57 protein-coding genes and 8 tRNA genes (2 of these 65 running past the window's edge) are annotated in these 55,247 nt (G+C 60.0%); 53 read left to right on the top strand and 12 right to left on the bottom strand.

What is annotated here, in order from left to right; genetic code table 11:
* The 10 genes from gltX to BT125_RS11670 all read left to right on the top strand — a co-directional run.
* Window positions 1–166, top strand: partial view of a glutamate--tRNA ligase gene (gltX, locus tag BT125_RS11720; protein ID WP_072407052.1) — the 3' end only. It extends 1,316 nt beyond the left edge of the window; the window shows 166 of its 1,482 coding nt (coding positions 1,317–1,482); its start codon lies beyond the left edge, outside the window; it ends in the stop codon at window positions 164–166.
* A gap of 146 nt (window positions 167–312) precedes the next feature.
* Window positions 313–388, top strand: a tRNA-Ala gene (locus BT125_RS11715).
* 79 nt (window positions 389–467) lie between these two features.
* Window positions 468–543 (top strand) — tRNA-Glu (locus BT125_RS11710).
* A 53-nt stretch (window positions 544–596) separates the two neighbouring features.
* Window positions 597–672, top strand: a tRNA-Ala gene (locus tag BT125_RS11705).
* 75 nt (window positions 673–747) lie between these two features.
* Window positions 748–823 (top strand) — tRNA-Glu (locus BT125_RS11700).
* A 181-nt stretch (window positions 824–1,004) separates the two neighbouring features.
* Window positions 1,005–1,544, top strand: a complete 540-nt coding sequence (locus BT125_RS11695; protein ID WP_058546579.1) for a TetR/AcrR family transcriptional regulator — start codon at window positions 1,005–1,007, stop codon at window positions 1,542–1,544.
* Window positions 1,545–1,572: 28 nt separating this feature from the next.
* Entirely contained in the window at window positions 1,573–2,406 is an 834-nt protein-coding gene (locus BT125_RS11690) for an alpha/beta fold hydrolase (protein WP_072407050.1), read from the top strand.
* Window positions 2,407–2,490: 84 nt separating this feature from the next.
* A complete protein-coding gene (locus tag BT125_RS11685; protein WP_072407048.1) occupies window positions 2,491–2,940 on the top strand; it encodes an acyl-CoA thioesterase in 450 nt (149 codons plus the stop codon).
* A 246-nt stretch (window positions 2,941–3,186) separates the two neighbouring features.
* A complete protein-coding gene (locus tag BT125_RS11675; RefSeq protein WP_072407044.1) occupies window positions 3,187–4,146 on the top strand; it encodes a tRNA dihydrouridine synthase in 960 nt (319 codons plus the stop codon).
* A gap of 119 nt (window positions 4,147–4,265) precedes the next feature.
* Window positions 4,266–4,718 (top strand): Hsp20 family protein, encoded by a 453-nt coding sequence (locus BT125_RS11670; protein WP_053123476.1) that lies wholly within the window; start codon window positions 4,266–4,268, stop codon window positions 4,716–4,718.
* Window positions 4,719–4,925: 207 nt separating this feature from the next.
* Here BT125_RS11670 and BT125_RS11665 read toward each other — a convergent pair whose 3' ends face one another.
* Window positions 4,926–8,204: a PAS domain S-box protein gene (locus BT125_RS11665; RefSeq protein ID WP_072407042.1), complete on the bottom strand. Its 3,279-nt coding sequence runs from the start codon at window positions 8,202–8,204 to the stop codon at window positions 4,926–4,928.
* 69 nt (window positions 8,205–8,273) lie between these two features.
* Window positions 8,274–9,164 carry a LysR family transcriptional regulator gene (locus tag BT125_RS11660; protein WP_072407040.1) on the bottom strand — a complete coding sequence of 297 codons (891 nt, stop codon included), beginning with the start codon at window positions 9,162–9,164 and terminating at the stop codon, window positions 8,274–8,276.
* A 157-nt stretch (window positions 9,165–9,321) separates the two neighbouring features.
* Here BT125_RS11660 and leuC point away from each other — a divergent pair, with 157 nt between their 5' ends.
* The 19 genes from leuC to BT125_RS11565 all read left to right on the top strand — a co-directional run bounded on the left by leuC (window position 9,322) and on the right by BT125_RS11565 (window position 28,357).
* Window positions 9,322–10,740, top strand: coding sequence for a 3-isopropylmalate dehydratase large subunit (leuC, locus tag BT125_RS11655; RefSeq protein ID WP_072407038.1), 1,419 nt, complete (start codon window positions 9,322–9,324; stop codon window positions 10,738–10,740).
* An 11-nt stretch (window positions 10,741–10,751) separates the two neighbouring features.
* The gene (gene leuD / locus BT125_RS11650) at window positions 10,752–11,396 is read left to right on the top strand and encodes a 3-isopropylmalate dehydratase small subunit (protein ID WP_072407036.1); all 645 of its coding nucleotides are present in this window, start codon (window positions 10,752–10,754) and stop codon (window positions 11,394–11,396) included.
* Between the two features lie 163 nt (window positions 11,397–11,559).
* Window positions 11,560–12,324, top strand: a complete 765-nt coding sequence (locus BT125_RS11645; protein WP_072407034.1) for a class I SAM-dependent methyltransferase — start codon at window positions 11,560–11,562, stop codon at window positions 12,322–12,324.
* Between the two features lie 66 nt (window positions 12,325–12,390).
* Window positions 12,391–13,473, top strand: a complete 1,083-nt coding sequence (gene leuB, locus BT125_RS11640; protein WP_060741441.1) for a 3-isopropylmalate dehydrogenase — start codon at window positions 12,391–12,393, stop codon at window positions 13,471–13,473.
* Between the two features lie 54 nt (window positions 13,474–13,527).
* A complete protein-coding gene (asd, locus tag BT125_RS11635) occupies window positions 13,528–14,640 on the top strand; it encodes an aspartate-semialdehyde dehydrogenase (RefSeq protein ID WP_024779161.1) in 1,113 nt (370 codons plus the stop codon).
* A 254-nt stretch (window positions 14,641–14,894) separates the two neighbouring features.
* Window positions 14,895–15,905, top strand: a complete 1,011-nt coding sequence (locus tag BT125_RS11630) for an aspartate-semialdehyde dehydrogenase (RefSeq protein WP_072407032.1) — start codon at window positions 14,895–14,897, stop codon at window positions 15,903–15,905.
* A 210-nt stretch (window positions 15,906–16,115) separates the two neighbouring features.
* On the top strand, window positions 16,116–18,707 hold the full coding sequence (locus BT125_RS11625) for a motility hub landmark protein FimV (RefSeq protein WP_072407030.1): 2,592 nt from the start codon (window positions 16,116–16,118) through the stop codon (window positions 18,705–18,707).
* A 279-nt stretch (window positions 18,708–18,986) separates the two neighbouring features.
* A complete protein-coding gene (truA, locus tag BT125_RS11620; protein ID WP_072407076.1) occupies window positions 18,987–19,811 on the top strand; it encodes a tRNA pseudouridine(38-40) synthase TruA in 825 nt (274 codons plus the stop codon).
* Window positions 19,812–19,874: 63 nt separating this feature from the next.
* A complete protein-coding gene (locus BT125_RS11615; protein ID WP_072407028.1) occupies window positions 19,875–20,498 on the top strand; it encodes a phosphoribosylanthranilate isomerase in 624 nt (207 codons plus the stop codon).
* A 265-nt stretch (window positions 20,499–20,763) separates the two neighbouring features.
* A complete protein-coding gene (accD, locus tag BT125_RS11610) occupies window positions 20,764–21,684 on the top strand; it encodes an acetyl-CoA carboxylase, carboxyltransferase subunit beta (protein ID WP_072407026.1) in 921 nt (306 codons plus the stop codon).
* Complete coding sequence (folC, locus tag BT125_RS11605) at window positions 21,681–22,988, top strand: bifunctional tetrahydrofolate synthase/dihydrofolate synthase (protein WP_072407024.1); 1,308 nt, start codon at window positions 21,681–21,683, stop codon at window positions 22,986–22,988. Before accD ends, folC begins: the two co-directional genes overlap by 4 nt.
* Window positions 22,972–23,643 (top strand): SPOR domain-containing protein, encoded by a 672-nt coding sequence (locus BT125_RS11600; protein ID WP_072407022.1) that lies wholly within the window; start codon window positions 22,972–22,974, stop codon window positions 23,641–23,643. The genes folC and BT125_RS11600 overlap by 17 nt, the downstream gene beginning before the upstream one ends.
* Window positions 23,644–23,732: 89 nt before the next feature.
* Entirely contained in the window at window positions 23,733–24,293 is a 561-nt protein-coding gene (locus BT125_RS11595; protein WP_030142022.1) for a CvpA family protein, read from the top strand.
* Window positions 24,294–24,334: 41 nt separating this feature from the next.
* Complete coding sequence (gene purF, locus BT125_RS11590) at window positions 24,335–25,840, top strand: amidophosphoribosyltransferase (RefSeq protein ID WP_053123453.1); 1,506 nt, start codon at window positions 24,335–24,337, stop codon at window positions 25,838–25,840.
* A 55-nt stretch (window positions 25,841–25,895) separates the two neighbouring features.
* Window positions 25,896–27,107: an O-succinylhomoserine sulfhydrylase gene (locus tag BT125_RS11585; RefSeq protein WP_072407021.1), complete on the top strand. Its 1,212-nt coding sequence runs from the start codon at window positions 25,896–25,898 to the stop codon at window positions 27,105–27,107.
* The gene (locus tag BT125_RS11580) at window positions 27,104–27,877 is read left to right on the top strand and encodes an SDR family oxidoreductase (protein WP_072407019.1); all 774 of its coding nucleotides are present in this window, start codon (window positions 27,104–27,106) and stop codon (window positions 27,875–27,877) included. Before BT125_RS11585 ends, BT125_RS11580 begins: the two co-directional genes overlap by 4 nt.
* A gap of 103 nt (window positions 27,878–27,980) precedes the next feature.
* Window positions 27,981–28,056: transfer RNA gene (locus BT125_RS11575), tRNA-Val, on the top strand.
* A gap of 58 nt (window positions 28,057–28,114) precedes the next feature.
* A tRNA-Asp gene (locus tag BT125_RS11570) sits at window positions 28,115–28,191 on the top strand.
* An 89-nt stretch (window positions 28,192–28,280) separates the two neighbouring features.
* Window positions 28,281–28,357 (top strand) — tRNA-Asp (locus tag BT125_RS11565).
* Window positions 28,358–28,564: 207 nt separating this feature from the next.
* Here the strand turns inward: BT125_RS11565 and BT125_RS11560 are convergent.
* Window positions 28,565–29,848 (bottom strand): NAD(P)/FAD-dependent oxidoreductase, encoded by a 1,284-nt coding sequence (locus tag BT125_RS11560; RefSeq protein WP_072407017.1) that lies wholly within the window; start codon window positions 29,846–29,848, stop codon window positions 28,565–28,567.
* Between the two features lie 182 nt (window positions 29,849–30,030).
* Here BT125_RS11560 and BT125_RS11555 point away from each other — a divergent pair.
* From BT125_RS11555 to BT125_RS11540, 4 genes are all read left to right on the top strand, one after another.
* Window positions 30,031–30,107: transfer RNA gene (locus BT125_RS11555), tRNA-Val, on the top strand.
* A gap of 132 nt (window positions 30,108–30,239) precedes the next feature.
* On the top strand, window positions 30,240–30,563 hold the full coding sequence (locus BT125_RS11550) for a DUF2388 domain-containing protein (RefSeq protein ID WP_072407015.1): 324 nt from the start codon (window positions 30,240–30,242) through the stop codon (window positions 30,561–30,563).
* A gap of 203 nt (window positions 30,564–30,766) precedes the next feature.
* On the top strand, window positions 30,767–31,039 hold the full coding sequence (locus BT125_RS11545) for a hypothetical protein (protein WP_072407013.1): 273 nt from the start codon (window positions 30,767–30,769) through the stop codon (window positions 31,037–31,039).
* A 266-nt stretch (window positions 31,040–31,305) separates the two neighbouring features.
* Window positions 31,306–31,587, top strand: a complete 282-nt coding sequence (locus BT125_RS11540) for a hypothetical protein (protein ID WP_072407074.1) — start codon at window positions 31,306–31,308, stop codon at window positions 31,585–31,587.
* Window positions 31,588–31,598: 11 nt separating this feature from the next.
* Here BT125_RS11540 and BT125_RS11535 read toward each other — a convergent pair whose 3' ends face one another.
* Complete coding sequence (locus BT125_RS11535; protein ID WP_139271714.1) at window positions 31,599–31,802, bottom strand: hypothetical protein; 204 nt, start codon at window positions 31,800–31,802, stop codon at window positions 31,599–31,601.
* 591 nt (window positions 31,803–32,393) lie between these two features.
* On the opposite strand from BT125_RS11535, the gene BT125_RS30020 reads away from it, so the two are divergent.
* The 10 genes from BT125_RS30020 (at window position 32,394) to BT125_RS11480 (ending at window position 38,920) form a co-directional block, all read left to right on the top strand.
* On the top strand, window positions 32,394–32,600 hold the full coding sequence (locus BT125_RS30020; RefSeq protein WP_315984994.1) for a phage regulatory CII family protein: 207 nt from the start codon (window positions 32,394–32,396) through the stop codon (window positions 32,598–32,600).
* 598 nt (window positions 32,601–33,198) lie between these two features.
* Window positions 33,199–33,843 carry a hypothetical protein gene (locus tag BT125_RS11525; RefSeq protein ID WP_072407009.1) on the top strand — a complete coding sequence of 215 codons (645 nt, stop codon included), beginning with the start codon at window positions 33,199–33,201 and terminating at the stop codon, window positions 33,841–33,843.
* 50 nt (window positions 33,844–33,893) lie between these two features.
* Complete coding sequence (locus BT125_RS11520; protein WP_072407007.1) at window positions 33,894–34,094, top strand: hypothetical protein; 201 nt, start codon at window positions 33,894–33,896, stop codon at window positions 34,092–34,094.
* A 22-nt stretch (window positions 34,095–34,116) separates the two neighbouring features.
* The gene (locus BT125_RS11515) at window positions 34,117–34,401 is read left to right on the top strand and encodes a hypothetical protein (RefSeq protein WP_072407005.1); all 285 of its coding nucleotides are present in this window, start codon (window positions 34,117–34,119) and stop codon (window positions 34,399–34,401) included.
* A gap of 244 nt (window positions 34,402–34,645) precedes the next feature.
* Window positions 34,646–35,170, top strand: coding sequence for a hypothetical protein (locus tag BT125_RS11510; protein WP_072407003.1), 525 nt, complete (start codon window positions 34,646–34,648; stop codon window positions 35,168–35,170).
* A gap of 284 nt (window positions 35,171–35,454) precedes the next feature.
* Complete coding sequence (locus BT125_RS11505; RefSeq protein ID WP_256573758.1) at window positions 35,455–35,919, top strand: hypothetical protein; 465 nt, start codon at window positions 35,455–35,457, stop codon at window positions 35,917–35,919.
* A 194-nt stretch (window positions 35,920–36,113) separates the two neighbouring features.
* Window positions 36,114–36,986 carry a hypothetical protein gene (locus tag BT125_RS11500; protein ID WP_170866826.1) on the top strand — a complete coding sequence of 291 codons (873 nt, stop codon included), beginning with the start codon at window positions 36,114–36,116 and terminating at the stop codon, window positions 36,984–36,986.
* Window positions 36,987–37,325: 339 nt separating this feature from the next.
* Window positions 37,326–37,937 carry a hypothetical protein gene (locus BT125_RS11490; protein WP_072406997.1) on the top strand — a complete coding sequence of 204 codons (612 nt, stop codon included), beginning with the start codon at window positions 37,326–37,328 and terminating at the stop codon, window positions 37,935–37,937.
* A gap of 106 nt (window positions 37,938–38,043) precedes the next feature.
* Window positions 38,044–38,550, top strand: coding sequence for a P-loop nucleotide/nucleoside kinase family protein (locus tag BT125_RS11485; protein ID WP_072406996.1), 507 nt, complete (start codon window positions 38,044–38,046; stop codon window positions 38,548–38,550).
* Window positions 38,551–38,707: 157 nt separating this feature from the next.
* Window positions 38,708–38,920, top strand: coding sequence for a hypothetical protein (locus BT125_RS11480; protein ID WP_072406994.1), 213 nt, complete (start codon window positions 38,708–38,710; stop codon window positions 38,918–38,920).
* An 89-nt stretch (window positions 38,921–39,009) separates the two neighbouring features.
* Here the strand turns inward: BT125_RS11480 and BT125_RS11475 are convergent, their stop codons facing one another.
* Entirely contained in the window at window positions 39,010–39,948 is a 939-nt protein-coding gene (locus tag BT125_RS11475) for a LysR substrate-binding domain-containing protein (protein WP_072406993.1), read from the bottom strand.
* Between the two features lie 105 nt (window positions 39,949–40,053).
* On the opposite strand from BT125_RS11475, the gene BT125_RS11470 reads away from it, so the two are divergent.
* Entirely contained in the window at window positions 40,054–40,503 is a 450-nt protein-coding gene (locus BT125_RS11470; protein ID WP_072406992.1) for a PACE efflux transporter, read from the top strand.
* Between the two features lie 102 nt (window positions 40,504–40,605).
* Here the strand turns inward: BT125_RS11470 and BT125_RS11465 are convergent, their stop codons facing one another.
* Window positions 40,606–41,034 (bottom strand): DUF2628 domain-containing protein, encoded by a 429-nt coding sequence (locus tag BT125_RS11465; protein ID WP_072406990.1) that lies wholly within the window; start codon window positions 41,032–41,034, stop codon window positions 40,606–40,608.
* Between the two features lie 221 nt (window positions 41,035–41,255).
* Window positions 41,256–41,684 carry an HD domain-containing protein gene (locus tag BT125_RS11460; RefSeq protein WP_072406988.1) on the bottom strand — a complete coding sequence of 143 codons (429 nt, stop codon included), beginning with the start codon at window positions 41,682–41,684 and terminating at the stop codon, window positions 41,256–41,258.
* A gap of 203 nt (window positions 41,685–41,887) precedes the next feature.
* Here BT125_RS11460 and BT125_RS11455 point away from each other — a divergent pair, with 203 nt between their 5' ends.
* Entirely contained in the window at window positions 41,888–42,598 is a 711-nt protein-coding gene (locus BT125_RS11455; RefSeq protein WP_072406986.1) for an AzlC family ABC transporter permease, read from the top strand.
* Window positions 42,595–42,903 (top strand): AzlD family protein, encoded by a 309-nt coding sequence (locus tag BT125_RS11450; protein WP_072406984.1) that lies wholly within the window; start codon window positions 42,595–42,597, stop codon window positions 42,901–42,903. The genes BT125_RS11455 and BT125_RS11450 overlap by 4 nt, the downstream gene beginning before the upstream one ends.
* Before the next feature lie 53 nt (window positions 42,904–42,956).
* On the opposite strand, the gene BT125_RS11445 is transcribed toward BT125_RS11450, so the two are convergent.
* Together BT125_RS11445 and BT125_RS11440 are read right to left on the bottom strand one after the other, a co-directional pair.
* On the bottom strand, window positions 42,957–43,160 hold the full coding sequence (locus BT125_RS11445) for a hypothetical protein (protein WP_072406982.1): 204 nt from the start codon (window positions 43,158–43,160) through the stop codon (window positions 42,957–42,959).
* A 233-nt stretch (window positions 43,161–43,393) separates the two neighbouring features.
* A complete protein-coding gene (locus tag BT125_RS11440) occupies window positions 43,394–44,605 on the bottom strand; it encodes an MFS transporter (RefSeq protein ID WP_072406980.1) in 1,212 nt (403 codons plus the stop codon).
* A 127-nt stretch (window positions 44,606–44,732) separates the two neighbouring features.
* Here BT125_RS11440 and BT125_RS11435 point away from each other — a divergent pair, with 127 nt between their 5' ends.
* The gene (locus BT125_RS11435; RefSeq protein WP_072406978.1) at window positions 44,733–45,245 is read left to right on the top strand and encodes an anti-virulence regulator CigR family protein; all 513 of its coding nucleotides are present in this window, start codon (window positions 44,733–44,735) and stop codon (window positions 45,243–45,245) included.
* Window positions 45,246–45,402: 157 nt separating this feature from the next.
* Here the strand turns inward: BT125_RS11435 and BT125_RS11430 are convergent, their stop codons facing one another.
* Complete coding sequence (locus BT125_RS11430; RefSeq protein WP_072406976.1) at window positions 45,403–47,247, bottom strand: sigma-54-dependent Fis family transcriptional regulator; 1,845 nt, start codon at window positions 47,245–47,247, stop codon at window positions 45,403–45,405.
* 420 nt (window positions 47,248–47,667) lie between these two features.
* On the opposite strand from BT125_RS11430, the gene BT125_RS11425 reads away from it, so the two are divergent.
* The 6 genes from BT125_RS11425 to BT125_RS11400 are packed head-to-tail and all read left to right on the top strand — an operon-like array spanning window position 47,668 to window position 53,619.
* A complete protein-coding gene (locus BT125_RS11425; protein ID WP_072406974.1) occupies window positions 47,668–48,762 on the top strand; it encodes an ABC transporter ATP-binding protein in 1,095 nt (364 codons plus the stop codon).
* On the top strand, window positions 48,762–49,871 hold the full coding sequence (locus BT125_RS11420) for an ABC transporter ATP-binding protein (protein WP_072406971.1): 1,110 nt from the start codon (window positions 48,762–48,764) through the stop codon (window positions 49,869–49,871). The genes BT125_RS11425 and BT125_RS11420 overlap by 1 nt, the downstream gene beginning before the upstream one ends.
* Window positions 49,868–50,734 (top strand): carbohydrate ABC transporter permease, encoded by an 867-nt coding sequence (locus tag BT125_RS11415; RefSeq protein WP_030142069.1) that lies wholly within the window; start codon window positions 49,868–49,870, stop codon window positions 50,732–50,734. The genes BT125_RS11420 and BT125_RS11415 overlap by 4 nt, the downstream gene beginning before the upstream one ends.
* A gap of 10 nt (window positions 50,735–50,744) precedes the next feature.
* Entirely contained in the window at window positions 50,745–51,545 is an 801-nt protein-coding gene (locus tag BT125_RS11410; protein WP_060741473.1) for a carbohydrate ABC transporter permease, read from the top strand.
* A 10-nt stretch (window positions 51,546–51,555) separates the two neighbouring features.
* The gene (locus BT125_RS11405) at window positions 51,556–51,828 is read left to right on the top strand and encodes a DUF2160 domain-containing protein (RefSeq protein ID WP_053123382.1); all 273 of its coding nucleotides are present in this window, start codon (window positions 51,556–51,558) and stop codon (window positions 51,826–51,828) included.
* 48 nt (window positions 51,829–51,876) lie between these two features.
* Window positions 51,877–53,619 (top strand): ABC transporter substrate-binding protein, encoded by a 1,743-nt coding sequence (locus BT125_RS11400; protein WP_072406969.1) that lies wholly within the window; start codon window positions 51,877–51,879, stop codon window positions 53,617–53,619.
* Between the two features lie 365 nt (window positions 53,620–53,984).
* Here the strand turns inward: BT125_RS11400 and BT125_RS11395 are convergent, their stop codons facing one another.
* Both BT125_RS11395 and BT125_RS11390 read right to left on the bottom strand, forming a co-directional pair.
* Window positions 53,985–55,166: an acetyl-CoA C-acetyltransferase gene (locus tag BT125_RS11395; RefSeq protein ID WP_072406968.1), complete on the bottom strand. Its 1,182-nt coding sequence runs from the start codon at window positions 55,164–55,166 to the stop codon at window positions 53,985–53,987.
* 11 nt (window positions 55,167–55,177) lie between these two features.
* Window positions 55,178–55,247 carry the final stretch of a CoA transferase subunit B gene (locus tag BT125_RS11390; RefSeq protein ID WP_072406966.1) on the bottom strand. The gene runs 596 nt beyond the window's last position, so the window shows 70 of its 666 coding nt (coding positions 597–666); its start codon lies beyond the right edge, outside the window — the gene reads right to left on this strand; the stop codon is at window positions 55,178–55,180.

Genomic DNA, 55,247 nt, shown 5'->3' with positions numbered 1-55,247 from the left:
CGCCGCTATTACTGGCCAGGCCAGTTCGGTATCGGTGCTCGATGCGATGGAGATTCTCGGGCCGGACCTGACCCGTTTCCGCCTGCGCCAGGCCATCGATCTGCTCGGTGGCGTGTCGAAGAAGGAGAACAAGGAGTGGGAAAAACTGTTGGGCGCGATCGCGTAAGCACTCGATGAGGCAGGACATACCCCGGTTTTCCGGGGTTTGTCGGTAAGTGATTGTTATCCCGGCAAAAAATTTTCAAATTTGTTGAAAATAAATTTGACAGACCTCCGATACGCCCTTAAGATTCGCCCCGTCCTCAGCGATGAGGGGCTATAGCTCAGCTGGGAGAGCGCTTGCATGGCATGCAAGAGGTCGACGGTTCGATCCCGTCTAGCTCCACCAATTTACACTTCGAGGCCTGGCCACACCGGTCTTGAAGCGATCAACACTCAGCGTTGATCAGTTGTATAGAAGGGTTTGCGTCCCCTTCGTCTAGTGGCCTAGGACACCGCCCTTTCACGGCGGTAACAGGGGTTCGAGTCCCCTAGGGGACGCCAGTTTTACAGAAGCGATGTTGCAAGATGTCGCTCCGCCGCGAGGCGAAAAATCCGGGGCTATAGCTCAGCTGGGAGAGCGCTTGCATGGCATGCAAGAGGTCGACGGTTCGATCCCGTCTAGCTCCACCAATTACAGGTTCAAGGTTTGGCCACACCGGCCTTGAATCGATCAGTTCTCAGCGCTGATCAAGTCAGAAGGTTTGTGTCCCCTTCGTCTAGTGGCCTAGGACACCGCCCTTTCACGGCGGTAACAGGGGTTCGAGTCCCCTAGGGGACGCCACGATTACCCGCTCTGCGGGATTTTATAAGGGTCATTCAATTCTTGAATGGCCCTTTTGTTTGTCTGGCGTTTGGCCAATTCCCTTATCCTTTGAAAAAGTCTTCTGACCAGCGGTGAACATTTCCGCTTGCGGAAAATTATTACATGGATAATATTTCAGTCGTAATATTCGGAGGCGACGATGAGCGATAAAAAGGCACAAACCCGTGAACGCATTCTCAAGGCCGCCAGCGATGCGCTGATCCAGCGTGGGCCGGCAGAGCCGAGCGTGGGCGAGGTGATGGGTGCGGCCGGGCTGACGGTGGGCGGCTTTTACGCCCATTTCGAAAGCAAGGATGCCTTGATGCTGGAGGCTTTCAAGCAATTGCTCAATCGGCGTCGCGGCTTGATCGCCGATATGGACGGTGAGCTGACAGGTGAGGAGCGGCGTGCGTTGGTCGCCGCGTTCTATCTGTCCCGAAAGCACCGCGACTCCACCGAGCAAGCCTGCCCGATTCCGGCGTCGGTCGGCGAACTTGGGCGACTGCCGGATGCGTTTCGTGAGGTGCTCAATGAGCATATCGAGTTGATGGTCGCGCAATTGGCGGCCAGCCCGGAGGACGCCGACAAGGCCCTGGCCGACATCGCCTTGATGGTCGGTGGCCTGGCCCTGGCGCGGGCATTGGGCCCGGGAGAGTTATCGGATCGTTTGCTGCGCGCTGCCAAGTCGGCGGTGCGTTGAGCTGAGGCGCAAGCCCTGGAGATGAGCGATGGACAGGTTGAGCTGGATACGTAGTGTCAATGGCACGCTTGGCTGGGTGGCTCCGCGCCTGGTGGCGAAGCAGATGCGTTCGCTGTTCATGCGCCCTCGAAACTTGCCGCCGCGGGATTGGGAGCTGCCGTTGCTGGCGACGTCCGAACGTATCACTTTGCGTTTCGGTCTCTCGGCCTTGCGCTGGGGCAAAGGCCCGGCGGTCTTGTTGATGCACGGTTGGGAAGGGCGGCCGACCCAGTTCGCGGCGCTGATCACGGCCCTGGTGGGCGCTGGTTACACGGTCGTGGCGCTGGACGGTCCGGCCCACGGGCGTTCGCCGGGGCGCGAGGCGAATGTCCTATCGTTCGCCAGGGCGATGCTTGAAGCCGCCGCCGAGCTGCCGCCGTTGCAGGCGGTGATCGGGCATTCCATGGGCGGTGCCAGCGCCATGCTGGCTGTCCAGTTGGGATTGTGTACCGAGACGCTGGTCAGCATCGCCGCGCCCGCTCGCATTCTTGGGGTGCTGCGCGGTTTCTCTCGGATGATGGGGCTGCCGCCCAAGGCGCGTTCGGCCTTTATTCGCCAGGTGGAAAGCGACGTGGGCATGCCCGCTTCGAAGATGGATGTGGCGCATTACCAGTTGGACGTGCCGGGGTTGATCGTCCATGCCGAGGATGACACTTCGGTCTCGGTCAAGGAGTCGCAATTGATTCATGAGGCCTGGTTCGACAGTCGGCTGCTGCGACTGCCACAGGGCGGGCATCAGCGGGTGCTGGCCGATCCTCGTGTCATTGATGGGGTGTTATCACTGTTGGCCGGTCGCAGCCTGCAAGCGCGGCAATCGGCTTGAGCGGTGGGAGCAAGGCTTGCCCGCGATGGCGGTCGAGCTCGGATCCGTTACACTGCCCCATCCAAATTCGACCGGGAGAGGGGCATGGGCTGGGATCGGGCAACGCGATTCATCATTGATCTTCAGGTCAATGCCGAAGACATCGACGGGCTGGGCCACGCCAACAACGCGGTATACGTCACCTGGCTCGAGCGCTGTGCCTGGCGCCATTCCCAGCGCCTGGGCCTGGATCTGGTGGAGTATCGACGCCTGGACCGGGCCATGGCGGTGGTGCGGCATGAAATCGATTACCTGGCGGCCGCCTATGAAGGCGACGAACTGCAATTGGCAACCTGGATCGTCGACTGGGACCAGCGCCTGAAAATGACCCGGCATTTCCAGCTGGTCCGTCCCAGCGACAACGCCACGTTGCTGCGGGCCCAGACCACCTTCGTCTGCATCGAGCTGTCCACTGGCCGGCCCAAGCGTATGCCGCAGGAATTCATCGAGGGGTATGGTCCCGCCCTGGAACCGTCCGGCATCCTCATGGACTGACCCACCGCCATCGCGAGCAAGCTCGCTCCCACAGGGTTTGGTGGTGGACTCCAATTCCGTGAACACCCTGGAGCCAGGGTGGGAGCGGGCTTGCTCGCGAAGGCGGTGGTAAATTCAATATCAATGCAAACTGACCCACCGCTTTCGCGAGCAAGCCCGCTCCCACACAGGATTTGTGCTGAATGCCGGATATGTGGGCAAAATCCGGTAAACTGCCGCACGTTTTTTCGTTGAGTGTATGTTTCCATGCAAATTGCCCTGGCGCCCATGGAGGGGTTGGTCGACAACATCCTGCGGGACGTCCTGACCCGTGTTGGCGGTATCGACTGGTGTGTCACCGAGTTCATCCGTGTCAACGATCGGCTGCTCACGCCGGCCTATTTCCATAAGCTCGCCCCTGAGCTGCTGACCGGTGCCCAGACCGCTGCCGGTGTGCCGTTGCGGGTGCAGTTGCTCGGCTCCGATCCGGTGTGCCTGGCGGAAAACGCGGCGTTGGCATGCGAGCTGGGCTCAGAGGTGATCGACCTTAATTTCGGTTGCCCGGCCAAGACCGTGAACAAATCCCGGGGCGGGGCGGTGTTGCTCAAGGAGCCGGAACTGCTCAACGAAATCGTCGAACACGTGCGCCGTGCGGTGCCGAAGCACATCCCCGTCACCGCCAAGATGCGCCTGGGTTTCGATAGCCCGGACGGCGCGCTGGTCTGTGCCACGGCGTTGGCCGAAGGCGGCGCGGCGCACATCGTGGTGCATGCGCGGACCAAGGTCGATGGCTACAAGCCTCCGGCCCATTGGGAGTGGATCCCCCGCGTGCAGGAAGTGGTCAAGGTGCCGGTGTTCGCCAATGGCGATATCTGGAGCGTGGAGGATTGGCGCCGTTGCCGCGAAATCAGCGGTGTCGAAGACATCATGCTCGGTCGCGGCCTCGTTTCCCGCCCTGACCTGGCCCGGCAGATCGCCGCCGCCCGGGCTGGCGAGGACGTGGTCGAGATGTCCTGGGCCGAGTTGCAACCGATGCTCCATGACTTTTGGCAGCAAGTGGTCGAACAGTTGACGCCGCGCCAGGCCCCGGGCCGGTTGAAGCAGTGGCTGGCGATGCTGACCCGCAATTACCCCGAAGCGGTGGAGCTTTTTACCGCGCTGCGCCGGGAAACCGACCTGGACGCGGTGGGGCATTTATTGGGTGTGCGGCGCACCGAAGCGGCCTGAAAAAAATTCGAAAAAACCTCTTGAAAAGTTTTTGGCGGACCCTAGATAGGGGTTACGCGATGCCGAATTCGGGTCGCGGAGACAAAAAAACTTGCTGAATTTTTCAGGAGATTTGAATCATGAGTACTGCATTTTCGCTGGCCCCTCTGTTCCGTTCCTCGGTCGGCTTCGATCGCTTCAACGACTTGTTCGAAACCGCCCTGCGCAACGAACCGGGCAGCAGCTATCCACCTTACAACGTGGAAAAACATGGTGATGACGAGTACCGCATCGTGGTCGCCGCCGCCGGGTTCCAAGAAGAAGACCTGGACCTGCAAGTGGAAAAAGGTGTGCTGACCATCAGTGGCGGCAAGCGTGAAGCCAGCAACGACAGCGTCACCTTCCTGCACCAGGGCATTGCCCAGCGTGCGTTCAAGCTGTCCTTCCGGTTGGCCGATCATATCGAGATCAAGTCCGCCGGCCTGCGTAACGGTCTGTTGAGCATCGACCTGTTGCGAGTGGTTCCGGAAGAGGCGAAAGCCAAGCGCATCCCGATCAACGGTGCGCAGCAGCAACCTGCGCTGCAAAACTGATGCATCGCAACTGAAGAAGGGCGCCAAATGGCGCCCTTCTTCATTCTGGAGATCAGTGGAAGACTCATTGTGGCGAGGGGATTTATCCCCGTTGGCTGCGAAGCGGCCCCAAAAAAGAACAGCCGACGCTGTTTAGCCTGACACACCGAGGCGACTGCTTTAGGGCTGCTTCCCAGCCCAGCGGGGATAAATCCCCTCGCCATACAGTTACGGCAACAACCGCTCAAACGCCTCCAGTGGCAACGGCCGGCTGTGCAAATAGCCTTGGTACAGATGGCAACCAAGCCCTTGCAGGAAGTGCAACTGCTCCAGGGTCTCCACGCCTTCGGCGATCATCACCAGGTTGAGGCTGCGGGCCATGGCGACGATGGCGCGGATGATTTCTGCATCGTTGGGGTCGCTGGTGGCGTCGCGCACGAATGACTGGTCGATTTTCAGCGTGTCCACCGGCAGGCGCTTGAGGTAGGTCAACGACGAGTAACCGGTGCCGAAATCGTCCATGGCGAAGCCCACACCCAATTTCTTGAGCCGGCGCATCTTGGCGATGGTGTCGTCCAGGTTCTGGATCACGATGCCTTCGGTGATCTCCAGCTTCAGCAGCGAGCAGGGCAGGCCGTGGGTGGCCAGACTGTTTTCGATGCGTTCGACGAAGTCGCTCTGGCGGAATTGTCGTGGGCTGATGTTCACGCACAGGCTGAATCGCTGCGGATCGATCTTGCCCCTGGCGATCAATTGCTTGAAGCCGTCGCAAGCTTCATCGAGGATCCAGGTCCCGACTTCTAGGATCAGGCCACTGTCCTCCAGCACTTTGATGAATTCGTTGGGCGATTGGGCGCCGAGCTCCGGGTGATGCCAGCGCACCAAGGCTTCGGCGCCGATGATGCGGTTGTCCCGGGCATCGACCTGAGGCTGGAAATGCACGCTGAACTCGCCACGGGCCAGGGCCAGGCGCAGGTCGGTTTCCATGCGCAAGCGTTCGCTGGCGGCTTTTTGCATGGTTGTGTGAAACATCTGCGAGGTGTTGCGTCCCGAGTCCTTGGCGCGATACAGCGCAATGTCGGCGCGCTTGAGCAAATCGGTAGGGGTGGAGCCGTGGTCGGGAATCAGCGCGATACCGATGCTCGGCGTGACCTGCAATCGCTGGCCATCGAGAAACATCGGTTCCGAAAGCAGTTCACGCAGGGTGTCGGCCAGGGCCTGCACTTGCTTGCTGACCTCGTTGCGCGAGCCCTCCAGGCCGCTGAGCAGCACCACGAACTCATCGCCACCCAGCCGCGCCACGGTGTCTTCCAGGCGCACGCTGGCTTCCAGGCGCGCGGTGATGATTTTCAGCACGGTGTCGCCCACGGGGTGACCCAGGGAGTCGTTGATGTGCTTGAAGTGGTCCAGGTCTAGAAACAGCAGGGCGCCGCGCAAGTTGTGGCGCTTGAGCAGGGCGATCTGCTGGCTCAGGCGGTCCATCAGCAAGGCCCGGTTGGGCAGGTTGGTCAACGGGTCGTGGTAGGCCAGGTGACGGATCTGCGCTTCGGCATTACGCAACAGGCTCACGTCTCGGGCGGTCAGTAGCAGGCACTCGGTTTCATTGAGGGTGATGGGCTCGACCGACACCTCCACCGTGAGGATTTCCCCCCGTTTATTGCGCCCGAGCATCTCCTGGTGGTGCACGCGGCCCTTGAGTTGCAATTCGGCCAGCAGGGCGGCGCGTTGTTTTTCTTCGGCCCAGATCCCTACCTCGTAGACCGTATGCCCAATCACTTCATCGGCGCGGTAGCCGGTCAACCGGCAGAAGCCGTCGTTGACCTCAAGGTAGCGACCGCTTTCGTGTTCGGTGATGGTGATGGCGTCGGGGCTGGAATGGAACGCCTTGGCGAATTTCTCTTCACTGGCCTTCAGGGCGGCTTCGGAGCGTTGCTGCTGCGTGATGTCGCGCAAGGTCGTGACGACGCATGGCTGGTTGCCGACGTTGATTTGCCGGCTGGAAATCACACAGGTCAGTGGCTGGCCGTTCTTGTGGTGAACGATGATGGCGACATTGTTCAGCGATTGTTCGCGTATCACCCGTTCGATGCGTTGCAGGCTGCTGCCCGAGCCACCCCAGAGGCCGATTTCGTCGGCGCTGAGGCCAATCACGTCGCTGGTGGTCCAGCCGAAGGTCTGGGTGAAACTGGAGTTGATCTCGAGGAACCGCCCGCTGTCTTGGTGGGTGACGCAGATCGGGTCGGGACTGACCTGGAACAGCGTGGCGAATTTCTCTTCCGAGGCGGCCAGGCTTTGTTCGCGCTCCACCTGGTCGGTGATGTCCAGCAAGGTCCCGGCCATGCGCAAGGGGCTGCCGTCGTCATTGCGGTAGAGGCGGGCGCGGCTTTCCAGGTAGCGCGAGCTGCCGTCGGGCAGTTGCACGCGGTAGGTCAATTGATAATTGCCCGCCGGGCCTTCCCGCAGGCTGCGATAGGCGTTGCGCATGTTGTTGCGTTCTTCCGTGGGAACCCCTTCGAAAAACGCATCGAATGATTCGTGGAACGGCTTGGGATCCAGGCCATGGAGTTGCGCGGCCCGGGCCGAGCCGTAGAGCATGCCGCTGGGAATGTGCCAGTCCCAGGTGCCCAGTTGCGCCGAGTCGAGGGCCAGGTCCAGGCGTTCCTGGCTGTCCTTGAGGGCCTGCTCGGCGAGCTTGCGCTCGGTGGTGTCGAGGAACGTGCTCAGCAGGTACGGCTGGCCTTCGAGCTCGACTTTCTGTGCGCTCAGAATGCCGTTATGAATCTGGCCGTTGCTGGCCCGGAACTCCACTTCCATGCTGACCAGTTCGCCCTTGGCCTTGGTTGCCTCCACCAGTTTCGCCCGCTGCTTGGGGTCAACCCACAGGCCCAGTTCCAGGGTGGTACGGCCGATCACGTCATGCACCGGCCAACCGAACAGGCTTTCGAAATACTGGTTGGCCTCGCTGATCAGCCCGTCTTCCTGGCGGGTCAGCAAGACCATGTTCGGGCACAGATGAAAGAGCGTGGCGAAGCGTTTTTCCGAGCTGCGCAGCGCCTGTTCCCGCTCGCGCTGATGGGTGATTTCACGAATCACCCCGATCATGCGCGGCCGGCCATGTTTGTCGGGTAGCACGCTGCCACTGATTTCCAGCCAGTGCAGGCTGCCGTCGGGCCAGACGATGCGGTGATGCATCGCCTGTTCCAGCGGCGCTCCGGCCACTGCCGCGTGAAAGGCGCGCACGGCCCTGGCCCGGTCTTCGGGCAACAGCAGGTCGAGGTAGTCCACGTCCGCCGGCAAGGGTTGGCGCGGATCGAAGCCGAACAGCGCCTGGGTGCCGCGGGACCAACTGATCTGGCCGCTGTCGATGTCCCACGACCAGGCGCCCAGCCGTGCACCGTTCAGGGCGGCCAGCAATTGTGGTGCGCTGTCCCAGCTTTGCTCGGACCGCTTCGGGTCGAGCGCCTGAATACGCGGCAGGGGCGGGAGATGGTCAGCAGGTTTGGGCATTTCTAGCGAGCCTTGAGCGGTTTTGGGCATTAAGCACAAGCATTCAAGGCCCTACAGGCGCGGCACAACCTATGCCTTTGTCCCTGGCAAATCGATTTGTGCGTCCAGTAAGGCCATGAAAGCCCGTGCGGCATTCGATAGCGTCCGTTCGGTGTGCAAGATATAGCCTAGCTGGCGACTGAGCTGTATGCCCGGCAAAGGAATGCGCGCGACCTGTTCGTCGAGCATGGTGCGCGGCAGGACGCTCCAGGCCAGGCCGATGGAAACCATCATCTTTATGGTTTCCAGATAATTCGTACTCATGGCGATATTTGGCGTCAGGCCCTGGGCCTCGAACAACCGTTGCACGATGTGGTGGGTAAAGGTGTTGCCCCCCGGGAACACCGCCGGATGCAAGGCAATGTCGGCCAGGCTCACCGCGCTGTTTTCCAGCAGCGCATGCTCCGGGGCGACCACGAAATCCAGGGGGTCGTCCCACACCGGCGTGGCCCTTACCAGCGCGTGGGGCTCGGGAGCGAGGGTGATGACGGCCAGTTCCGCCCGGCCATGGAGGATTTCTTCGTAGGCCACTTCCGAATCCAGGAACTGGATGTCTAGCGCCACCTGGGGATAACGCCGGGTGAACTCCCGCAATAAAGGCGGCAGGCGGTGCAGCCCGATGTGGTGGCTGGTGGCGAGCGTCAGGCGCCCGGTCACCTCGCCGGTCAGGTTGGTCAGGGCGCGGCGCGTGTCGTCCAGCACGTTGAGGATCTGGTAGGCCCTTGGCAACAGAGCCCGGCCGGCCTCGGTCAGGCCCACCTCACGGCCCAGGCGGTCGAACAGGCGTACCTTGAGTTGTTGTTCGAGGCCGGCAATGCGCTTGCTGATGGCTGGCTGGGTCAGGTGCAGGCGTTCGCCGGCGCCGGAGAAACTGCCTGTCTCGGCGATGGCAATAAAGGCGTTGAGGTTGGCAAGGTCCATGGCGGTTCCGGTCGGATTCCAGTTGGTTATGCAAAGCATGAAAAATATGAATTTGAGTTATTTAATGTAACCCCATAGGATCAGCCTCACAAGCCAAGGGGTTATTGATTCGTTCAAGGCCCGGGGCATAGAAACAAGCTGATGAGGAAACCGTCTGATGGCCGGCAAAACGCTCTACGACAAGCTCTGGGATTCGCATTTGGTCAAGCAGCGCGACGATGGCTCGGCGCTGATCTATATCGATCGTCACATCATTCACGAAGTGACGTCGCCGCAAGCCTTCGAAGGCCTGCGCCTGGCCGGGCGCAAGCCGTGGCGCATCGATGCCAACATCGCGACCCCGGACCACAACGTACCGACCACGCCGGAGCGCAAGGGCGGCATCGAAGCCATTGCCGACCAGGTCTCGCGCCTCCAGGTCCAGACCCTCGACGATAACTGTGACGAATACGGCATCGTTGAATTCAAGATGAACGATGTGCGCCAAGGCATCGTCCACGTCATCGGCCCGGAGCAGGGCGCGACCTTGCCGGGTATGACTGTGGTCTGCGGCGACTCGCACACCTCGACCCACGGTGCTTTCGGCGCCCTGGCCCATGGCATCGGCACGTCCGAGGTCGAGCACGTGCTCGCCACCCAGTGCCTGGTCGCCAAGAAAATGAAAAACATGCTGGTGCGCGTCGAAGGCAAGTTGCCGTTCGGCGTGACCGCCAAGGACATCGTCCTGGCCGTGATCGGCAAGATCGGCACCGCTGGCGGTAACGGCCATGCCATCGAGTTCGCTGGCAGCGCGATCCGCGACTTGTCCGTCGAAGGCCGCATGACCATTTGCAACATGTCCATCGAGGCCGGTGCCCGCGTCGGCCTGGTGGCCGCCGATGAAAAAACCGTGGAATACGTCAAGGGCCGTCCGTTCTCGCCCAAAGGCGCGGAATGGGACATGGCGGTCGAGGCCTGGAAAGACCTGGTTTCCGATGTCGATGCCAAGTTCGACACGGTGGTCGAGCTCGACGCGACGCAGATCAAGCCGCAAGTCAGCTGGGGCACTTCCCCGGAAATGGTCTTGGCCGTGGACCAGAACGTGCCGGATCCGGCCAAGGAAATGGACTTGGTCAAGCGCGACTCCATCGTCCGTGCCTTGAAGTACATGGGCTTGAGCGCCAACCAGGCGATCACTGACATCCAGCTCGATCGCGTGTTCATCGGCTCCTGCACCAACTCGCGGATCGAAGACCTGCGCGCCGCTGCGGTGATCGCCAAGGGTCGCAAGGTGGCCTCGACCATCAAGCAGGCCATCGTGGTGCCGGGCTCGGGCCTGGTGAAGGCCCAGGCCGAAGCGGAAGGGCTGGACAAGATTTTCCTCGAGGCCGGTTTCGAATGGCGTGAGCCGGGGTGCTCGATGTGCCTGGCGATGAACCCTGACCGCCTGGAGTCGGGCGAGCATTGCGCTTCCACCTCCAACCGTAACTTCGAAGGCCGTCAAGGCGCCGGTGGCCGTACGCACCTGGTGAGCCCGGCCATGGCCGCCGCGGCGGCCGTCAACGGCCGTTTCGTCGACGTCCGCGAATTGATCTGAAGGAGCGCAGCATGAAAGCTTTTACCCAGCACACCGGTCTTGTCGCGCCTTTGGATCGTGCCAACGTCGACACCGACCAAATCATTCCCAAGCAATTCCTGAAGTCCATCAAGCGCACCGGTTTCGGCCCGAACCTGTTCGACGAATGGCGCTACCTGGATGTCGGCCAGCCATATCAGGACAACTCCAAGCGGCCGTTGAACAAGGATTTCGTGCTCAACGCCGAGCGTTACCAAGGCGCCAGCGTGTTGCTGGCCCGGGAGAACTTCGGCTGCGGTTCGAGCCGCGAGCACGCGCCATGGGCCCTGGAAGAGTACGGTTTCCGCAGCATCATCGCGCCAAGCTACGCCGACATCTTCTTCAACAACAGCTTCAAGAACGGCTTGCTGCCGATCATCCTCAGCGATGCTGACGTGGATGAGTTGTTCCAGCAGGTCGAGGCCAACCCTGGCTATCAACTGCAGATCGACCTGGCCGCCCAGACGGTGACCCGTCCCGACGGCAAGGTGCTGGGTTTCGAGATCGATGCGTTCCGCAAGCACTGCCTGCTCAACGGCCTGGATGACATCGGCTTGACGTTGCAGGACGGCGAGGCGATTGCCGCGTTCGAGGTCAAGCACCGGGCGAGCCAGCCTTGGTTGTTTCGCGATGCTTGATGGATTGATGGATTGATGGATTGATGGATTGATGTAGGCAGTACCGGCTTCATCGCGAGCAAGCTCGCTCCCACAGGTGTTTTGTGAACACCCAAAATCCCTGTGGGAGCGAGCTTGCTCGCGATGGGGCCGCCCAGGCAATAAAAAACCATAAGGAAATCCCATGACCAGCACCGCCCACAGTCAGGTTGTACAAAAGCAATTCGGTGAACAGGCTTCGGCCTATCTGAGCAGTGCCGTGCACGCCCAGGGCGCTGAGTTCGCTCTGCTACAGGCTGCGTTGGCCGGTCGTGGCGATGCCCGTGTGCTGGACCTGGGTTGTGGCGCCGGCCATGTGAGTTTCCATGTGGCGCCCCTGGCCGGTGAAGTGGTGGCCTACGATCTGTCCCAACAGATGTTGGATGTTGTGACCGCAGCAGCGGCCGAGCGTGGCCTGGACAACATCGGCACGGTACGGGGCGCCGCCGAGCGCCTGCCGTTCGCCGACGCTGAGTTCGACTTCGTGTTCAGCCGTTATTCGGCGCATCATTGGAGCGACCTGGGCCTGGCGTTGCGGGAAGTGCGACGGGTGCTCAAGCCGGGCGGGGTGATGGCGTTCATCGACATCCTGTCGCCGGGTACGCCATTGCTGGACACTTACCTGCAAAGCATCGAAGTGCTGCGTGACACCAGCCATGTGCGCGATTATTCGGCCGGCGAGTGGTTGCGCCAGGTCAGCGAGGCGGGGTTGCACACCCGCAGCACCTCGCGCCAGCGCCTGCGCCTGGAGTACCACTCCTGGGTCGAACGCATGCGTACGCCCGAGGTGATGCGCGGGGCGATTCTCCAGCTGCAGCGTTCGATGGGCGATGAAGTGCGAGAATATTTTGAGATTGAGGCCGATGGTTCGTTCAGTACAGATGTACTGGTGCTGTGGGCAGAGAGATAGCATTTTTCCCGGCCTGGCCTTGGGTACGGAACCCAGGCCTGTGTCGACAGAGCAAACGAGGAAAGCATGAGCAAGCAGATTCTGATTCTCCCAGGTGACGGCATCGGCCCGGAAATCATGGCCGAGGCAGTCAAGGTTCTGGAGTTGGCGAACGACAAGTACGGCCTGGGCTTCGAACTCAGCCACGACGTGATCGGCGGCGCCGCCATCGACAAGCACGGCGTGCCCCTGGCCGACGAAACCCTGGACCGTGCCCGTGCCGCCGATGCCGTGCTGCTGGGCGCCGTGGGCGGCCCGAAATGGGACAAGATCGAACGCGACATCCGCCCTGAGCGCGGCCTGCTGAAGATTCGCGCGCAGCTGGGCCTGTTCGGCAACCTGCGCCCGGCGATTCTTTATCCGCAACTGGCCGATGCGTCGAGCCTGAAGCCGGAAATCGTCTCGGGCCTGGACATCCTCATCGTCCGTGAGCTGACCGGCGGTATCTACTTCGGCGCCCCGCGTGGCACCCGTGAGCTGGATAATGGCGAGCGCCAGGCCTATGACACCCTGCCGTACAGCGAAAGCGAAATCCGCCGTATCGCCCGGGTCGGCTTCGACATGGCCCGCGTGCGGGGCAAGAAGCTGTGCTCGGTGGACAAGGCCAACGTGCTGGCCTCCAGCCAATTGTGGCGTGAAGTGGTCGAGCAGGTGGCCAAGGATTACCCGGACATCGAACTGAGCCACATGTATGTCGACAACGCCGCCATGCAACTGGTGCGTGCGCCCAAGCAGTTCGACGTGATCGTCACCGACAACATGTTCGGCGACATCCTGTCCGACGAAGCGTCGATGCTCACCGGTTCCATCGGCATGCTGCCGTCGGCCTCCCTGGACGCCAACAACAAGGGCATGTACGAGCCGTGCCACGGTTCGGCGCCGGACATCGCCGGGCAGGGCATTGCCAACCCGTTGGCGACCATCCTGTCGGTGTCGATGATGCTGCGCTACAGCTTCAACTTGAACGATGCCGCCGACGCGATCGAAAAAGCCGTCAGCGTGGTCTTGGACCAAGGCTTGCGCACTGGTGATATCTGGTCGCAAGGTTGTACCAAAGTCGGTACGCAGCAAATGGGCGATGCAGTAGTCGCCGCGCTGCGGAATCTGTAATCTTTCGGGCCCACCGCTTCGACGGTGGCCCACTTTTGTATAGGTGTAGTTGCGATGAAACGTGTAGGTCTGATCGGTTGGCGCGGCATGGTCGGTTCCGTGCTCATGCAGCGAATGCTGGAAGAGCAGGATTTCGATCTCATTGAGCCGGTGTTTTTCACCACTTCCAATGTCGGTGGCCAGGGCCCCTCCGTGGGCAAGGACACCGGTGCGCTCAAGGATGCCTACAGCATCGAAGAGCTCAAGACCCTCGACGTGATCCTGACTTGTCAGGGTGGCGACTACACCAGCGAAGTGTTCCCCAAGCTGCGTGAGGCCGGCTGGCAGGGTTACTGGATCGACGCCGCCTCCAGCCTGCGCATGCAGGACGACGCGGTGATCATCCTCGACCCGGTCAACCGCAAGGTCATCGACCAGCAGCTGGACGCGGGCACCAAGAACTACATCGGCGGCAATTGCACCGTCAGCCTGATGCTGATGGGCCTGGGCGGCCTGTTCGAAGCCGGTCTGGTGGAGTGGATGAGCGCCATGACCTACCAGGCCGCGTCCGGTGCCGGCGCGCAGAACATGCGTGAACTGATCAAGCAGATGGGCGCCACCCACGCCGCCGTCGCCGATGACCTGGCCAACCCGGCCAGCGCCATCCTCGACATCGACCGCAAGGTCGCCGAGGCGATGCGCAGCGATGCCTATCCGACCGAGAACTTTGGCGTACCGCTGGCCGGCAGCCTGATCCCGTGGATCGACAAGGAACTGCCCAACGGCCAGAGCCGGGAAGAGTGGAAGGCCCAGGCTGAAACCAACAAGATCCTCGGTCGCTTCAAGAGCCCGATTCCGGTGGACGGCATCTGCGTGCGCATCGGCGCCATGCGCTGCCACAGCCAGGCGCTGACCATCAAGCTGAACAAAGACGTACCGATCGCCGACATCGAAGGGCTGATCAGCCAGCACAACCCTTGGGTCAAGCTGGTACCGAACAATCGCGAAACCAGCATGCAGGAGCTGAGCCCGACCAAGGTCACCGGCACCCTGAATGTACCGGTGGGCCGTCTGCGCAAATTGAACATGGGGTCGCAATTCGTCGGTGCCTTCACCGTCGGCGACCAACTGCTGTGGGGCGCGGCCGAACCGCTGCGCCGCATGCTGCGGATCCTGCTCGAGCGTTGATCGATTGCTGTTGTGAAAGAACCCGTGTCTTGTGAGAGGCGCGGGTTTTTTATTGGGCGACAGTTTGTGTGTCAGGGCTGCCCTCATCGCGAGCAAGCTCGCTCCCACATGGGATCTTCAGTGATTGTAAAACCTGTGGGAGCGAGCTTGCTCGCGATGAGTCCAGTCCAGGCACTGCAAGTCCCCCAGCCAATTGCCTGCATACCCACCACCCGGTAAAGTGCCGCTCCCCACGTTTTACCTGAGGTAGACCCATGAGCCAGTCCTTTGATATTGCCGTGATCGGCGCCACCGGTACTGTCGGCGAAACCCTCGTCCAGATTCTCGAAGAGCGGGACTTTCCGGTCGGCACCCTGCACCTGCTGGCCAGCAGCGAATCGGCGGGCAGTTCGGTGATGTTTCGTGGCAAAAACGTGCGGGTGCGTGAGGTCGACGAATTCGATTTCGGTAAGGTCCAACTGGTGTTCTTCGCTGCCGGCCCGGCGGTGACCCTGAGTTTCGCCCCGCGAGCCACGGCGGCCGGCTGTGCGCTGATCGACTTGTCCGGGGCCTTGCCGCCCGAACAGGCGCCGCAGATCGTGCCGGAAGCCAACGCCCAGGTCCTGGCCGGCTTGGGCAAGCCGTTGCAGGTCAGCAGCCCCAGCGCATCGGCCACGGCCCTGGCAGTCGTGCTGGCGCCACTGCGCGAGTGCCTCGATCTGCAGCGTATCAGCCTGACCGCCAGCCTCGCGGTGTCGGCCCAGGGCCGCGTGGCCGTGAGCGAGCTGGCACGTCAGACCGCCGAGCTGCTCAACGCCCGTCCGCTGGAGCCGAAGTTCTTTGACCGGCAGATGGCGTTCAACCTGTTGGCCCAGGTCGGCGCGCCGGACGAGCAGGGTCATACGTCGCTGGAAAAGCGTCTGGTTCGTGAGTTGCGCCAGGTGCTGAATCAACCTTTGTTAAAGATTTCCGTCACTTGCATTCAAGCCCCGGTGTTTTTTGGCGATAGCTTTAGCGTGACCGTGCAGGCTGCGAACGCCGTCGACCTGGCCAAGGTCAACGCGACCCTGGAAGCGGCGCCGGGTATCGAACTGGTGGAGGCGGGCGACTACCCGACTGCGGTGGGTGATGCGGTGGGGCAGGATGTGGTCTACGTTGGTCGTGTACGCGGTGGGATCGACGATCCGGCTGAACTGAATATGTGGCTGACGGCAGATAACGTGCGCAAGGGCGCGGCGCTCAATGCCGTGCAGGTGGCTGAGTTGTTGATAAAAGACTTGCTGTAAAAGATACTTGGCATCAATTTGTCGAATGATTCTAGCTGGGCGCTATGCTTGGCCGGAGTGCTGAAGGCGAACATCCCTCTGGGGGACTTTCCCGGGGCATGAGTGAAATGATCGCGCGCACCGTCGCTTCGGGGCTGCGCGCAATGCCTTACGGCAGCGGCATCAACACCTTCTCGCTGGCCGAGGAATGTTCAAACAAAGGAAGAGGCTATGGTTCAAGTTCGCAAACTGGTGTTAGCAATAGCGGCCGCCTCGGCGCTGTCCTCCGGTATGGCGCAAGCGCTCGGGCTCGGGGAACTGACCCTGAAGTCGACGCCGAACCAGCCCCTGGTCGCCGAGATCGAGTTGCTCGACGTCCAGCAACTGACTGCCGCCGAAGTCGTGCCGAGCCTGGCCTCGCCCGACGACTTCGCCAAGGCTGGGGTCGACCGCCAGGCCTTTCTCAATGACCTGAGCTTCACCCCGGTGATCAACGCCAACGGCAAGAGTGTCCTGCGGGTCACGTCCAGCCGACCGCTGTCCGAGCCCATGGTCAAGTTCCTGGTGCAGGTGATGTGGCCCAACGGCCGTCTGCTGCGCGACTACAGCGTATTGCTTGATCCCTCCAAATTCTCGCCACAAGCCGCCGACGCGGCCCGGGCGAAACCGCCCCAGGTCGTGGCCACGCCGGTCACCGGGGCCACCAAGCCTTCCCAATACACCACCACGCCGCGCGATACCCTGTGGGAAATCGCCGCCAAAGTGCGCAACGGTGGGTCGGTCCAGCAAACCATGCTAGCGATCCAGGCGTTGAACCCGAACGCGTTCATCAACGGCAACATCAACCTGCTCAAGACCGGCCAGGTGTTGCGCCTGCCAGACGCGGTGCAAAGCACGGCGTTGCCGCAACCCCAGGCCATCGCCGAAGTGGCTGCGCAGAACGCCGCCTGGCGCTCGGGGCGTCGTGGCGTGGCGGGTGCTGGCAAGCAGCAGTTGGATGCCACCAAGCGTGGCCGTGGCGAAGGTGCGCCGGCACAGGCGGCCGGTCGCGACAACTTGAGCCTGGTGTCGGCCGATTCGGCGAAAGCGGGCGGCAAGGGCGCTGCTGGCGATGCCCAGGCGCTGACCAACAAGCTTGCGGTTACCCAGGAAAGCCTCGATTCGGCTCGCCGGGATAACGAAGAGCTGAAAAGCCGCATGGCGGATCTGCAGAGCCAACTGGACAAACTGCAGCGCCTGATCGAGCTGAAGAACAATCAACTGGCCAAGATGCAGGCCGAAGGTGCCGCGGTTCCGCCGGTAGGCGAGGTACCCCCGACGATGTCCGCAGAGCTGACCCCTGCGCCAGCGGCACAGGCCCCGACGACTGCGCCTGCACCTGCGCCAGAAGCGACTCCGGAAGCGACGCCACCAGCCACACCGGTCGAGCCGACGCCGGCCGCGTCCAACGAGCAAAAATACAACGACCTGCTGACCAATCCGATCCTGCTGGGGTTGATTGGCGGCGGCGCGCTGCTTTTGCTGTTGCTGCTGTTGTTGCTCGCCCGTCGACGCAAGGCCCAACAGGAAGCGGAAAAACACTTGCGCATGGCCCGGGCCCTCGAGGAGGAGGCTGACTTCTCCCCGGAGTTCGATCTGCCCCCGAGCAGCTTCGAGGGCATTGATGTTCCGCCGCCTAGCGTAAAGCTTGAGCCAAAACCCGCGCCGGCCCCTGCGCCAGCACCCAAGCCGGCTCCGGTGGTCGCGCCTGTGGTGGTCACGCCGCCTATCGCCGCGCCATTGGTGGCTCCGGCCGCCGATCGCTCCGACGACGTGCTGCCCCAGGCCCAGTCCCATATGGACCGCGGTCGCTTGAACCAGGCCGCTGACCTGCTCGAGCAGGGCATCAAGGCCGAACCCCAGCGCAGTGACCTGCGCCTGAAATTGATGGAAGTTTACGGTCTGCAGGGCGACCGCGACGCCTTTGTCGCCCAGGAACGCCAACTGGTGGCCAATGGCGACAACTTCGCCCAGGTCGAACAGCTGAAAAGTCGTTTCCCGGCCATGGTGGTCGCTACCGCCGCCGGCCTGGCCGCGGCGACAGTGGCGGCAGAACTGGACGCGCAGTACGTCAAGGACCTGCTGGAAGACAAATCGCCCACTGACGAGGAACTGGACAGCGCCTTCGACCTGAGCCTGGACGACCTGGAAACTCCGGTCGCGCCAGCGCCGGAGCCTGTCGCCGAGCTGGACGCCTTCCCGGAAGATGACGACCTGAGTTTCGAATCGGTGCTCAAGCAGCAGACTGAAGCCAACGAGAGCTTGGACGACCTGTCGGAATTCGACCTGGACCTGGGTGCAGACGCGCCGACCCCGGTAGCGGCGCTCGATGACGAAGACTTCCTGCTCGACCTGGGTGACGATCTCAAGGGCCTGGACCTTCCAGCAGCCGAAACGCCGGCCCTGGACGATACGCCGGCCGACGATCTCGAACTGCCGGCAGATTTTGACCTGTCCCTTGCCGACGAGATGGATGCGCAGGACCGGCCAAAGGATGCTTTCGAATCCGAGTTGGACGATGTAAACGCCGAACTGGATCGCCTGTCCGACAGCTTGGCCCAACCGACCTTCACTGCTGAAGATGCCCTGGTTGGTGCCGAAGACGAGCCGGACTTCGACTTCCTCAGCGGTGCCGACGAGGTGGCGACCAAGCTCGATCTGGCCCAGGCCTACATCGACATGGGCGACCACGACGGCGCTCGCGACATCCTCGGCGAAGTCCTCAGCGAAGGCGATGCGACTCAGAAGAGCGAAGCGCAGGAGATGTTGTCGCGTTTGGTGTGAGTCAGCAGTTAAACAAAAACGGCAGCCGGTGAGGCTGCCGTTTTTGTTTGCAGCGGGCGTTATGGTGTCTGGGGTGGCCTCATCGCGAGCAAGCTCGCTCCCAAAGGGGCCTGGGGGGCTACCCTTGTGTGAGTCGAGCTTGCTCGCGATGGCGCCCGTCGATCCAGCCCAAGACCACCGGTTACACTGGCATCCCGCCACGCCGGCCTTATAATGCCCGCCTTTGCGTACTCAGCAGGCTGTAATTTCTTGGCAAACATAGACAACCCGGCCGCCGAAATGGCGGCCGACGGCTTTTTCCGGATCGCCTTGGGCGTTGAATACAAAGGCTCGCGCTACCGTGGCTGGCAGCGCCAGGCGTCCGGTGTATTGACGGTGCAGGAAACCCTCGAAAACGCACTGTCCAAAGTCGCCGACTCGCCCGTGTCGCTGCATTGCGCCGGCCGGACCGACGCAGGCGTGCATGCCTGCGGCCAGGTGGTGCATTTCGACACCCAGGTCGAACGCTCGATGAAAGCCTGGGTCATGGGCGCCAACATCAACTTGCCCCATGACGTCAGCGTCAGTTGGGCCAAGGTGATGCCGGCGCATTTCCATGCCCGCTTCAAGGCCATCGCCCGGCGTTATCGCTACGTGATCTACAACGATCAAATCCGTCCGGCGCACCTGAACGAAGAAATCACTTGGAACCACCGCCCGCTGGACGTCGAGCGCATGGCCGAAGCCGCGCAATACCTGGTCGGTGTCCACGATTTCAGCGCATTCCGTGCGGGCCAGTGCCAGGCCAAGTCGCCGATCAAGGAGTTGCATCACCTGCGCGTGACCCGGCACGGCAAGATGATCGTGCTCGACATCCGCGCCAGTGCGTTCCTGCATCACATGGTGCGCAACATTGCCGGCGTGCTGATGACCATTGGCGCCGGCGAGCGGCCGGTGGAGTGGATCAAGGAAGTGCTCGACAGTCGTGTCCGCCGTTCCGGTGGTGTCACGGCGCATCCGTTTGGCCTGTACCTGGTAGAGGTCGAGTATCGCGATGAATTCGAACTGCCGGAGCGTTACATCGGGCCACATTTCCTCACCGGCTTCTCGGAACTCGACGGCTGACGCCCTCCGCAGCATTTGTTACCATCCGGGACTTTCACGGATTTGCCTGAGGTTTTAGCCACCATGCCCGTCGTTCGCAGCAAGATTTGCGGGATCACCCGCGTCGAGGACGCGTTGGCGGCGGTCGAGGCCGGGGCCGATGCCATCGGGCTGGTGTTCTACGCCAAGAGCCCGCGGGCGGTGACGGTGCAGCAGGCGCGGGCGATCGTCCAGGTCTTGCCGCCGTTCGTGACGCCCGTAGGGCTGTTCGTCAATGCCAGTCGCTGCGAGCTGGGCGAGATCCTCGATGCGGTGCCGCTGGGCTTGTTGCAGTTCCATGGCGACGAAACCCCGGCCGATTGTGAAGGCTGGCATCGTCCGTACATCAAGGCGTTGCGGGTCAAGGCCGGTGACGACATCGCCGCCGGTTGCGAAGCCTTTACCGATGCCAGCGGTATCCTGCTGGACACCTATGTGGAAGGCGTGCCCGGCGGTACCGGCGAAGCATTCGACTGGTCGCTGGTGCCACAAGGCCTGAGCAAGCCGATCATCCTGGCCGGTGGCCTGACGGCGGAAAACGTCGCCGCGGCCATTCGCCAGGTTCGCCCCTACGCGGTGGATGTGAGCGGCGGGGTGGAGCAGGGCAAGGGCATCAAGGATCCGGCAAAGATTCGTGCGTTCATGGCTGCTGTTCGCAACAGCCAGTAGTCAATGTGACGGCTGGCAGACTGCCGCCGTCCATACCTGCACTGTACAAAGCAGGCAGGCACCGCCTCCGGGTGGGCCGATAGCGTAGGGGCGACCGCGGTGCAGCGGTTGCCGGGATGGCAGAGGAGGTTGGGCTGCACGCAGGTCATGTTTCGCGCTGACCGTGGTGGCCGTTCGACCCTCGCCGCACAATGAATTTAGCTCAAGGGCATACGCGGGGCCGCGAACCAGAGCGTTCGGGCCGCCGGTACTGGAGAAAGAAAGCATGAGCAACTGGTTAGTAGACAAACTGATCCCTTCGATCATGCGTTCCGAGGTGAAGAAAAGCTCGGTGCCTGAAGGTCTGTGGCACAAATGTCCATCCTGCGAGGCGGTGCTGTACCGTCCAGAGCTGGAAAAGACCCTGGACGTTTGCCCCAAGTGCAACCACCACATGCGCATCGGTGCGCGTGCCCGTATCGATATTTTCCTGGACGCAGAAGGCCGCGTGGAGCTGGGCGCCGACCTGGAGCCGGTGGACCGCCTGAAATTCCGCGATGGCAAGAAATACAAGGATCGCCTGACCGCTGCCCAGAAGCAGACCGGTGAAAAAGATGCCCTGGTGTCCATGAGCGGCACCTTGCTGGGCATGCCGGTTGTGGTCTCGGCCTTCGAATTCTCCTTCATGGGCGGTTCCATGGGGGCCATCGTCGGTGAGCGTTTCGTTCGCGCCGCCAACCATGCACTGGAAAACCGTTGCCCGATGATCTGCTTCGCCGCTTCCGGCGGTGCGCGGATGCAGGAAGCGCTGATCTCCCTGATGCAAATGGCCAAGACCTCCGCGGTGCTGGCGCGTCTGCGTGAAGAAGGCATTCCGTTCATCTCGGTGCTGACCGACCCGGTCTACGGCGGTGTTTCCGCGAGCCTGGCCATGCTGGGCGATGTCATTGTCGGCGAGCCGAAAGCGCTGATCGGCTTTGCCGGCCCGCGTGTGATCGAGCAGACCGTGCGTGAAAAACTGCCGGAAGGCTTCCAGCGCAGCGAGTTCCTGCTGGAGCACGGTGCCATCGACATGATCATCCATCGCCAGGAGCTGCGTCCGCGCCTGGGCAATCTGTTGGCGCAGCTGATGGGCCTGCCGACGCCGACGTTCGTCGCCGCACCGGTCGAGCCGATCGTGGTTCCGCCAGTGCCTGCCGGGCTATGACCCAACGCACCCTGGGCGACTGGCTTGCCTACCTCGAGCAATTGCATCCATCGGCCATCGACATGGGGCTGGAGCGCTCGCAAACGGTAGCGTCCCGCATGGGACTGGCCAAGCCGGCGCCCCGGGTCATCACTGTCACCGGTACCAATGGCAAGGGTTCCACCTGTGCCTTCGTGGCCTCGTTGCTGCGGGCCCAGGGGCTGAGCGTCGGTGTCTACAGCTCGCCGCACCTGCTGCGCTACAACGAGCGGGTGCAAGTGAATGGCGTCGAAGCCACGGACGCCCAGCTGTGCGAAGCCTTTGCCGCGGTGGAAGCCGGGCGAGGCGATACAACCCTCACGTATTTCGAGATGGGCACCCTGGCGGCGTTCTGGTTGTTTGCCCGTGCCGGTCTCGATGCGGTTGTGCTGGAAGTCGGCCTGGGCGGGCGGCTGGATACGGTCAACCTGGTGGACGCCGACATTGCACTGGTCACCAGCATTGGCGTGGACCATGCCGATTACCTGGGCGATACCCGCGAATCCGTGGCCTTCGAGAAGGCCGGCATCTTCCGCCAGGGCGCGCCTGCGCTCTGTGGCGATCTCAATCCTCCCCAGCCATTGCTGGACAAGGTTCGCGAGCTGAGCTGCCCGTTCTTTTTGCGTGGTCGGGATTTCGACCTGGCGATGACCGAGCGGCATTGGCAATGGCGCGGCAGCGACCTGCACGGCAATCCGGTGGAGTTGCGCGACCTGCCGCTGCTGGACCTGCCAATGGAAAACGCAGCGCTGGCGCTCCAGGCCTACTTGTTGCTGGGTTTGCCCTGGGAAACCGGGCAAATCGTCCAGGCGTTGCAGGCGACCCGTGTGGTCGGTCGCCTCGACCGCCGTCAGTTCGATTGGCAAGGCAAACGCCTGACCCTGTTGCTGGACGTCGGCCATAACCCCCATGCGGCGCAGTACTTGGCCGAGCGCCTGGCGCGTCGGCCCTTGGCAGGACGGCGCCTGGCGGTGTTCGGGCTGCTGGCCGACAAGGATCTGGATGGCGTTGTCGAGGCGTTGGATGCTAGTGTCCAGCACTGGGCGGTAACGCCACTGGATTCGCCGCGTTCGCGTACGGCGGCTGAGCTGCAGGTGGCCTTGCAGCGTCACGGTGCTTCACTGCAAGCCTATGCCAGTGTGGCCGCCGCCCTGGAAGGGCAGTGCGCCCTGGCGACGGCCGATGATGAAATCCTGCTGTTCGGATCATTTTTTTGTGTTGCCGAGGCCCTTCAATGGTTGGCCCGGCGCTCCACGGAGGAAGCTGCAGATGGCATTGCTGGATAAAGCGTACAAGCAGCGCATGGTCGGGGCCCTGGTGTTGGTGGCCCTGGCGGTGATTTTCCTGCCGATGCTGTTTTCCCGCCAGGACGAGCAGCGCCAGGTTACGGTCGATGCGCCAGCCGCGCCCCAGGCGCCTTCGGTGCCGCCTGTGCAGGTCGAGCCGGTGGCTGTGCCCGAGCCCCAGGCGTTGCCTCAGGAGCCGGTGCCAAGCGACGAGGAACTGGCTGAGCAACCTGCCGCGCCTTCCACGCCGATTGCACCGGCGCCTGCCGCGCCGGCTCCCGCCGCACCGAGCAAACCGGCTGTCGCCCCCGTGCCTGTTCCCGCGGCGCCGGCGATCAAGCCGGCCCCAAGCCAGCCGATCACCGCCGCCCCGGCCAAGCCGGACACGACCCAGAGTCGTGTGGATGCCAACGGCCTGTCGGTCAGTTGGTCGGTGCAACTGGCCAGCCTGACCAGTCGCGAAAGTGCCGAAAACTTGCAGAAAACCTTGCGCAGCCAGGGCTACAACGCCTACATCCGTTCCGCCGATGGCAAGAATCGGGTGTTTGTCGGCCCGCTGATCGAGCGCGCCGAGGCCGACCGCCTGCGTGACCTGCTCAGCCGCCAGCAAAACCTCAAGGGGTTCGTCGTGCGCTTCCAGCCAGAGCGTGGTTGACGGCGATTTAGCGGATTTGAATCACGCAGCTTACCGACAGCCCTGGGCTCTGCTAAAATGCGCCGCCTTATCCGTCTGTAGGCTGCACCGTGCCATTTACCTGGGTTGACTGGGCGATCGTTGCGATCGTCGCCATCTCCGCATTGATCAGTCTGAGCCGCGGCTTCGTCAAGGAAGCCCTCTCGCTGCTGACCTGGATCATCGCGGGAGTCGTAGCCTGGATGTTTGGTGGTTCGCTGTCCCAGTACCTCGCCGGATACATCGAAACTCCTTCGGCCCGCGTAATCGCGGGCTGTGCCATCTTGTTTATCGCCACCTTGCTGGTTGGCGCAATGATCAATTATCTGATCGGCGAACTGATTCGCGTCACCGGGCTTTCCGGGACGGACCGGTTCCTGGGCATGGCCTTTGGCGCGGCGCGCGGCGCGTTGCTGGTGGTCGTGGCCGTCGGGCTCTTGAGCCTGGGGCCGGTGCAGCAGGATACGTGGTGGCAGGAGTCCCGGCTCGTGCCACAATTTCTATTGGTCGCAGACTGGTCCAAAAACCTGATCCTGGGTTGGAGCAGTCAGTGGCTTGCCAGCGGTATCAGCGTACCCGCTGAAATACCGTTCAAGGAACACCTCTTGCCGACGGCCAAAACGCCGCAGTGAGTGTTGTTCAGTTCAGATCCATTAAGTAGGGGTTGCGTCGCATGTGTGGCATCGTCGGTATCGTCGGTAAGTCGAACGTCAATCAGGCGCTGTATGACGCGCTAACCGTGCTCCAGCACCGCGGCCAGGACGCTGCCGGTATCGTGACCAGCCATGACGGCCGGTTATTCCTGCGCAAGGACAACGGCCTGGTGCGTGACGTGTTCCACCAGCGTCACATGCAGCGCCTGGTCGGTCACATGGGTATCGGCCATGTGCGCTACCCGACTGCGGGCAGCTCGACGTCGGCTGAAGCCCAGCCGTTCTACGTCAACTCGCCTTACGGCATCACCCTGGCGCACAACGGCAACCTGACCAACGTCGAGCAACTGGCCAAGGAGATCTACGAATCTGACTTGCGCCACGTCAATACCAGTTCCGACTCGGAAGTGATGCTCAACGTGTTCGCCCATGAACTGGCCCAGCGTGGCAAGCTGCAGCCGACTGAAGAAGACGTGTTCGCCGCCGTGACCGACGTGCACAACCGTTGCGTGGGCGGCTACGCGGTGGTGGCGATGATCACCGGCTACGGCATCGTCGGTTTCCGCGATCCCCATGGCATTCGCCCGATCGTGTTCGGCCAGCGTCACACCGACGAAGGCGTCGAGTACATGATCGCTTCCGAAAGCGTGTCCCTGGACGTGCTGGGCTTCACCCTGATTCGCGACCTGGCCCCGGGCGAAGCGGTCTACATCACTGAAGACGGCAAGCTGCACACCCGTCAGTGCGCGACCAACCCGTCCCTGACCCCGTGCATCTTCGAACACGTCTACCTGGCGCGTCCGGACTCGATCATCGACGGTATCTCGGTCTACAAGGCGCGCCTGCGCATGGGCGAGAAACTCGCCGACAAGATCCTGCGCGAACGTCCGGAGCACGACATCGATGTGGTCATCCCGATTCCGGACACCAGCCGCACCGCGGCCCTGGAGCTGGCGAACCACCTGGGCGTCAAGTTCCGCGAAGGCTTCGTGAAGAACCGCTACATCGGCCGGACCTTCATCATGCCGGGCCAGGCCGCACGGAAAAAATCCGTACGCCAGAAGCTCAACGCCATCGAGCTGGAATTCCGCGGCAAGAACGTGATGCTGGTGGACGACTCCATCGTCCGTGGCACCACCTGCAAGCAGATCATCCAGATGGCCCGTGAAGCCGGCGCCAAGAACGTGTATTTCTGCTCCGCGGCCCCAGCCGTGCGCTACCCTAACGTCTACGGCATCGACATGCCGAGTGCCCATGAGCTGATCGCTCATAACCGCACCACCCAAGACGTGGCCGACCTGATCGGCGCCGACTGGCTGATCTACCAGGACCTGCCGGACCTGATCGAAGCGGTGGGTGGCGGCAAGATCAAGATCGAACAGTTCGATTGCGCGGTATTTGACGGCAAGTACGTCACCGGCGACATCGACGATGCCTACTTGAACAAGATCGAGAACGCGCGTAACGACGCGTCCAAGGCCAAGACCCAGGCGGTCAGTGCGATCATCGATCTGTACAACAACTGAGTACGAACCGGCCCCCAGGGGCCGGTTTGCGTTTAACCGATTAAGGAGTGACAGCATGAGTCAGGATTGGGATGCTGGTCGGCTGGACAGCGACCTTGAAGGCGTAGCGTTCGATACCCTGGCGGTTCGCGCGGGTCAGCACCGTACACCGGAGGCCGAACATGGCGATCCGATGTTCTTTACCTCCAGTTACGTGTTTCGCACGGCCGCCGATGCTGCGGCGCGGTTTGCTGGCGAGGTGCCGGGCAACGTCTACTCGCGCTACACCAACCCGACTGTGCGGGCGTTCGAGGAGCGTATCGCTGCCCTGGAAGGCGCCGAGCAAGCCGTAGCGACCGCCACCGGCATGGCCGCGATCATGGCCGTGGTGATGAGCCTGTGCAGCGCCGGCGATCATGTGCTGGTGTCGCGCAGCGTCTTCGGTTCGACCATTAGCCTGTTCGAAAAGTACTTCAAGCGTTTCGGCGTCGAGGTCGATTACGTGCCCCTGGCGGACCTGTCCGGTTGGGATGCGGCCATCAAGGCCAATACCAAGTTGCTCTTTGTCGAGTCGCCTTCCAACCCTCTGGCCGAGCTGGTGGACATCGCTGCGCTGGCGGAAATCGCTCACGCCAAGGGCGCCATGCTGGTGGTCGATAACTGCTTCTGCACCCCGGCACTGCAACAACCGCTGAAGCTGGGCGCGGACGTTGTGGTGCATTCGGCGACCAAGTTCATCGATGGCCAGGGTCGTTGCATGGGCGGCGTGGTGGCCGGTCGTGGCGAGCAGATGAAAGAGGTGGTGGGCTTCCTGCGCACCGCAGGTCCTACCCTCAGCCCATTCAACGCCTGGATCTTCCTCAAGGGCCTGGAAACCCTCGGCCTGCGCATGAAGGCCCATTGCGCCAATGCCCAAGCCCTGGCCGAGTGGCTGGAGCTGCAGGACGGCATCGAGAAAGTGCATTACGCCGGCCTCGAGAGCCACCCGCAACATGACCTGGCCTTGCGTCAGCAGCGCGGTTTCGGTGCGGTGGTGAGCTTCGAGGTCAAGGGAGGCAAGGAGGGCGCCTGGCGCTTCATTGACGCGACCCGATTGATTTCCATCACGGCCAACCTGGGTGACAGCAAAACCACCATCACCCACCCGAGCACCACGTCCCACGGTCGTCTGTCGCCTCAGGAGCGCGAGTCGGCGGGTATTCGTGACAGCCTGATCCGCGTCGCGGTCGGCCTGGAAGACGTCGCGGACCTGCAAGCTGACCTGGCCCGCGGGTTGGCGGCCTTGTGATTGAGCTGGCTGCGCCGCTGAGCGGTACTCATGGCCGGGTTGCACTGGTTACGGGTGCTGCGCGGGGCATCGGCCTGGGCATTGCTGCCTGGCTGATCTGTGAAGGCTGGCAGGTGGTGTTGACCGACCTGGACCGCGAGCGCGGTTCCAAGGTGGCGAAGACCTTGGGCGATCACGCCTGGTTCATCGCCATGGACGTGGCGGACGAAGCGCAGGTCGCCACCGGTATCGCCGAGGTGCTCGGGCAGTTCGGGCGGCTCGACGCGCTGGTGTGCAATGCGGCTATCGCCGACCCGCATAACATCACCCTGGAAAGCCTCGACCTGGCTTACTGGAATCGGGTCCTGGCGGTGAACCTGGGCGGGCCGATGCTGCTGGCCAAGCACTGCGCGCCGTATTTGCGCGCTCATAACGGCGCCATCGTCAACCTGGCCTCGACCCGCGCCGCGCAATCGGAGCCCGACACCGAAGCCTACGCGGCGAGCAAGGGCGGCCTGCTGGCCCTGACCCATGCCCTGGCAATCAGCCTGGGGCCGGAGATCCGGGTCAACGCTGTCAGCCCTGGCTGGATCGACGCGCGGGATCCCTCCCAGCGTCGCGCGCAGCCGTTGACCGATGCCGATCATGCCCAGCATCCCGCGGGGAGGGTCGGTACGGTAGAGGATGTGGCGGCGATGGTGGCGTGGCTATTGTCGCGCAATGCCGGTTTTGTCACAGGGCAGGAGTTCGTGGTGGACGGTGGCATGACCAAGAAAATGATTTATGAGTGAGGGCGGTTGCAGGTGCCGTTTGAAACTGTTTTGAAAAAACTTCAACCCTGCTATTGACTTAGCTTCGGTACCTGCGTAAATTTCGCGGCCTCAACGAAGCAAAGGGTGATTAGCTCAGCTGGGAGAGCGTCTGCCTTACAAGCAGAATGTCGGCGGTTCGATCCCGTCATCACCCACCATGTTTTACGAGAGTTTTGCGAAAGCAAAACGGAAGCTGTCAAAAGCCTCCACCGACGCGCAGCGGTAGTTCAGTCGGTTAGAATACCGGCCTGTCACGCCGGGGGTCGCGGGTTCGAGTCCCGTCCGCTGCGCCATATTTTCCGAAGCAGGTTCGCCTGGTTCGAGATCGAGACCCAAGGGTTTTGATCAGACGAGTTAACTGGACGCAAGTCCATAGCGATACGCAGCGGTAGTTCAGTCGGTTAGAATACCGGCCTGTCACGCCGGGGGTCGCGGGTTCGAGTCCCGTCCGCTGCGCCATATCTGCTTCGAGGCCCACTGAACGCCTTGAAGCTAAGAAGAAAGCTGCAAAGCTACTTCTAGTCGATAGCAAAAACCCTGGTCGAAAGACCGGGGTTTTTTGTTTTTGGAATAACGATATTGGAACAAGTCCGTGGCGAGGGAGCTTGCTGTGGCGAGAGGATTTATCCCCGCAGGGCTGCGAAGCAGCCCTTATTGTTGGCAGCTTCAGAACCCCAATTTATCCCGCAACCCGTAATACCAAGCCCCCATCGCCGCAAACGGCGTGCGCAATAGCTGCCCACCAGGGAAAGGGTAGTGAGGCAGGTCCGCAAACGCATCAAAACGCTCAGCCTGACCACGCAGCGCCTCGGCCAGGACCTTGCCCGCCAGGTGCGTATACGTCACGCCATGGCCACTGCAGCCTTGGGAATAATAAATGTTATCCCCCAGGCGCCCGACCTGCGGAAGACGCGACAGCGTCAGCAGGAAGTTTCCGGTCCAGGCGTAATCAATCTTCACGTCCTTGAGCTGCGGGAATGCCTTGAGCATCTTCGGCCGAATGATCGCCTCGATATTCGCCGGATCCCTCGCGCCATACACCACGCCACCCCCGAAGATCAGGCGCTTGTCGCCCGTCAGTCGGTAGTAGTCGAGCAGGTAGTTGCAGTCTTCGACGCAATAATCCTGGGGCAGCAGGCTATGAGCCAACTCATCGCCCAACGGCTCGGTGGCGATCACCTGGGTACCGCAAGGCATGGACTTGGCCGCCAGTTCCGGCACCAGATTGCCCAGGTAGGCATTGCCCGCCACGATAATGAACTTGGCCCTGACCTTGCCTTGTGGCGTATGCACAACCGGGCTGGCGCCACGCTCGATGCGCACCGCCGGCGACTGTTCATAAATCACTCCGCCAAGGGACTCCACCGCCGCCGCTTCGCCCAATGCCAGGTTGAGCGGATGAATATGCCCACCGCTCATGTCCAGCATGCCGCCCACATACTCCTCGCAAGCCACCACCTCGCGAATACGCCGCTGATCCAGCAGCTCCAGCTGGGTATGACCGAAACGCTCCCATAAGCGCTTCTGCGACTCCAGATGGCCCATCTGTTTAGCGGTGAGGGCGGCGAACACACCGCCGTCCTTCAAATCACATTGAATCTGATACTTTGCCACCCGCTCACGAATGATCCGCCCACCCTCAAACGCCATATTGCCCAGCAACTGCGCCTGCTGAGGACCGACGCTACGCTCGATCACATCGATGTCGCGGCTATAACTGTTGACGATCTGCCCGCCGTTACGACCCGAAGCCCCAAAGCCCACCTTCGCCGCCTCAAGCACAGTGACCTTGAAGCCGTTCTCCAGCAAAAACAGCGCAGAAGACAGCCCGGTGTAACCGGCCCCGATCACGCACACATCAGTCTCGACGTCGTCCTGCAGGGCCGGGCGCGCCGGAACCGGGTTGGCCGATGCGGCGTAATAAGACGCTGGATAGGAAGTGTTCGCCATTCTGCAACCTCTGTTTTATATTTTTTACGAATGCAGCGATCCTACCCGAGATAAAAATCGGCCGCCAGCCACCTCCGAATCTTCGTGGCATCGACGAAATTAAATATTTTGCATATTCATAGGGTTAGGTGAAAAAAGGTATTGACACCCCTTTGGAATTCCGTAGAATGCCGCCTCACAGCAGGCACGTAGCTCAGTTGGTTAGAGCACCACCTTGACATGGTGGGGGTCGTTGGTTCGAGTCCAATCGCGCCTACCAAACAAAATCCGCTCTGCTGGGCGGTCTAGAAGGGCTCACCGAAAGGTGGGCCCTTTTTTGTTGGCGTTTGGAAAGGCTTTAGAAAAACGACCACCGAAATCAACCCTTTGATCACAGTGGAAGTATCAAAGTATGGGCTCATGGAAGACCTTGGTAATCGCAGTCACGGTATCGATCAGCGCTCAAGCTGATGCGGAAAATCGGGGCTCGTATCAAAATTCGATGATGACGATAACGTTGGCTCCAACCATCCTCCTTTCGGGGACTACGGGGCTTTCTATGCTGGCTGCGAAAAAATTCAAGCCTGCCAAGGCCGATGCGCTTGCGTTCATTGGCTCAGGCGGCGAGATTCGCGGTGCTCAGTTTGAGCAAGCAGTACGCTATTACCGTACGACCTACAGACCGGCGCTGATGACTGATCAGCAGCTCGCCTTAGCAATCGTAACTTCGTATTGAGCCGGGATTTCCACATCTCTTTCACAGCCACACTGCGGGGCTTTTTTGCAGTTGCAGACTGCTTTATAGCAGCTGTGTGCGGGAGACTTTCGAGTCTGCCGGTTCGCTTTCATTCCCGGTTCGCCAACCCGCGCACAGCTGCCGCCCTTTCGTTTGGCGACGTTTGAGTGGTAGTCCTTATCAATTGAATGAAGGTACTACTCATGACCCGATGCATGCCCATCACCGGCATCGACTGCATCCCCGCAACCCTGCTCATCGACACCGAAGCGCCTCTGGACGTCCTTTTCGAAACCGCCGATTACCGTATCCGCACAGTGACCCAAGTCTTGGAGAATATCGCGTTCCGCTCGGACATCAGCTCAGACACGGTGGTGTTGACTGACTTTTGTAAATTGCTCACCACATCGTTACGCGATGGTTGTGATGTTATGGATGTAATTGGAAGACGATTGCGGGTGCAGGCGGCGGAATAATGAGGGCGGGCAACTTATAAGCTGCCTGTTTCATAAGAGGAAAGTGGGGGCAGACTACGCTTACGAGACGGTCCGATTACAAGTGAGCTCAAATCGTGGTCTGTCCCATCCCCGTTTTCATCAATTTTGTCCGTTATTACATCGTCGATGATACTCACAGGCGCACTTGTCCTTGCCGCGATAGCGGTAGACCTTGAATGGGGGAGAGTTAAGGGAGCGGAGGCAACCAGCTATGATTTATGTGAATCGATTACGCGGTGGCGCAGATGCTCAACGAGACCGATACGGTAGGACACACTTTTAAGCGGGCCTTTTTCCGCGTCGATGGCGTGACGATGTACTTTTTCTGGGCAATATGGGCGGGGTTTTTGATTTGGGCTCTGTTTGACCCGGCCAAACCAGGTGCTGAAGCGTTGGCCTTGTTCATGGTTGGCATGCTGAACCCATTTCTTTACATTTTTCTGGGTGTGATGCGCTCACCCGGCCTTTTAACAGCGCTGGTTCTGATTTTCCTTAACGTTAGGTTCCTATGGGCCTTTATCTATTGAAGGGGGAGTGATTACGGGTAGTTCTGGCTGATGCGCTTGGCGATGGCTTCGAGCTGTTCGTCTATGCCGTACATGTCATTGTTGTCACGGCGGGACACCACGGCCGCGCGGTGGACGTTGCGACCGCTCAGAATCCAGGTGACCAGCAGGATCAGCCAGGCCTTGGCCTTACGGCGAATCAAATGCGTTGCGTCGCCGGGCAAGTCTAGGGACACACCACGATTATGCAGGCTCCACCGAGCTCGGTCCTTCAAGCAGCTGTGTCCTGTTCGCTCGTTGCCTTGATTCACGGCAAATTGACGCTACGTATTTTTTGCGAAGCTTAGAAAGGTTGCGCGGTAGACGCTCCGCAACCGTCTTCTTATTTCACATCGAAATCAATTTGCGAGCCAAGTAAGTTATTTCAAATCGTGGTCTGTCCCTGAGGAATCTTCTCCAAATAGCTGGCTTCTTTGTAAGTCATCGCAATCTGCTCATCGCCGATCTCTACGATGTCGACCAAGCCGAGGAGGGCGAGCAGGTCGTATCCCTCAGCCCTAGCGATCTCCTCATCTTCTAAGTCCTTGTCGGCGAGCTGATTCGCGAGGTCTTGCGCCTCCTTGTGTGTCTCGAACAGCTCAATTCCTTGTGGGGCCCGTATCTGGAGTGATCGCAGTAGATAATTGTGTCAGGCCGCCCAGAGGTCGCCAGGTAATCTGCGTAGCTATGCCGTGTGGGTGTTCTGGTCCGCGACGGATGACCCAGGGCGCACATTTTCGCCTTGGGCGCGACGCTCCGCCACGACAACCACGAAGAGGTTTCCCGAAATGGAACAGGTACATCGCGAGGCGGTTCTTGAGGCGGGGCCGAAACAATTGGCTCACCTTATGGGGATGAATCACACCGCATCGCTCAATCGAGTCAACCGGAACGACGACTCCCATCGGCTGAATGTCGAGCAGTTTCTGCAAATCCTGGGTGCATATCCCGCCCTTTACTCTCCGATCACTTCCCCTTCCTCAACCATCTTATGAGCTGCTGTACGCTGAGTTTCCGTCGACATAACGCGGCCGACGAGAGGAATTTAGAGAGATGGGGGTAGCGAAAAACCTATACATAAATTATATTTTGTACAGGTTTTGGTCGGAATGTTAGAAAATGACACCCCTTGAAAAGCTCATCTCCTGGCACGAAAAATGGGCCCTTCAGAATCAGATCGTGAAATGCAAAAGCTGCGGCATGGAACAGTCCGAGGTGGACAGAAATCTCATGTTTAGCCATGAGTCGGGCTGTCCAAATGCGAGGTTCGGCGCTGAGCCATGGCAGGCTTTAGATGAGGTGAGAGATGCCTATTGGATCCCTCCGCAAGCTGCATCAGATGATCAGGACGTCACTCCATCGTCACCAGAACAGCCAGGGCCATCCTTATGAATACCTCGCTCTCGCTCTGATCGAGCGTCGCCAGGGCGGCCCTGACGTTTGCTGCGACCACACCAAAGCTGTTTGACTCCCGGTGAGCCAACAAGCCATCATCTATTCATCCTGTCATTCCTGCGCATTGGAGTGCACAAAAAAAGCCCGGCCATAGTGTCGGGTTTTTTTTGGATTTATCGAGTACATAAGGACATGGTCATGCGGGTTGTCGCTTTCGTAACTTTTTTTGCTGCAGCCCTTACTGGTTGCTCTGGAATACCTTCAGTTCCATACGAAGAGCCTGCTCAATCAGAGGGATTGGCGCGTGTTCGCGTTATCACGAATTCCAGTGTGTATGGCGATAGCGTCGTAGGCGGTTGCGCTCCCGCTACCCGTCATAAGATGGCTGAAGCCGGACGTTTCGGGCGGGACGGGACGGCGAACATCAACTATCCGCAGCACCCCCTGAAGTCGACGACCATTGACATGCCGAAAAGAGTTTCGCCCACTCTTACTCAGTACATCCCTGCTATTCGGATGGGCGAAGGGGTGTATAAAGAGGTCGTAACCGAGTATCGCGTCAGGGCTGATCTGCCATTCCAGATTGCGACCCTTGGCGCGACTATCGGTAGCTATGGCAGCACTTACTCATCCTGCGGTGGCCAGGCGCTCGTTTACACGCTGGAACCAGGAAAAGACTACGAAGCTTTGGCAGGGGTGGGTAGCATGCCAAACAATGAGGGCGGGCAAGCGCTTCTTTGTATATTGGGGGTTTTCGAACTCGCCACTTTACCTGGCACGCCAATTGTAATTCCCAAAAAGCTGACGCCTGCTGCGCCTCCGCAGGTGGTCTGCAAGAACTAACAAGCACAGCCCGCCATTGACCGGGTTTTGCCTCTAATCAGAAGAACCGCATGACGAAACAGTCATCAGCCTCCAAAACGGCAACTGCGGCTGATATCGAGAGATCGATCCTGGCCCTCAATAAAATGGCTGAGCGTCTTTGGGGGGATGGTCGTGAAGCTGAAGCAAAAGCGCTTCTGGACGCCTTGGATGCGCTAAATCGCGCGCTCGATCGCATCAGGATCGGGGAGAGCCGCAGGGTTCTTCATTGAAACGATAAGATAAGGATGTCTCATGTACAAAATGGCAATGACGTTTTTGGCGGCGGTCACACTGGCTGGCTGCGCCTATCAGAAATCCCAATACGTTCTCGATGTCGAAAATGCACCCATTCCAACCGAACCGGCAGCAGTGGCCACTGAGTGCGCGCGCATTTACAGTGAAATCGACCGAAACAACCAAGCCATGGCTCGCAGCTACCAAGACGGCAGCTTCACCATGAAGGCTCAGCACGAAAAGGACGCACGTAACGAGGCGCTGTCTATCAGGCGATTCAAGATTGGTTGCCCTCAGCGATGATAGATGGGCCTGCTGTGCTTAGGAGGTGTCGAAGGGGTTGCTCGATTTCTTGTCCGCGCTTTTTGACGAGCCCGGTGAGATCCAGCCATACGAAAGGCCCCGAAGGGTTTTCTCAAGAAGATTCGTTGCTTTCTGCTGTTGGTCGCTGTGTTCGAGTTAATAGCACTGAACGAGTTCTATGGCGTTCGTGGATAAGGCTGGTGAGTGAATGGCTGCGTGCCCAGGCTGCGATAGAAGATTACGGATGACATCACTTGGCTCCAACGAGGTTTTCATCATCCGGCCGAAGATCGGCATCGGTCGTTTGCTCTTTGTCCCACTGCTTCGCCAGGCACCCTGGGGCATCACGGCAGTTTTTTGTATCAGCTTATCGACCGGGCTGTCGTTACCTGGGAGGCAATGGCCGGGCATCCTCCTCGCAAGCCTTGTTGTGATGTGGTGGGCATATCAACTGGGCAGAGATATCAGCGAGCGTGCTTCACTGACTGTGGAATCGTCTGGTGTGGCTTTCCTCGGACGGTATCGGCTAACGAAACGTACACCGCTGCGAATAGTGCTCAAGCCCGACGGCCACATGGCTGTTTTTCGCACGTCCTACAGCAATTATGTCGAGTATGAAAACGGGCGCTTGTCAATCGCTCGCCGTGTCGTCGGAATAAAAGTCACTCAACAGAAACAGCTCGCCTGTGAGCTAGCCGCGTTTCTGGGCGTAATTGCATACGTCGATGATGGCTCTGGACGACTGAAGAGGTTAGCCGGCCAACGGTGAGGTTTCCAGCGCAACCAAGTAAACGAAACCCTGTTCAAGACCCGTTCCGTGCATTGCGTGCCAACGCCTATAAGCCAGCGCGCTGTGAATGATAACCTGCGAGTTCTTCTATAAATGATATTGGTTCAGTTATGAAAAGCTGTTCGAGGACGCTCGGAGCTAATCTCGCTAACAGTATAGTGATCCCCGCCGCCTGGGTATCGGGGCTTGCGACGATAGGACTCTTGTGGGGCCTGGTACGGTTTTGGCCCGATCAGCTTACAGTCGAAGGACGTCAGCTCTTCGTGGTTTCCTGTTCTATTTTTTGCTTCGCCATAGGGTACTTGATATGGCGCAAGAGACGAGCAAAAGCACTTGTCGCATCCATCAACCTGAAAGAAGGTCTGAGCCTTGACGATAGTCAGATGCTCGGCTATCCAAACCCCGTATTTTTTGTCTTTGACCTCTCCAGCAAGAAACTCGCTCAATGCCAAAGCGTCACCGGCGACTATCAAATTCAAGACTTCACGTGGGTAACAGGCTGGCAGTTTGAGTGGCTACGGATTGACAGCCGAGTGTCGGGCGGGGTTATGCAAATAGTCGATGGGGCTGGCAGGAGCGTTCCAGCCGACGAGCTTCGGCGTAGATTCATAAAGTTCTCGCTGGTTTTGACGGTTGCCGATACAAGTCATCCTCCCTTCCGTTTTCCAATGAACCGCAGCGCCGCTGAAGGTTGGTGTACCCGGTGCAATGTGCTTTTCAAGTGCTAAACGCGAAGCACCAGAAGAGAATTATCTTTAGAGCTTGCAGCAGCGCTGATGCTAACGGAATGAATGCAGGCGCCCATTGATACGCATAAGATTTGCGACAGATTAAAAAGCGCAAGGTCGCTATCCCGTTCTCTGATAGCGTGGCGGGAAAGGGTCATGGATGGGGACCGCTAATGGGCAAACTAGGAGCGCTAATGCCGTACAACTACACGAACGGTCGCTACCTGGTCTTCAAAGGCAGAGGCAGCGATGGGGCGCCTTTGGGCCGGATTCATCAGGACGGAAAAGTTCGAAATCTCCTGGGTGAGCCGCTGTACTACATAGACGTGGAGGAACTTGCGTTCTTTTCGGTCGATTTTATCTTCCAGGGCAATATACAAAAATGTCGCGGCACGTTTTGTGTGCTCAGCGACAAAACGCTTTTCACATTTTCCGAGATGAAGGTTAAGCCACTGGGAAACGAGACCGAGGAGCAGGCGCTTCACAGGGAGTTCAAAAGGAGGGCGCTAAGTTTGGCAGGGCAGATCGTCCAGGCGAAAAATGAGATGGTGCAGGCACGCTTGGATATGGTCTGGTCCAATTTAAACCCTTTGCGCCGTTTCCGTGCTTTCTTCACCAGCCGAGCCCGCAGGGAGCGAGCGTCGTTAGGGTGGCGTTACAGTGAGTTAGATCATGAGTTCAAATCGAAGGCTTTCCCCATCCCCTCATCGTCACTCGCGACAATGGTCTTGCGGGCTGCGGATGCAAGGGAAACGCGGTCAGACCACGACTATGAGACGGTCCGATTACGCGTGAACTCAAATCGCGGTCTGTGCCCAGCTTTCTGGTTTCCGCCGATCGAGGTGGGTTGTATGGCGGCACTTGCAGCAATCCCTCGTCGTAACTCACGCCGGGAAAGCATCCAATCAATTTATACCCCGCGTTTTTGCCCGGACACTCGCCAAATGGGTCGGAACTTATATGAGAAAAGTAATTTTGGCATTCTCGCTGGCCACACTGGCAGCCTGCATGCCTTATCGATCAGTGACTTCGCCAGATCCAAATTGGATGCGTTGGGGTGGAGATGAGCCTGAAGGCTATCCAAGGACGTTTGTTGAAAACCTGAGCGGCAATTGCTCTTTGGTTACCGAGTCGTGGTCTGATGGAAGAATCAACGGTCGTCTTCTGTGGACCAAGAAGCAGTCTCGAAAGGCCGTTACCTGCCCCTAGGCGCTTGTGAGTAGGCTGACTTCACGGCGGGAAGAAACAACCGCGATGATGAGGCGGACTAATTACAGTGAACTCAAAATCAGGCTCTGTCCCGGTTTCCGGGGCAATATTTGATCGTTCTTGCGCGGCGCCCACTGCCTATTTCCGATACTCTTCCACGCCTGCTTCAGGGAACCCAAGCAATTCAAGGAAGAGTCATGAACAGGACGCTCTGTACCGCGCTGAGCCTTTCGATTATTGCGTCATCGGCCGGGTGCGCCACAAAACCTGCGAAGGAACCGTTCAAAGCCCCCCAGATTTACGGTTATACCTTGAACCAGCCGCTTTCCAGCGATGAGTTCAAGGCGCTATCCGCTACCGGAAGAGAGTCGCTTACGGGTTCCAAGGTCTACAAACGCGTCGATGACCAAGGCGATACCTACGAGGTCGTTCTCGATCATCAGGTGCGCCCAGATTCCATTAGGAAAACGAGTCGTGCTTTTGCAAGTCAGCCTGAATGTGAGGCTGAGTTCAAGGTGCAGGTCGCCCAGTTGGAGCAGCTCCTTGCCAGTCACGAAAGCCGTACGCCAGTGCCGGGTGATCGTTATGTCGGCTTGTACGCTACGAAGTGCAATTTCAATCGGTACGATCAATCCCCAACCTATCGTTATGCCCTGAACCTGTCCGAGAGCGTTCTCGTTCCTCCGTCGAAGCAAGGCCTGGGCGATAAGATCCACGATGCCTACGGGGCCTTCGGGATGACGGTATTCGTCATCGCCCTGTTGCCGTTTGTGCTGGTTGGTTTGGCTGTTGATAAGATCACTGATTGAGTTCGTTCGGTCTTGGTTTTGTGGGTAGGGGAGTAGCCCGCGATTTTGAGGCCACTTGGAAAAACGGCTGCCTACAATGGATAGCTCACTCACCGAAGGACATGGAATGCTCATCGTCTTCAGCGGCCTGCCCGGCACCGGAAAAACGACTATTGCCCATGATCTCGCCGAGACAACAGGCGCCATGTACCTGCGGATCGATACGATTGAGCAGGCGATTCGGAGCTCGGGCGCTCTTGCGCAAGATGTGGGGCGCAGTGGTTACATGGTTGCCAATGAGCTTGCCCTGAGTAATCTTCGTTTGGGCCGCAGGGTCATCGTTGATTGTGTCAATCCCGTCCTCGAAAGCCGAATCGCGTGGAGCGAAGTCGCCTCACGGGCGGGTAGTCGGTTGGCAAACATCCAAGTGATTTGCTCCGATATACATGAACATCGGCGCAGGGTCGAAACACGGAGGGGCGATATTCCTGGGCTGAAGCTACCCACCTGGCAGTCTGTACTGGATCATGAATATGAGCCGTGGGATGAAATTCCCTATTGTATAGACACAGCCCTGATCTCTCCGGTGCAAGCAGTCTCGATGATCATCGACCGGTTCCTGCCCGATAAATAGTGCAAATCGAGGGACAGACCCCTGCCGGCCGTGAGCATCGCCTCGTAATGAATTTACCGGCGGTCCGACCCTTTGGAATTACTGCCGCCCGGGGGACTCCATTTCTCGAGGAATATGTATTTCTCAATAGCGGTGAGCACCGCCCGAGGTAAATGGAATGACGTCGTTCGAAGAATTCAGGGCCACATCCCATGAGCTTCTCAAAGAGCTGGATGCCGCAACGATAAAAATGATGATGCTGGTTTCTGCGAAAGAGGTCTCCGGTCCTTCTTGGGAGGATGCGACCCAGCGCCATCATGATGCTGTGGATGCTTGGCATTCCTTTCTCAATATTCCTACGAATTTTGCCGCGAATCCGCCTCTTCCCTGATCGCGCTCAAGGGAGGGAACGGATCGAGCTTCGTTGTTCTTCTGCGCAGAAGGGGCCACAAGATAAGCTATCCTCGTACGGCCACAGATTCAGGGGATAAGTTTCCCTTCCTGGTCCGGGGTGAGGCTGGCAGGAGCATCCGGTTTTGCGATGCTCCGCCCCAACAACCACTCACTAAACGCCCGCACTTCCACTTGCCGCTCCCGCCCCGGCACGCACACCACCGTATACCGCGCACCCGCCAAGCGAACCTCGGGGCGATAATCAACCAGCTCCCCACGCGCAACCGCCTCAGCAACCAGCACATTGCTGGCGAGCACCAACCCGTGCCCGGCGATCGCCGCTTGCAGGGCATGCTGTTCTTCGTCATAGCGCCGCAAACGCGCGCGCTCCAGCCAGCCGAGGGTACCGGCCTTGGCGCACCATGCAGGCCAGTCGATTGCGACGTTTGCGCTGCTCAGCCATGGCACGTCGATCAGTTCAACAGGCGAGCCCGCCGCGGGTGGTTGCCAACCGGGGCGGCAATAAACACCAAAGTGCTCATCCAATAAGGGCTGCTCGAACAGCTGTGGATCCGGCCTGAACAGGGCGCGGATCGCCAGGTCGATGCTGGCGTCTCGTCGCAGGTCCACCACGTCGTTGCTACTGTGCAGCCTCACGTCGATCTCCGGGTGCAACCGATGAAAGTCCCCGAGCCGAGGTATCAGCCACAGGCTGGCGAACGCCGGCGTTGTGCTCACCACCAGGGACTGCGCGGCACACGTTGGTGACAGTATCTGCAGGCCCTGCTGGATATCGAGCAGGGCGCGGTGCATATAAGGGTGAAGGCGCTCGCCGTCTGCGCTCAGGCGCACGTTTTGGCTGGAGCGATCGAACAGGCGCACGCCAAGGAAGGCTTCAAGGCTTTTGACTTGGTGGGAGATCGCCGCCGGGCTGACGTTCAGTTCCTGAGCCGCCGCCTTGAAGCTGCCCAGCCGTGCGGCGGACTCGAAGCCGCGCAAGGCGGTGAGGGGCAGTTTGGCGAACATAGGCGGGTAGGTTACTCAGGTTGAGCGTGGCTCAATTTAGCTCAATTGTGCGCGGGTGCTCAACTTGCCAGGCTGTGGTCTTCCACCCGGCTCAGGAGCCCACCGATGCAAGGCACATCCCGTAAAATCCTCCAGGCCATCCTCTACGAAGCCGGCGGTGTGCTGTTCGTGGCCCCGGCGCTCGCGCTGACCTACGAACAAGAGATGGGGTATTCAACCCTGCTGTCGTTGGTGATTTCTGCCGTGGCGCTGACCTGGAACATGCTTTTCAACGGCCTGTTCGAGTGGTGGGAGCGCCGCCAACCCAGCCGCCGTCGCAACTGGAAGCGACGACTGCTTCACTCCCTGGGATTTGAAGGCGGCTTGACGTTGATCCTCACTCCGGTGATTGGCGCATGGTTGGGCATCAGCCTGTGGCTGGCGCTGGTGACCAACCTGGGGTTGTTCGTGTTTTTCTTTTTTTACGCGCTGGTTTTTCAATGGGTGTTCGATCGAGTGTTCGATGTTCCGCTTTCGGCGCAGCCCGCAGCCAATGCGATGACTGGGCAGGACTGATTTGAGGTCTGTAGGCTTGGCTATCCAAATTCCCACGACTCAGAAACAACAAGCCCGCACACTCATGACAAGGTGCGGGCTGCTGATGAGCCGAGCCTGCAATCAGAGACGCATGCCTTTGAACGGGTTCCAGCCTTGCTCGCCCTTCACTTCTTTGAGGTAGTACGCGTAGTTGGCCATGAGTGCGTACATCATCGACATGGCGATGCTCAGGCCTGTACTCAAGGGACGGGGAAACTCCATGCCGATGAGTGCGAAAATCACGCTCAATGCGATATTGATCGCCAGGAAAATACCCAGCAGGGCCAGGTTTTTCTTCCAGAGGCCCAGGACGAACAAGTAGATAGGGCCGAAGAAAAACGCAATCACGTTGGCGTTGATGAGGATTTTCTTCTTGACGCCAGGCAGCGTCTTGACGGCTTCCTTGTAGCGCGGGTCGTTTGGCGCACCGTAGGTATCGAAGAAGTCGAAGCGTTCCTGCCATTTGGCGCTGTATTTGCCCGTGCTTTGTACTTGTTCAGTCGTGCTCATTTTCAAGGCTCCTGTTTTCCATAAATAGTTGTCTTTCTTCCAAGAAATCCTGTGCTCTGGTTTTAGAGCATTGGTTGCTTTGGTTTTGTCGAAGATTCGAGCGAGTCGTCTGGGGCGTTTATTTTGCCGCTTTATGACCGTTGATGTGGAACATTCCGCATTGGCAGCTTGAGCGGTCGCTTGGTCTGTGACGCGCTTCACTCTATTTGTTTCAATGGCACCTACTGCTGCAAGGCCGTCAGGTAGTCAGTCGCCTTGCGGTACTTTTCAATTCGATCCAAGTCTTTCTGACTTGGCTCGCTTATGCGGGATAAATCGCTGTTTTCCGCAAGGTCAGCCAGCTTCACTCGGCGCGCGATCGGGTCGTATGCAGCCCGCTCGATAAAGGCCTGGTAAGTCTCGCCTTCGCGCTTGGTGAGCGCGTCAATTGCGCCCAGGACCGCTTCGCTGAAGCCTTCATTGCGCAGGTCGGCGAGGGTTGTCGCAGTGTCTTCGACCACGTCGTGCAGCACCGCCACGATGCGCTCTTCGTCATAGGCCAGGCGCAGCATGACCTTCAGGGGGTGCAAAACGTAAGGGGCGCCGCCCTTATCCACTTGCCCTTCATGGGCCAGGGCGGCAATCGATATCGCTTTTTCAAGGGTGCTCATGGTATTCACCTATGACGGAGTGGCAGTTTGAATGACGCCCATTTTGAATCGGGAAATGGGGCACGGTACGCGCCCGTCGCGGGTTTTACGACGGATAGGATTCGCCGGTTGATAGGTGCAGGTCCGCCGAGAAGTTTTCGACATGAAGATTCAGCTTCATACTCCCCGCTTTTACACCATGGATAACCAGAAGAGGCGATGTTTTGTCGAGCGAACAACCCCATTTGCATGAGCTAAAGCTGAAGCACATTTACGACGGTTTCAAGCAACTGATTCCCATCTCTCTTTTTGTCGTCGTGTTCGGCGTTGCTTTCGGCCTCGCGGCTGCGCAAACGGGCTTGAGCGATACGTCAGCCGTGCTCATGAGCACCTTGGTTTTCGCCGGCGCTTCTCAATTTGCCGCGTTGGATCTGTGGGGGCAGCAAGTACCGGTCGTTCCGCTGATGATTACCGTCTTCGCCATCAACGCCCGGCACTTGTTGATGGGCGCGACGCTTTACCCGTGGCTGCGGGAGTTGCCCGTTGCCAAACGCTACGGTGTGATGCTGGTTGTCTCGGACGCCAACTGGGCCATGGCGATGCAGGCGTTCAGTCAGGGCAAGCCGGGGCTGGGGATTTTATTTGGCGGCGGCATTGCACTGTGGGTCACTTGGATCCTGGGGAGTTGGCTGGGGCTTCATTTTGGCAGCGCTATCGAGAACCCGGTCAGTTTTGGGCTCGATATGGTGATGGGCTGTTTCTTGTTGGCGATGGTCGTGGGCGGGAAAAAGAACCTGCGCATGCTCATCATCTGGACCGTGGCGGCCTGCTCATCGCTGTTGGCCTATTGGTATTTACCGGCTAACAGTCATGTCGTGGTGGGGGCTTTGGCGGGAGGCATCCTGGGAGCACTGTGGATGGAGAAAACACAATGAATATTGAAACGGCGGGGTATGGCACCTTGCTGGTCGTATTGATAATGGCCGCGGTGACATTGGCGACTCGGTGGGGCGGTGTCTTTGTGATGTCGTTCGTGCCGATCAACTATCGGGTGCAGCAGTTCATCACGGCCATGTCGGGCTCGGTGTTGGTGGCAGTGCTGGCTCCGCTGGCCGTCAAAGGGGATGACGGCGCGCGCTGGGCGCTGCTGATCACGGCAATCGTCATGTTGATTCTTAAAAAACCGCTGCCGGCGATCGCCGCCGGCATATTTGCAGCGGCTTTAGCCAGGCAGTTCTGAACCGCCAAGTCGCCCGCGCACAAGCGGGCGACGGAGCCCCATCAACACTCAGGTCAAAAACTCAGCGCAGCCGCTTCTCCAAACGAGTGATCCTGTCCCGTCATGAAGTGCAGCGACATCTCCTGTGGCGCCTCGATGGGTGGAATTTCAAAACTCCCCACCACTTGTCCCTGAAGCGCACTCAGCCGCATCGACTCTTCTTCCTTTGCCTTTGCCATTCTCGCGTGGTTCGCTGCGATTTCGTTGAGAGTTGACACGGTACATCTCCGTTTGCTGACCAAGCATTGATTAATTTGCCGCCGCGTCAGAATTGCGTCGTTCTTGGCTGCTGAGACAGGCCAGTGCAAACCCTGAGCCAGACAGGGCCGCTTGTTAGCCCCGACATTTGACAGGTGACGAATGGCGGGGCAGACGTGCCTCGACGCTGGCAACGTTTCAACCATGCCTCAACAATAAGTCACTGATAATACAAATCGACGCTCCGGCAGGATCAGTCGGTATCGGTGCGGTAGACGCTTGCTCCGTGTGTTGAATGTCTGTTCACCACGACCACTGCGGCTCCGATCAGACCGGTGACAACCGCCAGCAGCAGAATCACCTCCTGCGTACCAGCCGGCGCGGCCAGTACCGCGACGAGCAGGCCAGCGAGCGGTTGCGACAGGTTGTTGAGCAGTGTGATAACGCCGACGGTCTTGCCGAAGTCCTGGGGTGGAATGACTTGTTGGCGCAGGGTGCGGAAGTAGACGTTGAACATTTTGTCGAAACCGACGATCAGCAAGAAACCGACGACGTAGCCCCCTGTGTTAGTGCTGAGGGCGGTGACGAAGGCACCGATGGCAATCATTGTGTAGGAGAGGGCCCCCAGCAGTTTCAAGGGCAAGGTCACCCGGGCCAGGACAAACAGGATGACAATGGTGGTCAGCGCGCCGGCCGCCTGCAACCCGGCGTAATCATCCTTGCCAGCGCCGTAGTGGCCGATGACCATGGCCGCCGACGTGGCGAGGGTGACGCCGATGATCAGGTTGACGCCCACCGCCAGGCTGATGATTTTTTTCAGTTGCGCCAGGTTGCGAATGTGGCCGAAGGCAACGCGCAGCGGGTTCAGCCAGAGGTCGTGATGTTGCTCGAAGGTTTCCAGGGTGACCGAACTGGTGCGCTGCCAGTATCCCATGGCCAGGTCCGCCAGCAGGAATAGCCCGGCAATCGCCAGCACCACCCAGTGCCATGCCCACACCTCAAGCAGCAGCGCAGCGATCAGCGGGCCCAGCACCAGGCCGGTCTGATCGGCGATTTGCGAGTACGACAGGGTCTTGGTGTAGGTGTAGTGCTTGAAGATATACGGCATCACCACTTCGCGGGCCATGATGCCCTGGGTGGTCAACACGCCGCAGAGGGCCGAGAGCGCCACGATCCAATAGATACCGCCGAAGATGCCATGCAACAGCACCGCCACGCCGCAGGCCACGGCACGATAGACCTGGCTGATGTGCAGGATGCGAATCGGCGCGAACTTGTCACACAGCGCGCCGCAGATCGGGAACGCCAGATAGCGTGGCAAGGATTCGACGAAGAAGGCCAGGCCTGACCAGGCGACGCTATTGGTGGTCTGGAAAACAATCAGCGGGACGATGAAGAGCAAGATCTGGTCGGCTAAGCGGGAGAGGAACATCGAGACGAAAAAAGCCAGGTAATCCTTGCGCATGAAACTCCTTGATTGCTGTTTTCAGGTGAAATCCAGTCGGCAAGCGGCGCGCAGCGTGATATGGAACTAATATCACCGTTAGTCTCTATATCTTTACAGGGGACATCCCTTTTTTGAGAGAACTGCCATGTTCAAATCGCGCTCGCTGATTGCCGCAGTAACCTGTTTCGCCCTGGCGGTGGGCCCTGGCATTGTTGTCGCAGACCCGGGCAACGGCAAGGGGAATGCTCAATTCGATCAAGGCCCCGGTCATGGGCAGGGAGGTAAAGGCGGGCAGGGCAACAAGGGCGGTCAAGGCAATCCCGGCAACAAGGGCAACCAGGGCGGCAAGGGAAACCAAGGCGGTGGCGGCGGCGATTGGCATAACGGCCCGAGCATTGACCGTGGCGGCATTCTGGGTGTGATTGGCGGCTATCGCGATTATTGGAGTCCCGGCCCGGCACTGCCGCCGGGTATCCAGAAAAACCTGGCCCGAGGCAAGCCGTTGCCCCCTGGCATTGCCAAAAAGCTTGATGGTCGGCTGCTGGGACGGTTGCCGCACTATGACGGTTATGAATGGCAGCAGGTCGGCACGGACCTGATCCTGGTGGCGATCGCCAGCGGCATCATCTACGAAGTGCTCAATGGCGCGTTCGACTGACCCGGTGTTCCAACTGGACCTCCTGTGGGAGCGAGCTTGCTCGCGATAGCGTCAGTTCAGCCAATGATGAAGGGACTGACACGACGTCATCGCGAGCAAGCTCGCTCCCACAGGTTTCGCGGATGTTCACGCAATCGGTTATGGGACAGGGTTTGTCTCAGTTTTCCAGTTGTCGCAGGCGTTTGTACAGGGTGTTGCGACTGACCCCCAGCCGTCGCGCCAGGTGTGAAATATTTCCCCCCACGGCCTGCAATTGGCGGTTCAAGTCTTCGGCATCGTTGAGGTCCACCCTCAGCGGCTCCGGTGTTTCCACCGGCTCCATTTCCAGATCGACAAAAAAGTCGTCGGGCAGGTGCTCCGGCCGGATCGGCTGTTCCTCGGCCATTGCCAGGGCTACTTGCAGCACGCTGCTGACCTGTCGCAGGTTGCCCGGCCAGGGATGGCGTTCGAACAAGTCCAGTACCTCACGGCTCAGGCCGGCCCATTGGGTCGGTTCGCGGTGGTGTTCCCAGAGGCGTTTGAACAGCGCCTGCTTGTCGCTGCGTTCGCGCAGGGGCGGCAGTTCCAGGGTCAGGCCGCCGATGCGGTAGTACAAGTCTTCGCGAAACCGCCCCAGTTGCACCTGTTCACGCAGCGAGCGGTTGGTGGCGGAGATGATACGGATGTCTACCGGGAACAACTCGGCGCTGCCCACCGGTTGCACGCAACGCTCCTGCAAGACCCGCAACAGTCGGGCCTGGGTCGGCAGTGGCATGTCGCCGATTTCGTCGAGGAACAGCGTGCCGCGGTCGGCCTTGCGGATCAGGCCGATGCTGCCTTTCTGGTTGGCGCCGGTGAACGCGCCTTTCTCATAACCGAACAGCTCCGATTCCACCAGCTCGGCGGGGATCGCCGCGCAGTTCACAGCAATGAACGGCTGCTTGCAGCGCGAGCTGGCCTGGTGCAGGGCTTTGACGAACACTTCCTTGCCGACGCCGGTCTCGCCATGGATCAGCAGCGGAATGTCCTTTTCCAGCAAGCGCTCTGCCTGGCGCACGGCTTTTTCCACACGGTTGTCACCGAAGTGCAGGGTATTGAGGCTGATGGCGTTGCTGGCGGGGGCTTGCGCAGGCGTCGCCTCGGTGAAGACCCGTGCCCTGATCGACACCTGGCTCGGACGCCTGAGCAAGCACTGGAATCGATTGCTGCCGGACGCCTGCAAGGCGAACGGCAGGCCGTCAGGTTGGTTCAGCAATTCCAGCAGCGAAACCTTGAACAGGCTTTCAATGCTCACCCGTGACAGGCTCAGGCCCAGCAGGTTGTCGGCCCGGCGGTTGGCGGAAAGCACCTGGCCGCTCTCATCGAAGATCAGCAGCCCGGCCCATTGGCTGTCGAGGTTGTTCAAGCCGGTGTTGAAGGTCAGCTGGAAGTGCTCACCGCGAAACAAGTTGAGGATCAGCCGGTTCTCCACGGTCTGGCTCATCATCTTGACCATGCCCAGGGTGTGGGATGGCGGCAGGTAGCTGTCGCTGGAGACGTCCAGCACGGCGATGACCTTGCGCTCGGCATCGAAGATCGGCGCGGCGGAGCCGGTCATGAAGCGGTTGGCCTTGAGGAAGTGTTCATCGTGCTCGATGTGCACTGCCTGTTCGCAGGCCAGCGCGGTGCCGATGGCGTTGGTGCCGGTACAGCGCTCCATCCAGCTCGCCCCGGCGCTGAAGCCATGGGCCAGTTTCGGCTCGATGAAGCGCTGGGTGCCCCAGGAGGTCAACACCTGGCCCTGGTTGTCGGCCAGCATGATCAGGCAGTTGGAGTTGCTCAGGATGTTCTCGTAATACGGCAAGACCTCTTGATGGGTGGTCTGCACCAGCGAATGCTGGCTCTCCAGCAATTGGGCGATGCCTTGGGCGGGCAACTGATCGAAGGCCGGCACACTCTGGTGATTCAGGCCAAAGGCGCGGCAACGGGACCAGGAGGCCTGGATGATGGCCTCGTGGGACAAGGCAGGGGCAGGTGCGGCCATGGGGCACTCTCGCAGGTGCTGTTTTTATTGTTGTGGCAAGTCTCGCACAGACTCCTTGTGCTGGGGCAAGCCTGAATAGCACGTAATACACAAACCTTGTGGGAGCGGGCTTGCTCGCGATAGCGGTGGATCAGCAGCGTCGATGTGACTGACACATCGCTATCGCGAGCAAGCCCGCTCCCACAAAGGGCATGGCCAGGCTAACCGAAAACGTTCATTCAGTGTTGTTCAAAATTGTTCATTGTCAACCCGTGAATTGTTCAGTTGTTCAGTCGTGGCTGTTCACTTGTGTTCATCTACGAACCTGCTGCTCTCGGGTTTTTGTAAAAAAATAAGCCAGGTCAATGGGTTGTGATTTCTGGCACGGCTTTCGCTTTGCAACTCGGGTCGCTTGACTCCAAATAATAAAAAGGCCGAGCCATGTCATTAAAGCTTGAGCACATCTGTCGCACCGTCGAAGGCCAGACCTGGATCGACGATGCCAATCTGAGTTTCGAACCCGGATCCTTCAACGTCTTGTTGGGCCGCACGCTGTCCGGCAAGACCAGCCTCATGCGCCTGATGGCCGGTCTGGACAAGCCCGACAGCGGCCGCATCCTGATGAACGGCGTCGATGTCACCAACCGCCCGGTGCGGCTGCGCAACGTGTCGATGGTTTACCAGCAGTTCATCAACTACCCGACCATGACCGTTTTCGAAAACATCGCCTCGCCGTTGCGCCAGGCCGGTGTGTCCGACGAAGTCATCCAGAGCAAGGTGCTGGAAACCGCCAGGATGCTGCGGATCGAGAAATTCCTCAAACGTCATCCATTGGAGTTGTCCGGCGGCCAGCAGCAGCGCACAGCCATGGCCCGGGCGCTGGTCAAGGACGCCGAACTGATCCTGTTCGACGAGCCCCTGGTGAACCTGGACTACAAGCTGCGTGAAGAGCTGCGCCAGGAAATGCGCGAGCTGTTCCAGGCCCGCCACACCATCGCTGTCTACGCCACCACCGAGCCTAACGAAGCGCTGGCCCTGGGCGGCACGACCACGATCCTGCATGAGGGCCGGGTGATTCAGAGTGGCAAGTCGTCTTCTGTCTATCACCAGCCACAAACCGTGCTGGCCGCCGAGCTGTTTTCCGAACCGCCGATCAACCTCATGCCGGGTCGTATCGCCGGCAATGAAGTCAGCTTCGCCAATTTCGTGCACTTCCCGCTGAACGTCGACCTGCGCCCGGTGGGCGAGGGCGAGTTCCGTTTCGGCGTGCGCCCCAGCCATATTTCCTTGGTGCCGAGCAACGACGACGACCTCGAACTGGCGGTGACCGTCGAAGTGGCCGAGATCAGCGGCTCGGAGACGTTCCTGCACGTGCGCAACGAACATTTCCTGCTGGTGCTGCACTTGCCAGGGGTGCATGAGTACGACGTGGACGCGCCGATTCGAATCTACATTCCGACCCACAAACTGTTTGTTTTCGACGCCCAGGGCAAGCTGGTCCAAGCCCCAGGGCAGCGTATCGCGAGGGTTGCCTGATGGCTGAAATTCGTTTGCAGAACCTCGCCCACAGCTACACCAGCACCCCGGCGGGCCCCGAGGATTACGCGATCCGCGAGATGAACCACATCTGGGAGCAGGGCGGCGCCTATGCGCTGCTCGGACCCTCGGGCTGCGGCAAGTCCACCTTGCTGAACATCATCTCCGGCTTGCTCAGCCCTTCCGAAGGGCAGGTGATGTTCGACAGCAAAGTCGTCAACGACTTGACCCCGGAACACCGCAACATCGCCCAAGTGTTCCAGTTCCCGGTGGTGTACGACACCATGACGGTGTTCGACAACCTGGCATTCCCGCTGCGCAACCAGGGCATGGCCGAAGCGCGAATCCACACCAAGGTGCAGGAAATCGCCGAGGTCCTGGACTTGCAGAGCCTGCTGGACAAAAAGGCCCGCAACCTCACCGCCGATGAGAAGCAGAAAGTCTCCATGGGCCGCGGGTTGGTGCGCGACGATGTGTCGGCGATCCTGTTCGACGAACCGCTGACGGTGATCGACCCGCACCTGAAATGGAAACTGCGACGCAAGCTCAAGCAGATCCATGAGCAGTTCAACATCACCATGGTCTACGTCACCCACGACCAGTTGGAAGCCTCGACGTTCGCCGACAAGATCGCGGTGATGTACGGCGGCCAGATCGTTCAGTTCGGCACGCCCCGGGATTTGTTCGAGCGCCCGAGCCACACCTTTGTCGGCTATTTCATCGGCAGCCCGGGGATGAACCTGATCGAGGTCACCGCACAGCCCGGCGGTGTCGGTTTCGCTTCGACCCACTTGCCGCTGTCGGAAACCTTGCAACGTCGTGTCGCCGAAGCCGAAGGCAAAAGCCTGAAGGTCGGTATCCGTCCCGAGTTCGTGCATGTCTGGGATGGCCCTTACGACGACGCGATGCAGGCTGATGTGGTGCACGTCGAAGACCTGGGCACCTACAAGATCCTGACCCTCAACCTCGATGGCGCACCGTTGAAGGTCCGCCTGGCCGAAGACAAGCCCGTGCCCGAAGGCACGGCGTACATCAGTTTTCCGGCCCAATGGCTGATGGTCTATGCCGATGAATACCTGCTGGAACCGCTGAGCGAGGTGCAGCCATGAACAAGGTGCAGAACAATAAGGCCTGGTGGCTGGTATTGCCGGTGTTCCTGCTGGTGGCCTTCAGCGCCGTGATTCCGATGATGACCGTGGTCAACTATTCGGTGCAGGACATCTTCGACCAATCCAGCCGCTACTTCGTCGGCGCCGACTGGTACAAGCAGGTGCTGCTCGATCCGCGGCTGCACGATTCGCTGCTGCGCCAGTTCATTTACTCGGCGTGCGTGCTGCTGATTGAAATTCCCCTCGGCATCGCCATCGCCCTGACCATGCCGACCAAGGGTAAATGGTCGTCCCTGGTGCTGATCATCCTGGCGATTCCGCTGCTGATCCCGTGGAACGTGGTGGGCACCATCTGGCAGATTTTCGGCCGCGCCGACATCGGTTTGCTGGGCTCGACCCTCAACGGCCTGGGCATCAACTACAACTACGCGGCCAACACCATGGACGCCTGGGTCACCGTGCTGGTGATGGATGTCTGGCATTGGACTTCGTTGGTGGCGCTGCTGTGCTATTCGGGGCTGCGAGCGATTCCCGACGTGTACTACCAGGCCGCGCGGATCGACCGGGCGTCGAACTGGGCCGTGTTCCGTCACATCCAGTTGCCGAAGATGAAGAGCGTGCTGCTGATCGCCGTGATGCTGCGTTTCATGGACAGCTTCATGATCTACACCGAGCCGTTCGTACTCACTGGCGGCGGGCCGGGCAACGCCACCACGTTCCTCAGCCAGACCCTGACGCAGATGGCCATCGGCCAATTCGACCTGGGCCCGGCAGCGGCGTTTTCCCTGGTGTATTTCCTGATCATTCTGTTGGTGTCCTGGCTGTTCTACACCGCCATGACGCACTCCGACGCCAACCGTTGAGGCCCGCACAATGAGCAAGAAAAAGCTGATACCGCTGTTGATCTACATCCTGTTCCTGCTGGTGCCCATCTACTGGCTGCTGAACATGTCGTTCAAGAGCAACACCGAGATCCTCGGCAGCCTGACCCTGTGGCCGCAGGATTTCACCTTCCACAACTACAAGGTGATCTTCACCGATCCGAGCTGGTACACCGGTTATCTCAACTCGCTGTACTACGTGAGCCTGAACACGGTGATTTCCCTGGGCGTCGCGTTGCCGGCCGCCTATGCGTTTTCCCGCTATCGGTTCCTGGGGGACAAGCACCTGTTCTTCTGGCTGTTGACCAACCGCATGGCCCCACCGGCGGTGTTCCTGTTGCCGTTCTTCCAGCTGTATTCGTCCATCGGGCTGTTCGACACCCATATCGCCGTGGCCCTGGCCCATTGCCTGTTCAACGTGCCGTTGGCGGTGTGGATCCTCGAAGGGTTCATGTCCGGGGTGCCGAAAGAAATTGACGAGACCGCCTACATTGACGGCTACAGTTTCCCCAAGTTCTTCGTCAAGATCTTCATTCCGTTGATCGGCTCTGGCATCGGTGTCACGGCATTTTTCTGCTTCATGTTTTCCTGGGTCGAACTGTTGCTGGCGCGCACGCTCACCTCGGTGAATGCCAAGCCGATCGCGGCGGTCATGACCCGTACGGTATCGGCATCCGGTATCGACTGGGGGGTGCTGGCGGCGGCGGGGGTGTTGACTATCCTGCCGGGTATGCTGGTGATCTGGTTCGTTCGTAACCACGTGGCCAAGGGCTTTGCCCTGGGCCGGGTCTGAGGAGTCGATGATGGAATGGATGAACTGGACCGGCCCGACGGCGGCTTTTTTTGGAGTCATCGCCTTGCTACTGGCAGGCATGACTACATGGGAACTGCGTTCGCCGAGCATCCCTCGGCGTGGTTTCCTGCCGATTGCCACCACCCGTGGCGATCGGTTGTTTATCGGTCTTCTCGGTAGCGCCTACCTGCACCTGCTGGTGATCGGCGCCACCGACTGGAGCATCTGGATAGCGTTCGCGTTGTCTTGGGTGTGGCTGTTGGCAGTGATGCGGTGGGGCTAATCGCGACAATTCGACGATCAGGCTCTTAAACCCAAACAGGAGGTCTCTATGTTCGATAAAAACAATAAGCTGCGACATAGCGTTTCATTGGCAGCCATGCTGGCACTCAGCGGGCTGAGCGCTACGGCCTGGGCCGACGCCTATGAAGACGCCGCTAAAAAATGGATCGGCAGTGAATTCAAGCCGTCGACCCTGACAGCCGAGCAGCAGCTCGAAGAACTCAAATGGTTCATCAAGGCCGCCCAGCCGTTTCGCGGGATGAAAATCAATGTGGTGTCGGAAACCATCGCCACCCACGAATATGAATCCAAGGTGTTGGCCAAGGCCTTCAGCGAAATCACCGGGATCCAGCTGACCCACGACCTGCTCCAGGAAGGCGACGTGGTGGAGAAGCTGCAGACCCAGATGCAATCGGACAAGAATATCTATGACGGCTGGGTCAACGACTCGGACTTGATCGGTACGCACTTCCGCTACGGCAAGACCGAATCGATCACTGACTTGATGGCCAATGAAGGCAAGGACTTCACCTCGCCGACCTTGGACCTCAAGGACTTCATCGGTATTTCCTTCACCACCGCGCCGGACGGCAAGGTCTATCAACTGCCCGACCAGCAATTCGCCAACCTGTACTGGTTCCGTGCCGACTGGTTCGAGCGTGCGGACCTGAAGGCCAAGTTCAAGGAGAAATACGGCTACGAGTTGGGCGTGCCAGTGAACTGGTCGGCTTATGAAGACATCGCCAAGTTCTTCTCCGAAGACGTCAAGGAGATCGATGGCAAGCGCGTCTACGGGCACATGGACTACGGCAAGAAAGACCCGTCCCTGGGCTGGCGCTTCACCGATGCCTGGTTCTCCATGGCCGGTGGCGGCGACAAGGGCCTGCCCAATGGTTTGCCAGTGGACGAGTGGGGTATTCGCGTCGAAGACTGCCATCCAGTCGGTTCCAGTGTGACCCGTGGCGGCGACACTAACGGCCCTGCGGCCGTGTTCGCCACCACCAAATATGTGGAATGGATGAAGAAATACGCGCCGCCGGAAGCAGCGGGCATGACCTTCTCCGAATCCGGCCCGGTGCCGTCCCAAGGCAACATCGCCCAGCAGATTTTCTGGTACACCGCTTTTACTGCCGACATGACCAAGCCGGGCCTGCCGGTGATGAATGCCGATGGCACGCCTAAATGGCGCATGGCCCCTTCGCCACGCGGCCCGTATTGGGAAGAGGGCATGAAGCTGGGGTATCAGGACGTGGGTTCCTGGACGTTCATGAAGTCTACGCCTGAGAAGCAGAAACTCGCGGCCTGGCTCTATGCGCAGTTCGTGACGTCCAAGACCGTGTCGCTGAAGAAGACCATCGTTGGCCTGACGCCGATTCGTGAGTCGGACATCAACTCCCAGGCGCTGACCGACCTGGCACCGAAACTCGGTGGCCTGGTGGAGTTCTACCGCAGCCCGGCTCGCGTGCAATGGACCCCGACCGGGACCAACGTGCCGGACTACCCACGCCTGGCGCAATTGTGGTGGAGCCACATCGCCGAAGCTGCCAGCGGCGAGAAAACGCCGCAGCAGGCCCTCGACGGGTTGGCCAAGGATCAGGATGCGATCATGACCCGCCTGGAACGCTCCAAGGCCCAAGCTACCTGCGCGCCTAAGATGAACCCTGAGCGCGACGCGCAATACTGGTTCGACCAACCGGGCGCACCGAAGCCGAAACTGGCGAACGAGAAGCCTAAAGGCGAAACCGTGAGCTACACCGAGTTGCTGAAATCATGGGAGGCGGCACGCAAGTAAAGCCCCGGATGTGAAGACGAACGGCACCGAAAGGTGCCGTTTTTTTTGGCCAGGGCTTACCGCAACAGACAGACCCGCCGCCATCGCGAGCAAGCTCGCTCCCACAGGGGGGTGGTGGTGACCCCAGATAGTGCGTACACCCAAAATCCATTGTGGGAGCTGCTCCCACAGGATTTGGCGGTGTCCATGAATGCTGCATACACCACAGTTCCCCTGTGGGAGCGAGCTTGCTCGCGATGAGGCCGGCAAGCCACCCACTAAGCCAGCAGGAAAAAAACCGGCGCAACCGAGGTTGTGCCGGTGGTGGTGCCAGTGGCTGCACGGATATTCGTGGGTCCGTGCAACCACCGTTGAGCCCGTGTCGGTTATGCCCGTTCCAGCGCCAAGGCCACGCCTTGGCCGCCGCCGATGCACAGGGTCGCGAGACCTTTCTTGGCGTCGCGCTTGATCATTTCATGCAGCAGCGACACCAGGACCCGGCAACCCGACGCACCGATAGGGTGGCCCAGGGCGATGGCGCCGCCGTTGACGTTGACCTTGTCCATGTCCCATTTCAGTTCCCGGGCCACAGCCAGCGACTGGGCGGCGAAGGCTTCGTTGGCTTCGATCAGGTCCAACTGCTCCAGCGACCAGCCGGCCTTGTCCAGGCAGCGACGGGTGGCCGAGACCGGGCCGATGCCCATGATCGCCGGGTCAACGCCGGCGTTGGCGTAGGCGCTGATTTTTGCCAGTACCGGGAGGCCCAGGGCCTTGGCTTTTTCCGCGCTCATCAGGATCACGGCGGCGGCGCCATCGTTGAGCGAGGACGCATTGCCCGCGGTGACGCTGCCGTCCTTCTTGAAGGCCGCCTTGAGCTTGCCCAGGGATTCGGCGGTGGTGCCGGCGCGCGGTTGTTCGTCCGTGGCGAACGCCACGGGATCGCCTTTGCGCTGGGGAATCAGGATCGGCGTGATCTCATTGGCAAACCGACCGCCCTCGATGGCGGCGACGGCCTTCTGCTGGGAAGCGGCGGCGAAGGCGTCCTGCTCCTCGCGGCTGATGCCGTACTTGTCCACCAGGTTCTCGGCGGTGATGCCCATGTGGTAATCGTTGAAGGCATCCCACAAGCCGTCGGTGATCATGCTGTCGATCATCTTCGCGTGGCCCATGCGCAGGCCGGTGCGGGCGGCCGGCAGTACATACGGGGCCAGGCTCATGTTTTCCATGCCGCCGGCGATGATGACCTCGGCATCGCCACAGCGGATCGCCTGGGCGCCCAGGTGCAACGCCTTGAGGCCCGAACCGCAGACCTTGTTCAGGGTCAGCGCCGGCACCGCATGGGGCAGGCCGGCGAGGATCGACGCCTGGCGCGCCGGGTTTTGCCCGGAACCTGCGGTCAGTACTTGGCCGAGAATCACTTCATCGACCTGTTCGCCGGACAAACCGGTCTGTTCCAGCAGGCGACGAATCACCGCGGCACCGAGTTCCGGCGCGGGAATGGCCGCCAGCGAACCCTGGAAGCTGCCGATGGCGGTACGGGTAGCGGCGACAATCACGACTTCTTGCATCGAATCTCTCCTCACTGGGCAGCGAACTGCATTTCAGGCACGTGGTCCGGCACGATCAATTTGCCGGCAGTCTTGGCGATG

Origin of the sequence: Pseudomonas sp. NFACC04-2, assembly GCF_900119265.1 — a bacterium.
Taxonomy (GTDB): domain Bacteria; phylum Pseudomonadota; class Gammaproteobacteria; order Pseudomonadales; family Pseudomonadaceae; genus Aquipseudomonas; species Aquipseudomonas fluorescens_AA.
This window is presented reverse-complemented; position numbering and strand designations above follow the sequence as displayed.

What these genes read in the sequence shown, in the direction of transcription:
- BT125_RS11430 (WP_072406976.1), bottom strand. Translation starts at nt 47,247, where the DNA reads ATGGCCGCACCTGCCCCTGCCTTGTCCCACGAGGCCATCATCCAGGCC.
- BT125_RS11470 (WP_072406992.1), top strand. Translation starts at nt 40,054, where the DNA reads ATGCAAGGCACATCCCGTAAAATCCTCCAGGCCATCCTCTACGAAGCC.
- leuB (WP_060741441.1), top strand. Translation starts at nt 12,391, where the DNA reads ATGAGCAAGCAGATTCTGATTCTCCCAGGTGACGGCATCGGCCCGGAA.
- BT125_RS11685 (WP_072407048.1), top strand. Translation starts at nt 2,491, where the DNA reads ATGGGCTGGGATCGGGCAACGCGATTCATCATTGATCTTCAGGTCAAT.
- leuC (WP_072407038.1), top strand. Translation starts at nt 9,322, where the DNA reads ATGGCCGGCAAAACGCTCTACGACAAGCTCTGGGATTCGCATTTGGTC.
- BT125_RS11480 (WP_072406994.1), top strand. Translation starts at nt 38,708, where the DNA reads ATGACGTCGTTCGAAGAATTCAGGGCCACATCCCATGAGCTTCTCAAA.
- BT125_RS11460 (WP_072406988.1), bottom strand. Translation starts at nt 41,684, where the DNA reads ATGAGCACCCTTGAAAAAGCGATATCGATTGCCGCCCTGGCCCATGAA.
- BT125_RS11410 (WP_060741473.1), top strand. Translation starts at nt 50,745, where the DNA reads ATGAGCAAGAAAAAGCTGATACCGCTGTTGATCTACATCCTGTTCCTG.
- purF (WP_053123453.1), top strand. Translation starts at nt 24,335, where the DNA reads ATGTGTGGCATCGTCGGTATCGTCGGTAAGTCGAACGTCAATCAGGCG.
- BT125_RS11645 (WP_072407034.1), top strand. Translation starts at nt 11,560, where the DNA reads ATGACCAGCACCGCCCACAGTCAGGTTGTACAAAAGCAATTCGGTGAA.
- BT125_RS11425 (WP_072406974.1), top strand. Translation starts at nt 47,668, where the DNA reads ATGTCATTAAAGCTTGAGCACATCTGTCGCACCGTCGAAGGCCAGACC.
- BT125_RS11395 (WP_072406968.1), bottom strand. Translation starts at nt 55,166, where the DNA reads ATGCAAGAAGTCGTGATTGTCGCCGCTACCCGTACCGCCATCGGCAGC.
- BT125_RS11695 (WP_058546579.1), top strand. Translation starts at nt 1,005, where the DNA reads ATGAGCGATAAAAAGGCACAAACCCGTGAACGCATTCTCAAGGCCGCC.
- BT125_RS11525 (WP_072407009.1), top strand. Translation starts at nt 33,199, where the DNA reads ATGCGGGTTGTCGCTTTCGTAACTTTTTTTGCTGCAGCCCTTACTGGT.
- BT125_RS11615 (WP_072407028.1), top strand. Translation starts at nt 19,875, where the DNA reads ATGCCCGTCGTTCGCAGCAAGATTTGCGGGATCACCCGCGTCGAGGAC.
- BT125_RS11675 (WP_072407044.1), top strand. Translation starts at nt 3,187, where the DNA reads ATGCAAATTGCCCTGGCGCCCATGGAGGGGTTGGTCGACAACATCCTG.
- BT125_RS11630 (WP_072407032.1), top strand. Translation starts at nt 14,895, where the DNA reads ATGAGCCAGTCCTTTGATATTGCCGTGATCGGCGCCACCGGTACTGTC.
- BT125_RS11540 (WP_072407074.1), top strand. Translation starts at nt 31,306, where the DNA reads ATGCTCAACGAGACCGATACGGTAGGACACACTTTTAAGCGGGCCTTT.
- BT125_RS30020 (WP_315984994.1), top strand. Translation starts at nt 32,394, where the DNA reads ATGGAACAGGTACATCGCGAGGCGGTTCTTGAGGCGGGGCCGAAACAA.
- folC (WP_072407024.1), top strand. Translation starts at nt 21,681, where the DNA reads ATGACCCAACGCACCCTGGGCGACTGGCTTGCCTACCTCGAGCAATTG.
- BT125_RS11550 (WP_072407015.1), top strand. Translation starts at nt 30,240, where the DNA reads ATGGGCTCATGGAAGACCTTGGTAATCGCAGTCACGGTATCGATCAGC.
- BT125_RS11500 (WP_170866826.1), top strand. Translation starts at nt 36,114, where the DNA reads ATGCCGTACAACTACACGAACGGTCGCTACCTGGTCTTCAAAGGCAGA.
- BT125_RS11490 (WP_072406997.1), top strand. Translation starts at nt 37,326, where the DNA reads ATGAACAGGACGCTCTGTACCGCGCTGAGCCTTTCGATTATTGCGTCA.
- BT125_RS11400 (WP_072406969.1), top strand. Translation starts at nt 51,877, where the DNA reads ATGTTCGATAAAAACAATAAGCTGCGACATAGCGTTTCATTGGCAGCC.
- BT125_RS11440 (WP_072406980.1), bottom strand. Translation starts at nt 44,605, where the DNA reads ATGCGCAAGGATTACCTGGCTTTTTTCGTCTCGATGTTCCTCTCCCGC.
- BT125_RS11475 (WP_072406993.1), bottom strand. Translation starts at nt 39,948, where the DNA reads ATGTTCGCCAAACTGCCCCTCACCGCCTTGCGCGGCTTCGAGTCCGCC.
- BT125_RS11670 (WP_053123476.1), top strand. Translation starts at nt 4,266, where the DNA reads ATGAGTACTGCATTTTCGCTGGCCCCTCTGTTCCGTTCCTCGGTCGGC.
- accD (WP_072407026.1), top strand. Translation starts at nt 20,764, where the DNA reads ATGAGCAACTGGTTAGTAGACAAACTGATCCCTTCGATCATGCGTTCC.
- BT125_RS11485 (WP_072406996.1), top strand. Translation starts at nt 38,044, where the DNA reads ATGCTCATCGTCTTCAGCGGCCTGCCCGGCACCGGAAAAACGACTATT.
- BT125_RS11465 (WP_072406990.1), bottom strand. Translation starts at nt 41,034, where the DNA reads ATGAGCACGACTGAACAAGTACAAAGCACGGGCAAATACAGCGCCAAA.
- BT125_RS11560 (WP_072407017.1), bottom strand. Translation starts at nt 29,848, where the DNA reads ATGGCGAACACTTCCTATCCAGCGTCTTATTACGCCGCATCGGCCAAC.
- BT125_RS11660 (WP_072407040.1), bottom strand. Translation starts at nt 9,164, where the DNA reads ATGGACCTTGCCAACCTCAACGCCTTTATTGCCATCGCCGAGACAGGC.
- BT125_RS11510 (WP_072407003.1), top strand. Translation starts at nt 34,646, where the DNA reads ATGACATCACTTGGCTCCAACGAGGTTTTCATCATCCGGCCGAAGATC.
- leuD (WP_072407036.1), top strand. Translation starts at nt 10,752, where the DNA reads ATGAAAGCTTTTACCCAGCACACCGGTCTTGTCGCGCCTTTGGATCGT.
- BT125_RS11450 (WP_072406984.1), top strand. Translation starts at nt 42,595, where the DNA reads ATGAATATTGAAACGGCGGGGTATGGCACCTTGCTGGTCGTATTGATA.
- BT125_RS11625 (WP_072407030.1), top strand. Translation starts at nt 16,116, where the DNA reads ATGGTTCAAGTTCGCAAACTGGTGTTAGCAATAGCGGCCGCCTCGGCG.
- asd (WP_024779161.1), top strand. Translation starts at nt 13,528, where the DNA reads ATGAAACGTGTAGGTCTGATCGGTTGGCGCGGCATGGTCGGTTCCGTG.
- BT125_RS11585 (WP_072407021.1), top strand. Translation starts at nt 25,896, where the DNA reads ATGAGTCAGGATTGGGATGCTGGTCGGCTGGACAGCGACCTTGAAGGC.
- BT125_RS11435 (WP_072406978.1), top strand. Translation starts at nt 44,733, where the DNA reads ATGTTCAAATCGCGCTCGCTGATTGCCGCAGTAACCTGTTTCGCCCTG.
- BT125_RS11665 (WP_072407042.1), bottom strand. Translation starts at nt 8,204, where the DNA reads ATGCCCAAACCTGCTGACCATCTCCCGCCCCTGCCGCGTATTCAGGCG.
- BT125_RS11600 (WP_072407022.1), top strand. Translation starts at nt 22,972, where the DNA reads ATGGCATTGCTGGATAAAGCGTACAAGCAGCGCATGGTCGGGGCCCTG.
- BT125_RS11520 (WP_072407007.1), top strand. Translation starts at nt 33,894, where the DNA reads ATGACGAAACAGTCATCAGCCTCCAAAACGGCAACTGCGGCTGATATC.
- BT125_RS11515 (WP_072407005.1), top strand. Translation starts at nt 34,117, where the DNA reads ATGTACAAAATGGCAATGACGTTTTTGGCGGCGGTCACACTGGCTGGC.
- BT125_RS11415 (WP_030142069.1), top strand. Translation starts at nt 49,868, where the DNA reads ATGAACAAGGTGCAGAACAATAAGGCCTGGTGGCTGGTATTGCCGGTG.
- truA (WP_072407076.1), top strand. Translation starts at nt 18,987, where the DNA reads ATGGCGGCCGACGGCTTTTTCCGGATCGCCTTGGGCGTTGAATACAAA.
- BT125_RS11690 (WP_072407050.1), top strand. Translation starts at nt 1,573, where the DNA reads ATGGACAGGTTGAGCTGGATACGTAGTGTCAATGGCACGCTTGGCTGG.
- BT125_RS11420 (WP_072406971.1), top strand. Translation starts at nt 48,762, where the DNA reads ATGGCTGAAATTCGTTTGCAGAACCTCGCCCACAGCTACACCAGCACC.
- BT125_RS11545 (WP_072407013.1), top strand. Translation starts at nt 30,767, where the DNA reads ATGACCCGATGCATGCCCATCACCGGCATCGACTGCATCCCCGCAACC.
- BT125_RS11405 (WP_053123382.1), top strand. Translation starts at nt 51,556, where the DNA reads ATGGAATGGATGAACTGGACCGGCCCGACGGCGGCTTTTTTTGGAGTC.